39 protein-coding genes, 1 tRNA gene and 1 pseudogene are annotated in these 47630 nt (G+C 64.7%); 18 read left to right on the top strand and 23 right to left on the bottom strand.

Going from position 1 to position 47630, the window contains the following annotated elements:
• Positions 1-35: 35 nt before the first annotated feature.
• The 3 genes from NS365_RS05735 to NS365_RS05745 form a co-directional block, all read right to left on the bottom strand.
• The gene (locus NS365_RS05735) at positions 36-731 is read right to left on the bottom strand and encodes a FadR/GntR family transcriptional regulator (RefSeq protein ID WP_244498372.1); all 696 of its coding nucleotides are present in this window, start codon (positions 729-731) and stop codon (positions 36-38) included.
• 200 nt (positions 732-931) lie between these two features.
• Positions 932-1300: a hypothetical protein gene (locus NS365_RS05740; protein WP_058599327.1), complete on the bottom strand. Its 369-nt coding sequence runs from the start codon at positions 1298-1300 to the stop codon at positions 932-934.
• A 9-nt stretch (positions 1301-1309) separates the two neighbouring features.
• Entirely contained in the window at positions 1310-2821 is a 1512-nt protein-coding gene (locus tag NS365_RS05745) for an FAD-dependent oxidoreductase (protein WP_058599328.1), read from the bottom strand.
• 165 nt (positions 2822-2986) lie between these two features.
• Between NS365_RS05745 and NS365_RS05750 the strand changes: the two genes are divergently transcribed.
• The 8 genes from NS365_RS05750 to apnL all read left to right on the top strand — a co-directional run bounded on the left by NS365_RS05750 (position 2987) and on the right by apnL (position 12104).
• Positions 2987-3751, top strand: a complete 765-nt coding sequence (locus NS365_RS05750) for an SDR family NAD(P)-dependent oxidoreductase (protein WP_058599329.1) — start codon at positions 2987-2989, stop codon at positions 3749-3751.
• Positions 3752-3903: 152 nt separating this feature from the next.
• Positions 3904-4842 carry a D-ribose ABC transporter substrate-binding protein gene (locus NS365_RS05755; protein WP_153003674.1) on the top strand — a complete coding sequence of 313 codons (939 nt, stop codon included), beginning with the start codon at positions 3904-3906 and terminating at the stop codon, positions 4840-4842.
• 64 nt (positions 4843-4906) lie between these two features.
• Positions 4907-5554 carry a DUF2291 family protein gene (locus NS365_RS05760; protein ID WP_058599330.1) on the top strand — a complete coding sequence of 216 codons (648 nt, stop codon included), beginning with the start codon at positions 4907-4909 and terminating at the stop codon, positions 5552-5554.
• The gene (locus NS365_RS05765) at positions 5551-7131 is read left to right on the top strand and encodes a sugar ABC transporter ATP-binding protein (RefSeq protein WP_058599331.1); all 1581 of its coding nucleotides are present in this window, start codon (positions 5551-5553) and stop codon (positions 7129-7131) included. The genes NS365_RS05760 and NS365_RS05765 overlap by 4 nt, the downstream gene beginning before the upstream one ends.
• On the top strand, positions 7131-8198 hold the full coding sequence (locus NS365_RS05770; protein ID WP_058599332.1) for an ABC transporter permease: 1068 nt from the start codon (positions 7131-7133) through the stop codon (positions 8196-8198). Before NS365_RS05765 ends, NS365_RS05770 begins: the two co-directional genes overlap by 1 nt.
• Before the next feature lie 36 nt (positions 8199-8234).
• Entirely contained in the window at positions 8235-9062 is an 828-nt protein-coding gene (locus tag NS365_RS05775; protein WP_058599363.1) for a phosphogluconate dehydrogenase C-terminal domain-containing protein, read from the top strand.
• Between the two features lie 78 nt (positions 9063-9140).
• Entirely contained in the window at positions 9141-10169 is a 1029-nt protein-coding gene (locus NS365_RS05780; protein WP_058599333.1) for a Gfo/Idh/MocA family protein, read from the top strand.
• A 3-nt stretch (positions 10170-10172) separates the two neighbouring features.
• Positions 10173-12104 (top strand): D-apionate lactonase, encoded by a 1932-nt coding sequence (apnL, locus tag NS365_RS05785; protein WP_058599334.1) that lies wholly within the window; start codon positions 10173-10175, stop codon positions 12102-12104.
• Here apnL and NS365_RS05790 read toward each other — a convergent pair.
• Positions 12092-12805 carry a transcriptional regulator NanR gene (locus NS365_RS05790; RefSeq protein WP_058599335.1) on the bottom strand — a complete coding sequence of 238 codons (714 nt, stop codon included), beginning with the start codon at positions 12803-12805 and terminating at the stop codon, positions 12092-12094. The two genes, apnL and NS365_RS05790, sit on opposite strands and share 13 nt — an antisense overlap.
• A gap of 154 nt (positions 12806-12959) precedes the next feature.
• Here NS365_RS05790 and oiaX point away from each other — a divergent pair, with 154 nt between their 5' ends.
• The 3 genes from oiaX (at position 12960) to NS365_RS05805 (ending at position 17014) form a co-directional block, all read left to right on the top strand.
• The gene (oiaX, locus tag NS365_RS05795) at positions 12960-14231 is read left to right on the top strand and encodes a 3-oxo-isoapionate-4-phosphate decarboxylase OiaX (RefSeq protein ID WP_082684452.1); all 1272 of its coding nucleotides are present in this window, start codon (positions 12960-12962) and stop codon (positions 14229-14231) included.
• Between the two features lie 16 nt (positions 14232-14247).
• Positions 14248-15576, top strand: coding sequence for a four-carbon acid sugar kinase family protein (locus NS365_RS05800; protein WP_058599337.1), 1329 nt, complete (start codon positions 14248-14250; stop codon positions 15574-15576).
• Positions 15577-15673: 97 nt separating this feature from the next.
• The gene (locus NS365_RS05805; RefSeq protein ID WP_058599338.1) at positions 15674-17014 is read left to right on the top strand and encodes an MFS transporter; all 1341 of its coding nucleotides are present in this window, start codon (positions 15674-15676) and stop codon (positions 17012-17014) included.
• Positions 17015-17056: 42 nt separating this feature from the next.
• Here the strand turns inward: NS365_RS05805 and NS365_RS05810 are convergent, their stop codons facing one another.
• The 6 genes from NS365_RS05810 to cyoA form a co-directional block, all read right to left on the bottom strand.
• Positions 17057-18316 (bottom strand): alpha/beta hydrolase, encoded by a 1260-nt coding sequence (locus NS365_RS05810; RefSeq protein ID WP_058599339.1) that lies wholly within the window; start codon positions 18314-18316, stop codon positions 17057-17059.
• A gap of 83 nt (positions 18317-18399) precedes the next feature.
• Complete coding sequence (locus NS365_RS05815) at positions 18400-19113, bottom strand: SURF1 family protein (protein ID WP_058599340.1); 714 nt, start codon at positions 19111-19113, stop codon at positions 18400-18402.
• A 114-nt stretch (positions 19114-19227) separates the two neighbouring features.
• Positions 19228-19653 (bottom strand): cytochrome o ubiquinol oxidase subunit IV, encoded by a 426-nt coding sequence (gene cyoD / locus NS365_RS05820; protein ID WP_058599341.1) that lies wholly within the window; start codon positions 19651-19653, stop codon positions 19228-19230.
• A complete protein-coding gene (cyoC, locus tag NS365_RS05825) occupies positions 19650-20282 on the bottom strand; it encodes a cytochrome o ubiquinol oxidase subunit III (protein WP_058599342.1) in 633 nt (210 codons plus the stop codon). The genes cyoD and cyoC overlap by 4 nt, the downstream gene beginning before the upstream one ends.
• Positions 20279-22291, bottom strand: a complete 2013-nt coding sequence (gene cyoB / locus NS365_RS05830; protein ID WP_058599343.1) for a cytochrome o ubiquinol oxidase subunit I — start codon at positions 22289-22291, stop codon at positions 20279-20281. Before cyoB ends, cyoC begins: the two co-directional genes overlap by 4 nt.
• 64 nt (positions 22292-22355) lie before the next feature.
• On the bottom strand, positions 22356-23480 hold the full coding sequence (gene cyoA, locus NS365_RS05835) for a ubiquinol oxidase subunit II (protein ID WP_244498378.1): 1125 nt from the start codon (positions 23478-23480) through the stop codon (positions 22356-22358).
• A gap of 218 nt (positions 23481-23698) precedes the next feature.
• On the opposite strand from cyoA, the gene NS365_RS05840 reads away from it, so the two are divergent.
• Complete coding sequence (locus NS365_RS05840) at positions 23699-25027, top strand: MFS transporter (protein WP_058599345.1); 1329 nt, start codon at positions 23699-23701, stop codon at positions 25025-25027.
• A 91-nt stretch (positions 25028-25118) separates the two neighbouring features.
• On the opposite strand, the gene NS365_RS05845 is transcribed toward NS365_RS05840, so the two are convergent.
• Positions 25119-25745, bottom strand: a complete 627-nt coding sequence (locus tag NS365_RS05845; RefSeq protein WP_082684453.1) for a TetR family transcriptional regulator — start codon at positions 25743-25745, stop codon at positions 25119-25121.
• Between the two features lie 113 nt (positions 25746-25858).
• On the opposite strand from NS365_RS05845, the gene NS365_RS05850 reads away from it, so the two are divergent.
• From NS365_RS05850 to NS365_RS05860, 3 genes are all read left to right on the top strand, one after another.
• The gene (locus tag NS365_RS05850) at positions 25859-27253 is read left to right on the top strand and encodes an efflux RND transporter periplasmic adaptor subunit (RefSeq protein ID WP_058599347.1); all 1395 of its coding nucleotides are present in this window, start codon (positions 25859-25861) and stop codon (positions 27251-27253) included.
• A 12-nt stretch (positions 27254-27265) separates the two neighbouring features.
• A complete protein-coding gene (locus NS365_RS05855) occupies positions 27266-30400 on the top strand; it encodes an efflux RND transporter permease subunit (RefSeq protein WP_058599348.1) in 3135 nt (1044 codons plus the stop codon).
• Between the two features lie 131 nt (positions 30401-30531).
• On the top strand, positions 30532-31275 hold the full coding sequence (locus NS365_RS05860; RefSeq protein WP_058599349.1) for a pyridoxine 5'-phosphate synthase: 744 nt from the start codon (positions 30532-30534) through the stop codon (positions 31273-31275).
• Between the two features lie 27 nt (positions 31276-31302).
• Here NS365_RS05860 and greA read toward each other — a convergent pair whose 3' ends face one another.
• Positions 31303-31776: a transcription elongation factor GreA gene (gene greA, locus NS365_RS05865; protein ID WP_058599350.1), complete on the bottom strand. Its 474-nt coding sequence runs from the start codon at positions 31774-31776 to the stop codon at positions 31303-31305.
• Between the two features lie 150 nt (positions 31777-31926).
• On the opposite strand from greA, the gene NS365_RS24430 reads away from it, so the two are divergent.
• Positions 31927-32097 carry a hypothetical protein gene (locus NS365_RS24430; RefSeq protein WP_193753401.1) on the top strand — a complete coding sequence of 57 codons (171 nt, stop codon included), beginning with the start codon at positions 31927-31929 and terminating at the stop codon, positions 32095-32097.
• 60 nt (positions 32098-32157) lie between these two features.
• Here NS365_RS24430 and NS365_RS05870 read toward each other — a convergent pair whose 3' ends face one another.
• Positions 32158-32361 (bottom strand): hypothetical protein, encoded by a 204-nt coding sequence (locus tag NS365_RS05870; RefSeq protein WP_058599351.1) that lies wholly within the window; start codon positions 32359-32361, stop codon positions 32158-32160.
• Between the two features lie 133 nt (positions 32362-32494).
• On the opposite strand from NS365_RS05870, the gene NS365_RS05875 reads away from it, so the two are divergent.
• A tRNA-Ile gene (locus NS365_RS05875) sits at positions 32495-32570 on the top strand.
• A gap of 167 nt (positions 32571-32737) precedes the next feature.
• Here the strand turns inward: NS365_RS05875 and NS365_RS05880 are convergent.
• The 7 genes from NS365_RS05880 to NS365_RS05910 all read right to left on the bottom strand — a co-directional run bounded on the left by NS365_RS05880 (position 32738) and on the right by NS365_RS05910 (position 43096).
• A complete protein-coding gene (locus NS365_RS05880; protein WP_430515413.1) occupies positions 32738-35164 on the bottom strand; it encodes a PAS domain S-box protein in 2427 nt (808 codons plus the stop codon).
• A 197-nt stretch (positions 35165-35361) separates the two neighbouring features.
• Positions 35362-36765 (bottom strand): protoporphyrinogen/coproporphyrinogen oxidase, encoded by a 1404-nt coding sequence (locus NS365_RS05885; protein ID WP_058599353.1) that lies wholly within the window; start codon positions 36763-36765, stop codon positions 35362-35364.
• Positions 36766-37455: 690 nt separating this feature from the next.
• Entirely contained in the window at positions 37456-39528 is a 2073-nt protein-coding gene (locus tag NS365_RS05890) for a HAMP domain-containing methyl-accepting chemotaxis protein (protein ID WP_058599354.1), read from the bottom strand.
• Positions 39529-39557: 29 nt separating this feature from the next.
• Complete coding sequence (locus NS365_RS05895; protein WP_058599355.1) at positions 39558-40481, bottom strand: substrate-binding domain-containing protein; 924 nt, start codon at positions 40479-40481, stop codon at positions 39558-39560.
• Positions 40482-40795: 314 nt separating this feature from the next.
• The gene (locus NS365_RS05900; RefSeq protein WP_058599356.1) at positions 40796-41551 is read right to left on the bottom strand and encodes an amino acid ABC transporter ATP-binding protein; all 756 of its coding nucleotides are present in this window, start codon (positions 41549-41551) and stop codon (positions 40796-40798) included.
• Positions 41548-42228, bottom strand: a complete 681-nt coding sequence (locus tag NS365_RS05905; protein WP_058599357.1) for an ABC transporter permease subunit — start codon at positions 42226-42228, stop codon at positions 41548-41550. The genes NS365_RS05900 and NS365_RS05905 overlap by 4 nt, the downstream gene beginning before the upstream one ends.
• A gap of 106 nt (positions 42229-42334) precedes the next feature.
• The gene (locus tag NS365_RS05910) at positions 42335-43096 is read right to left on the bottom strand and encodes an amino acid ABC transporter substrate-binding protein (protein ID WP_058599358.1); all 762 of its coding nucleotides are present in this window, start codon (positions 43094-43096) and stop codon (positions 42335-42337) included.
• Positions 43097-43336: 240 nt separating this feature from the next.
• Between NS365_RS05910 and NS365_RS05915 the strand changes: the two genes are divergently transcribed.
• Positions 43337-44083 carry an SIMPL domain-containing protein gene (locus tag NS365_RS05915; RefSeq protein WP_244498374.1) on the top strand — a complete coding sequence of 249 codons (747 nt, stop codon included), beginning with the start codon at positions 43337-43339 and terminating at the stop codon, positions 44081-44083.
• A gap of 60 nt (positions 44084-44143) precedes the next feature.
• On the opposite strand, the gene NS365_RS05920 is transcribed toward NS365_RS05915, so the two are convergent.
• The 3 genes and pseudogenes from NS365_RS05920 to NS365_RS05930 all read right to left on the bottom strand — a co-directional run.
• Complete coding sequence (locus tag NS365_RS05920) at positions 44144-44587, bottom strand: hypothetical protein (protein WP_058599359.1); 444 nt, start codon at positions 44585-44587, stop codon at positions 44144-44146.
• Between the two features lie 172 nt (positions 44588-44759).
• Positions 44760-46739, bottom strand: a complete 1980-nt coding sequence (gene rpoD / locus NS365_RS05925; protein WP_058599365.1) for an RNA polymerase sigma factor RpoD — start codon at positions 46737-46739, stop codon at positions 44760-44762.
• Positions 46740-47032: 293 nt separating this feature from the next.
• Positions 47033-47630 (bottom strand): annotated as a pseudogene (locus tag NS365_RS05930) (DNA primase); the annotation flags it as partial.

Below are 47630 nucleotides of genomic sequence, written 5' to 3' on the forward strand. Positions count from 1 at the left end.
CCGGGTCGCGGCCAAGCGCTCAAGTCGCCCCTCTTTCAGGTCTGGCTGTTCTCAATCGCGCCAATATCGTGAAGCGCTAGGCCGACAAGCTCGCCCATGGCGCGGCGCGCCTTTGCGGCATCGCCCTGCTCGATCGCCTCGAACACGCTCACATGCTCGGGCAGAGGATCGCGGGGCATACGGCCGTCACGGGCCTTGAACAAGGTGGTCCAGCGCACGGCCGAAGCGATACCCGGTGCCAGCGTGCCGAGGGCTCCGTTTCCGGTCGCGCGCAGGATCACCTCGTGAAACAGGCGATCGGCCTCGCGCCCGTCTTCCACCGCGAGACCATGACGCTCCATGCCGTCCAGCGCCGCTCGAAGCTCGTCGAGATCCTCGGCCGTGCGTCGCTCGGCGGCGAGTGCGGCCGCCGCCGGCTCCACGATCTGTCGCAGCTCGAACAGTTCCTGGAGGAAGGCCGGGTCCGGCGCACCGTTCTCGAAAATCCAGCGCAGGACGTCGGGGTCCAGAACGTGCCAGCTCCGGCGCGGGCTGATGCGGGTGCCGGCCTTCGGGCGGCTCGTTACGAGCCCCTTGGCAGCAAGAATACGCACCGCCTCGCGATAGGCCGTGCGCGAGACCTGAAGCTTTTCGGAAAAGGTGACTTCGTTCGGGAGAAGGTCGTTCGGCTTGTACCGCCCGGTCACAATGGCCGTGCCGATCTCTTGCGCGATGGAGCCGTGCAATCTCAAGGAGCGTCGCTTGGACGAACGGCTGACAGGTGCGATCTCGACTACCAGCGTGGCGACTCCTTCCCCGCCGCGCGATCCCCCCGCGCGGCCCCCTACCGGACGCGAATCCGGAAGGCAACTGTAGCATAGCCGAATGGCAGGGCCAGCGTGATACCCAACCATTGGCCCCAATGCGCAGACAAATTCGCATCGAATCGGCGTCAAACCCCCGGCGTATCGCCCGGTTCGGTTCTATCCCGCGCACCGTCCTGCTCGCTTTCGAGGCCGGCATACCAATCGGCGTAAGGCGTATTGCGCACGAGCCGCCGATTCAGATCCGGCGCGCCATCGGACCACCAGACCGGCCCGCGCTCGCCCAAGGCCCTTTTGGCCCTATCCACTGCCTCCCGCGCGTCGGCAAGACCCTCGCCGTCCCCCTTACGCCGGCTCAGCGCCACCGCGCGGCGAGCCGCCATGAGGTTCTTGACGAGAGCGTCCCGTTTGTCGCCTGACAGAGCGGGGTTGGACAGGCGCCAAAGGCGACCCCGCACCACGAAATAGCGGCCATCAGGTGTCTCGGGGTATCGCACCTGAAGACCCTAACGCTCCCAGTCCGCTTCCGCCTCCAGGGCCGCCTTATCTCGCTTGCAGGTGACGATGGCTTGGCCGCCTCGATTGTCCGTCAGCCGCAAGGCGAAATTCTTGTCGGACGTCGAGCCGTCCATTTCGGCCTCCGCGATCTCCTCGGCATGGCCGACATAGCGAAGGCTGGTGCCGAAATGCGCGCTCCAGAAGAAGGGGACGTCCTCGAAAGGCTCGCTGTGTCCGAGCAGGACGCGGGCGACGTGCTGGCCTTGGCGCTGGGCATGAACCCAGTGTTCGATCCGCTGGCGTCCCTGCCCCGCACGCGCCGGAAGGTTGGCGACGTCGCCGGCCGCGAAGATGCCGGGTGCGGATGTGCGAAGATTGGAGTCCACCCGAATACCGCCTCCTTCCTCGTCCGAAGCCAGTTCTAGGCCGGCGGCCGATGCCAGATCGACGCGCGGCGCGACGCCCAGGCCGAGCACCACGAAATCCACGTCAAGGCGAATGCCGTCTTCCAGAACGGCGGTGCGGCCATCATAGGAGTGGACGTTCCCCTGATGGAAACGGACGCCGTTCTCCTCGTGAAGGGCGCGAACCATCCGCCCGACATCCGCGCCCAACACCTTGCGCAGCGGGATGTCGCCAGGCGCGACCACATGGACTTCGACCTTGCGGGCGCGCAGCGAAGCGGCCGCCTCCAGCCCGATGAAGCTGGAGCCGACGACCAGGGCCGTTCGACCCTCCCGCGCTTGTGCAATGATTGCATCGGCGTCCGCGAGGCTGCGAAGCACATAAACGTTTTCGCGCTCGAAACCCGACGTGTCTGCTCGCTTCGGCGCGGCGCCGGTGGCGATCACCAGCGCGTCGTAAGGCAAGGTTCCGCTCTTCAGCGAGAGGGTTTTGGCCTCCGCGTCGATGGACAGGACCTGCTCGCCACTGCGCAGCGTCACGCCGCTTTCGCGCAGGAACTCGGCCTCGGCCATGGCCACGCCGGGGCGGTCCTTCTTCCCGGCGAGATATTGCTTGGAACAGAATGTCCTGTCGTAGGGCGCGTCCCTCTCCTGGTCGATGAGAGTGACATGCGCGCCCGCGCCACGCTTGGCCAGTTCATGGGCGCAGGCAAAGCCCGCTGCGCCCGCCCCCAGGATCACGATTCGCTCGGGCAGTCGCCGCTCCAGTTGTGGGGGTTGGGCAGAGATTTTCTCGCCCACGACGATTTGCCCGTCGCGCTCTTCGACACGGTAGCAGGACAAGGGCGCGAAAGCCGGTGCGGCAACGGCCTCGCCCGTATCGGCGGAAAAACGCGCATGATGCCAGGGGCAGCGGATTTCGCCATGCGCCAGCAGGCCCGTATCCAGCATGGCGCCGAGATGCGTGCATTTGGCCGAGAAGGCGCGCAGGCCCGCTTCGCTCCGCACGAGGATCACCGGCGCTTCGCCCACGGTGCCGCGCATCATCGCGCCGATCGCAAGCTCCGCCGAGGCGATGCCTTTCGCGAAGTCCGGTCCCTTGTCCTTCTCGGCCATGCGTCGCATCCTTGTCTGGAATTCTTCCAGCAAAGAGCGGAGCCGGCCAACAGGTTCCGTCATCAGCCAAAGAGCCCCCCCAACCACTTTCGAAACCTTTGGCCTTCCGCCAAGTGCTAGCGCGTCGTAGAGCGCGCGGCATCTCACGCGTGCAAAGGAGCATTCATGACGAAGCTGGTTGTAATCACAGGCGGAAATACCGGCATCGGGCGTGGTCTCGCATTGGCCTTCGCCGCACAGGCCTATGCTGTCGCCGTCAGTTACAAGGCGGATGCGCAGGCCGCCGCTTCGCTCGTCGCCGAGATCAAGGCCATGGGCGGCCGGGCGCTGGGCCTCGAATGCGACGCGGGACGCTCGGCAGAGGTCTCGGCCTTCTATGACGAGATCGAGCGCTGGCATGGCGGCGCGCCGGATGTCGTGGTCAACAACGCGGGGCTGCAGACCTGGAGTTCGCTGCTCGACCTTGCGGAGGAAGATTGGGACCGGGTCATCCAGACCAATCTGAAAGGCACGTTTCTCAATACCCAAGCGGCCGCGCGCCGACTGATCGCGGCTGGAACGGGCGGCTCGATCGTCAATATCGGCTCGGGCTGCAACAAGCTCGCCTTCCCCCGGCTCGTGGACTACACGGCGTCCAAAGGCGGCATCGAGCAGCTGACCAAGGTGTCGGCCACTGAGCTCGGCCCTTACGGCATTCGCGTCAATTGCGTGGCCCCCGGCGCCATTTTGAACGAGCGCACCCTGCAGGAAGCGCCGGACTACGCAGCCAGCTGGGGCCGCATCACGCCGCTGCGCCGCGCCGGCACGGTGGACGACATCACCGGACCCGTCCTCTTCTTCGCCAGCGAGGCCGCCGCTTTCGTCACGGGCCAGACGCTCTGGGTGGATGGCGGCGTCTTCACGCAGGCCAATTGGCCCCAGGACGCCTGAGACCGACAAACTGGCGAACTCATTATACCAGTTGACGAGCAGACCATGGATTGTCATGGTCCCGGCATCGCTGCGGGGAGGCAGCGCCCAGGTGGGGATCGTCGTGCCAAAACGCCGATCACCCGCCGAAGGGAGTTTCGGGAGGACGATCCATGTTCAAGCAGCTTCTTCTATCGACGGCCGCCGCCGCCATGCTCGCGGTCACCTTGCCGGCCGGGGCGTTTGCCGCCGAACTGATGGCGATCATCACGCCGAGCCACGACAACCCCTTCTTCAAGGCCGAGGCGGAAGGCGCGGCGGCCAAGGCCAAGGAACTCGGCTTCGAGCCGCTGATCCTGGTGCACGACGACGATGCCAACAAGCAGAACCAGCTGGTGGACACGGCGATCGCGCGCGGCGCCAAGGCGATCGTTCTCGACAATGCCGGCGCGGCGGCCACCACGGCGGCGGTGCAGAAGGCCAAGAATGCCGGCATCCCCTCCTTCCTGATCGACCGCGAGATCAACGAGACCGGCATCGCCGTGTCGCAGATCGTGTCGAACAATTATCAGGGCGCGCAGCTGGGCGCGGAAGAGTTCGTCAAGCTCATGGGCGAGAAAGGCCCCTATGCCGAGCTTCTGGGCCGCGAGGCGGACACCAATGCCGGTATCCGTTCGAGCGGCTATCATGACGTGATCGATCAGTATCCCGACATGAAGATGGTCGTGCAGCAATCGGCCAATTGGAGCCAGCCCGAAGCCTTCGAGAAGATGCAGACGATCCTGCAGGCGAACCCTGAGATCAAGGGCGTCATCTCCGGCAACGACACGATGGCCATGGGCGCCTGGGCGGCGCTGGAAGCGGCCGGCCGCACCGACGTGATCGTGGTCGGCTTCGACGGCTCGAACGACGTGCGCGACTCGATCAAGAAGGGTGGCATCAAGGCCACCGTTCTCCAGCCGGCCTATCGACAGGCGCAGCTCGCGGTGGAGCAAGCCAAGCAATATCTCGAAACCGGCAAGACGGGCACCGAGGAAAAGCAGCTGATGGACTGCGTCCTCATCAATGCCGACAATGCCGACAAGCTCGAAACCTTCGCCCTGAAGGACTGACCCGACAGGCGGGCGGCGCAACATGCCGCCCGCATCGTCGGCTCGCCCGATCCGGAGGCTTCGCATGTCTCTTTTCCGCAAACTGCCCTTCGTCGCTCTCGGTTTCGCGCTCGCGCTGACCGGCTGCAAGTTCATCGAAACGGCGGAGCTTGCCGCCCGCAAGGAAGCGGCCGCCAAGCCGAAGGCGGGCGTCGGCGCAACCGCCATGTGGGGAGCCCAGGTCGTCCCCTATTTCAGCGAAAAGGCCCATCCCTTCGCCGAGGTTCGCCCCGCCATCGCGGCCGATCTCGACGCCGCCGGCCGAAGCTTCGGCTATCGCGAGGTGCAGGAAGGTGCGCCCTGGAACTTCGCCGTGCGCGTGAAGGGCACGGTGATCGCGGCCAACACGCAGTCGCGCGCGGCCACCGCCGAACTCGACACGGACGGCGACGGCAAGGGTGACGTCACGCTCCAGCTTGGCCCCGTCATCAAGGGCACCTCGATCCGCGACGTGCTGCCCTTCGTCTCCTTCACGCAATACAGCAATCAGATCGAATATGCCGACGTCGCCAAGGCCTTCAACAATCAGGCCTACGAGACGGCGCTGAAGGACCTGCCGCGCGACAAGCTGGTGGGCGCAAGCGTCGAGGCGACGGGCGTCTTCACCATGAAGACCAAGGGCGACAAGATCGTCCTAACCCCGGTTCTGGTCTCCCTCGGGGGCGGCGCATGAGCGCGGCGTCGCAAGACCACGAGATCGTGCTGTCGGTCCGCAACGCGACCAAGGTCTATCCGGGCACGCAGGCGCTGAAGGGCGTCGATTTCGACGTGCGCAAGGGCGCGGTGAACGTTCTCGTGGGCGAGAACGGCGCGGGCAAATCGACCCTCATGAAGATCATCGCCGGCGTCGAGCAGCCGACGACGGGCGAGGTGATCGTCAACGGCGAGCCCGTCACCCTCTCGGGCACGGCCGACGCCGCGCGGTACGGGATCGGCATCGTGTTTCAGGAACTCAACCTCTTCCCGAACATGACGATTGCCGAGAACATCTTCATCGGTCGCGAGAAGACGCGGCTGGGCATCGACATCGACAAGCAAGCACAGGCCAAGGCCGCGAGCGCGCTGCTGCGCCGGTTGGAGCATTCCAACGCGCCGGACACGCCGGTCGCGGACCTGCGCATCGGCGAGCAGCAGATCGTGGAGATCGCCAAGGCCCTGTCGCAGGATGCGCGCATCCTGATCCTGGACGAGCCGACCTCCGCCCTTTCGGCGGCCGAGGTGGAAATCCTGTTCGGCGTCATAACCGAGTTGAAGGCCCAAGGGGTCGCCATCGTCTATATCTCGCATCGGCTGGAAGAGCTGGTGCGGATCGGCGACTACATCACCGTCCTGCGGGACGGGCGCATCACCGGCGCGCAGCCGATGACCGATGTGGACGTGCCCTGGATCGTGCGCGCCATGATCGGTTCGGCCTCGAAGGACTTCGCCAAGACCGTGGATCATGCCTATGGCGGCGAGGTCTTAAGCGTCGAAGACATGACCTTGCCGCGCAAGGGCGGCGGCTTCGCGGTGGATCACGTGTCCCTGTCTTTGCGAGCCGGCGAGATCGTCGGCATCTATGGGCTGATGGGCGCGGGGCGCACGGAGCTGTTCGACTGCATTATCGGGCGCGAGCCGCTCGCCACCGGCCGCATAGTGCTGGACGGGAAGGAGCTTCACGACAAGACGATCCACGGGCGCATCCAGCGCGGCATCACGCTGATCCCGGAGGATCGCAAGGCGGAGGGTCTCGTGCAGATCCTCTCCGTCACCGAAAACATGACCATGTCGAGCTTGGCCGCCTTCACCAAACTTTTTCATCTCGACGTGAAGGCCGAGCGCGGTGCCGTCCGCGAGTTCGTGCGCAAGCTCGCGGTCAAAGTCTCCTCGCTGGACAATCCGGTCTCTTCCCTTTCGGGCGGCAATCAGCAGAAGATCGTCATCGGCAAGGCGCTGATGACGGGGCCGAAAGTGCTCCTGATGGACGAGCCCAGCCGTGGCATCGACATCGGCGCGAAGGCCGAGATCTTCCGCGTCATGCGCGAGCTGGCCGCCCAGGGGCTCGGCATCCTCTTCGTCACCTCCGACCTCGAAGAGGTCATGGAGCTGTCGGACCGTATCATCGTCATGTCCAACGGCCGCGTCACGGGCGAGCGCTCGCGCGACGGGGCCACCGAGCCCGAGATCGTCGCGCTCTCGGCCGCCGGCCATGGCCTGTCCCCTGCCCCAACCAAGTCCGTTTCGTCCCGTCCCGCTGGGGAGCTTCACTGATGTCGGCCCAATCGCTTGCAGCCGCGCCCGGCGGAAACGACGCCTCGCTCACGCTTCTTCTCCTGAAGGCGCGCACCTTCATCGCGCTGATCGCGGTGATCGTTTTCTTCTCCTTCGCCGCGCCGAACTTCCTGTCGACGGCCAACCTCATCATCATGTCCGAGCACGTGGCGCTGAACGCGTTCCTGGCCATCGGCATGACCTTCGTGATCATCACCGGCGGCATCGACCTCTCGGTCGGCTCCATCGTCGGCCTGTGCGGGATGGTGGCGGGCTATCTCGTCTTGAACGGCGTGACGCTCGATTTCACGGGCTACACCGTCTTCTTCAACACGTTCGAGATCATCTTCTTGACCCTCGGCGTCGGCGTTGCAGTGGGCGTCGTCAACGGGCTTCTGATCACGCGCCTCAACGTCGCGCCCTTCATCGCGACGCTCGGCACGCTTTATGTCGCGCGCGGCATGGCGCTGCTCTCGTCCGATGGCGCGACCTTTCCGAACCTGCGCGGGTCCGAAGAATGGGGCACGGCGAGCTTTCCGTTCATCGGCGCGGGCTCCCTCTTCGGCGTGCCCGTGTCGATCTGGGTTCTCGTCGTGCTGGGGCTGGGCGCGGCCTATCTCGCCGCTCGCACGCCGCTCGGCCGGCAGATCTATGCCGTCGGCGGCAACGAGCGCGCGGCCGCCCTGTCGGGCATCAAGGTCGTCAGGGTGAAGATGTTCGTCTATATGTTCTCCGGCTTCTGCGCGGCGATCGTCGGCCTCATCATCGCCTCGCAGCTCGTCGCCTCGCATCCCGCCACCGGCGAAAGCTTCGAACTCAACGCCATCGCCGCGGCCGTTCTTGGCGGCACGTCCATGTCGGGCGGGCGCGGCAAGATCGGCGGCACGATCGTCGGCGCCTTCGTCATCGGCATCCTGTCGGACGGGCTCGTGATGATGGGCGTCTCCTCCTTCTGGCAGACCGTCATCAAGGGCCTCGTCATCATCGCGGCCGTGGTGGTCGATCAGTTCCAGCAACGCCTTCAGCAGCGCATCGCGCTCCAGCGTCAGGCGGCTTTCGGCCGCTGACGGGAAGGCACAATCCTTCGCATGAAAGGACATTCCATGACATCCATTGCTCTGTTCGGAGCAGGCGGGAAGATGGGCTACCGCCTCGCCAGCAATCTGAAGGGCTCGCGTTTCGACGTGCGCCATGTCGAGCTGAGCGAAGCGGGACGCGAGCGGCTGAAGTCGGGTCTGGGCTTCGACTGCGTGCCGCAGGATCAAGCGCTCGAGGGAGCCGACGTCGTGATCCTCGCCGTGCCCGACACCGCCATCGGCAAGGTCGCGGCCGGCATCAATGCGCAGCTGAAGCCGGGCACGATGGTGGTCGTTCTCGATGCCGCCGCTCCGTTTGCCGGCCATCTGCCGGAGCGCCCGGACCTCACCTATTTCGTGACGCATCCCTGCCATCCGCCGATCTTCAACGACGAGACGGACCCGGCCGCCAAGCGGGACTTCTTCGGCGGCATCGCGGCCAAGCAGCACATCACCTCCGCCCTGATGCAGGGGCCGGAAGACCATTTCGCGCTGGGCGAGGAAGTGGCGAAGGTAATCTGGGCGCCCGTCATGCGCTCGCACCGCGTCACGGTCGAGCAGATGGCGCTGCTCGAGCCCGGCCTGTCGGAAACCGTCTGCGCCAGCCTGCTCGTGGTCATGCGCGAGGCCATGGACGAGGTGGTCCGGCGCGGCGTTCCTAAGGAAGCCGCGCGCGACTTCCTGCTCGGGCACATGAACGTGCTCGGCGCGGTGATCTTCGAGGAAACGCCGGGCGTCTTCTCCGACGCCTGCAACAAGGCGATCGAATTCGGCAAGCCCATGCTGATGCGCGACGACTGGAAGCGCGTCTTCGAAGCGGACGAACTCGCCGCCTCGATCCGCCGCATCACCTGATCGGCGAACACAGATCGAACGTATCCCGCCCGGGCCGACAGGCTCGGGCGGGACAGACAGCATGAGGGAGAGAGTGACATGACCGAGCTGCGCGGCGCACTGATCGGCTGCGGCTTCTTCGCCGTCAACCAGATGAACGCCTGGGGTGAGATCGAAGGCGTGCGTATGGTCGCGATCTGCGACCGGGACGAAGCCCGCCTCGACGCCATGGGCGAGCGCTTCGGCATCGCGGCGCGCTACAGGGACGCCGCCGAGATGCTACGCGCCGAGGCGCCGGATTTCGTGGACATTGCGACCACCGCGCCAAGCCACCGCGCGCTGGTGGAACTCGCCGCCTCCCTTTCCATCCCCGTCATCTGCCAGAAGCCGTTCGCGCCCTCCATGGCGGATGCGCGCGCCATGGTCTCGGCCTGCGAGCGGGCCGGCGTTCCGCTGATGGTTCACGAGAATTTCCGCTGGCAATCGCCCATCCTGCGGGTGCGCGAGGCGCTGAATGCCGGCACGATCGGCACGCCCTTTTTCGGCCGCGTTTCCTTCCGCTCGGCTTATGACGTCTATTCCGGCCAGCCTTACTTGGCCGAGGGCGAACGCTTCATCATCGAGGATTTGGGCATCCACGCGCTCGACATCGCCCGCTTTCTTTTCGGCGACGTCTCGGCCATCACGACTCGCACGAAGCGCGTCAATCCGCGCATTCGCGGCGAGGATGTCGCCACCATGCTGCTCGACCACGAGAGCGGGATGCACTCGGTCGTGGACTGCTCCTACGCCACCAAGCTGGAGGAGGAACGCTTCCCCCAGACGCTGGTGGAAATCGACGGCTCCGAAGGGTCGATCCGCCTCGACGCCGGCTACCGGCTGACCGTGACCGATGCGCAGGGCACGCGGCACGAGGACGTTTCGCCCCCGCTACTTACCTGGGCCGAGCGTCCCTGGCACAACATTCAGGAAAGCGTGCTCCTGATTCAGAAGCACTGGGTGGAGAGCCTGCGCGCGGGCCGCGAGCCAGACACATCCGGCCGCGACAATCTGAAGACGCTGGCGCTGGTGGAAGCGGCCTATCAGGGCGCGGCCTCGCGCCAGACCGTCGATGCTGCGAGCCTTTGAGCCATGAGCGACCGCATCAAGCTCTTCGGCACCGATGAGCCACCCGCCGCCTCGCGTCTGATGACGGCGGGACCGTTGTCCGTCGAATTCGTCTCGGGCGGGCTGCGCGCAATCCGATTCAGGGGCCACGAGGTTCTGCGCGCCATCGCCTATGTCGTGCGGGATCGGGACTGGGGCACCTATGATCCGCCGATCGAAGACCTCACGATCGAGGAAGAACGCGATCGATTCAACCTGCGTTTCGAGGCCGCCTGCGAGGGTCCGGATGGCGCGCGGCTGCGCTATCGCGCGCGCATTGCCGGCGAGGCGTCCGGCCAGCTTTCCTTCGACGTCGAGGCCCTGCCCTCGGGCGCGTTCGAGACCAATCGCTGCGGTTTCTGCGTGCTGCACCCCATCGAACATCTGGCCGGAACAGCGGCCGAGGTCGAGCATGTCGATGGGTCGTTGGAGCGCAGCGCCTTCCCCGATCTGATCGAGCCCTGGCAGCCCTTCAAGGACATCCGCGCCCTCACGCACGAAATCGCCCCCGGCGTGCGAGCGACCTGCCGTATGGAGGGCGACATCTTTGAGATGGAGGATCAGCGCGCCTGGTCCGACGCCTCCTACAAGACCTATGTCCGGCCGCTCGCTCTGCCCTGGCCCTATCGCATGGCGAGCGGCGTCGTCGAGCGGCAGGCCGTGACGCTGACGATCACGGGGGACGCCGCCGCCCTGCAACCCGCCGCCATCCAGAATGGCGTCATCGACATCGCGCTGGGCGACGCCACAGGCGAGACCCTGCCGCGCTTCGGCCTCGCCGTCGCACCTGAGGAGGCCGAGGCCGCGCTGGCCGGGCTCGCGCGGCTGAAGGCGATCGCCCCGCAATATCTCCTGTTTCACTTCGATCCGCTGGCCGGCCATGGCGTGGACGATCTCAAGCGTTTCGCCAGCATCGCGGCCGAGTGCCCCGAAGCCGGAATCGCGCTGGAATTCGTCCTGCCCGCGCGCGGCGATCTCGACGCGGAATGCCAGGCCGGCGCACAAGCGATCCGCGAAGCCGGCCTTCGCCTGGATACGCTGGTGGTCGGCCCGGATGCCGATCGCGGCTCGACGCCGCCGGGCAGCGCATGGCCGGACTGCCCGCCGCTCGCCAACATCTACGCAGCCGCGCGCCGTGCGTTTCCCGGTGTCCGGCTTGGGGGCGGCATGTTCAGCTATTTCACGGAGTTGAACCGCAAGCGCGTTCCGCTGGAGCCTCTGGATTTCGTCACCCACGCGACGTGCCCCATCGTCCACGCGGCGGATGATCGGAGCGTCATGGAAACGCTGGAGGCGATCCCTTTCATCACCCGATCGACCCGCGCCTTCATCGGCGACAAACCCTATCGGCTGGGTCCGACGACGATCGGAATGCGGCAGAATCCCTATGGTTCGCGCATCATGCCGAACCCCGGAAACAAGCGCGTGCCCATGGCCGCCGATGATCCGCGTGGGCGCGGTCTGTTCGGTGCGGCCTGGGCGGTCGGCTATGCCGCGAGGCTGGAAGGCTCGGGGGTGGAAGCTTGGTGCGGGGCGTCGCTGGCGGGGCCGCGCGGCCTCATCCTGGGGAACGGCCGCGTCGCGCCCCTTTTCCACGTCGCCTCGGGCCTTGCCCGCGCAGCGGGCGATCCGCGCATCGGCGTCACGTCTTCTGATCGCAGGCGGGTCGATGGCTATGCGCATCGGGATGCGGACAGGCGCAGCATCGTCTGGCTCGCCAATCTCACGCCGGAACCGCAAACCATCCGCCTCCCCGGCCGCTGGCGGCATTGGGTGCTGGACGAGGCGAGCTTCGCCGAAGCCGCATCGGGCGAAGCGCCCGTCGCGCTGGAAGCAGGCGACACGATCCCGCTCGGGCCTCATGCCGTGGTCAGGCTCGTGTCGCTTGGCGCTTCCCGTTCGGGTCAGGACGCCTGATGGACATAGAGCGCGCGCGAGCGCTCCAGATGGCGGATCAGCGCCGCTTCGGCCTCGCCCGCATCGTTGCGCGTGATGGCGTCGAGGATTTCGTGATGCTCCACCAGCGTCACGTTTTCCTTGCCGGTCCAGATCAGCATTTCGGTATGGTAGGTCTTGAGCCAGCCGAGCATGGCGCCGGACACCGCCTCGAAGATCGGGTTTCCGCAGATCGCGGCGATGCGCGTGTGAAAGCGCATGTCGGCGGCGATGAAAATGTCCGGCGAGCCGAGCGCGGCCTCCTGCTCGTCCAGGAGCGCGCGCAGCGCGGCAACGTCCTGTGGGCTCGCCTTTTCGGCCGCCTGCCGGACGATCCCGCGCTCGAAAAAGATGCGCGCTTCCTTCAGATGGTCGAGCGCCGCCGGCGAGGTGGAAAGCATGATCTCGGCCGCGAGATCCACCTGCGAGATCACGGAATGGGGCGTGAGCGGCAGGACGCGCGCCCGCTCCCCATGCGAGATCGCGATCAGGCCGATATTGCCGAGGGTCTGCATGGCCTCGCGGATCGCCGGACGTCCGACACCGAACCGCTCCATCAGCTCGCGTTCGGACGGCATGGCGTCACCGGGCTTCAACGTGCCGTCCGTGACCATCGTCTTCAGCCGCTCGAAGACCTGCGCGGAGAGCTTGCGTCGGACGATGGGTTCGGACGGCGTCGCCATCGGGAGCCTTTCGGAGCGAGGTCTCGTCAAACCGAACGCCCCTCAAGCGCGCCGGCGATCTGGTATCGTCATTATACCGGCACCCCTTCTCCAGAACAGACCCAAACGATCTCGCGCGACGCGTCTTCGCGCAAACTTCCCCATGGAAACTGACATGTCCGACCGCATCGTCCTGACCTATCGCATCGAGACGCCGGGCAGCGTGGAAAAGATGGCGATAAAGATCGCCAGCGATCAGTCCACCGGCACCTTCGTTCCCCTTCCCGGCGAAACGCCGGAACTGAAAGCGCGCGTGGCGGCCAAGGTTCTGGCGGTTCGCACGCTCGAACCCGTCGCCGAGCCTGCCTTCGGCCGGTCGCATGACGATCTGCGGGACGCCGGTCCGTTCCAGTGCGGCGAGGCGGACATCGCCTTTCCGATCGAGGCCATCGGCCCCGATCTCGCGGCGCTGATGACGATCGCGATCGGCGGCACCTATTCGATCAAGGGCTTCAGCGGCATCCGCGTGATCGGCCTGACGTTGCCGCCCGCTTTCGCCAGCGCCTATCCCGGCCCCCAATTCGGCATCGAGGGCTCGCAGCGCCTCACCGGCGTTCGCGGGCGGCCGATCATCGGCTCCATCGTCAAACCCGCGCTCGGGCTTCGCCCCCATGAGAGCGCCGCCATGGTGAAGGAACTGGTGGAGGCCGGCGTCAATTTCATCAAGGACGACGAAAAGCTGATGAGCCCCGCCTATTCGCCGCTGGCCGAGCGCGTGAAGGCAATCATGCCCGTGATCCTCGACCATGAGCAGAAGACCGGGCAGAAGGTCATGTACGCCTTCGGCATCTCCGCCACCGACCCGGACGAGATGATGCGCAACCACGACCTCGTGGCGGAGGCCGGCGGCAATGCGGCCGTCGTCAATATCAACTCGATCGGCATGGGGGCCATGGCCTTCCTGCGCAAGCGCTCGAAGCTCGTGCTCCATGCCCATCGCAACGGTTGGGACATTCTCACGCGGCATCCCTCGCTCGGCATGGATTTCTCGGTCTATGGCACGATCTGGCGATTGCTGGGCGTCGATCAGTTCCAGATCAACGGGATCGGCGCCAAATATTGGGAGCCGGACGACTCCTTCATCCGCTCCTTCCGCTCGCTTCAGAAGCCGATCTTCTCGGACGCCGACCGCTCGCTCCCCGTGGTCTGCTCCGGCCAATGGGGTGGTCAGGCCCCGGCCACCTGGGACGCCGTGCGCACCACCGACATCATGTATCTCTGCGGCGGCGGCGTGGTGAGCCATCCCGGCGGGCCGGGCGCGGGCGTTCGCGCCGTGCGGCAGGCCTGGGAAGCGGCCGTCGCGGGCATTCCGCTGGAGACCTACGCCGCCGATCATCCCGAGCTTGCCGCCTCGCTGGACACTTTCTCGTCCGGCGCGGGCGCCTGATCCCATGGAGCGCGCTATGACCAGCCCCCTTCTCATCACCTTCTATGGCGACGACCTGACCGGCTCCACGGACGTGATGGAAGCCTTGGCACTGCGCGGCGTCGAGACCGTTCTGTTTCTCGACGTGCCGACGGAGGCGCAGCGGGCCCGCTTCCCGAACGTTCGCGCCATCGGCGTCGCCGGCACCAGCCGCAGCGAAACGCCGGGCTGGATGAACGACAACCTCGCGCCCGTCTTCCGCTGGATGGCGCACGAGCAGGCCGAGATCGCGCATTACAAGATCTGCTCGACCTTCGATTCCTCGCCCGAGATCGGCTCCATAGGCCGCGCGCTGGAGCTTGGGCACGCCGCCTTCGGGGGCAAGCCTGTGCCCATTCTCGTCGGCGCGCCGCAGCTGAAGCGCTACACGGCTTTCGGCGAACTTTTCGCGGCCTATCGTGGCGAGATCTTCCGCATCGATCGCCACCCGGTCATGAGCCGCCATCCGGTGACCCCGATGCGCGAGGCCGATCTGCGCCGGCATCTGGCCGGCCAAACCGACCTGCCCATCGCTCTGCTGGATCATCTCGCCCTGACGGAAGGCGACGCCGATGCCGCCCTGGACGCCGCTTTGGCGCAAACGCCCGGCGCACTCCTGATCGACGTGCTGAACGCAGCGACCCAGCGCGCGGCCGGGCGCCAGCTCCGCCGCCTGGCCTTTGCCGGCTCGCGCTTCGTCGTGGGCTCGTCCGGCGTCGAATATGCGCTGGCCGAGAGCTGGCGGGATGACGGGGTGATCGATCGGCCCGGCGTGTTCGCGCCGATGGAGCCTGTAGAGCGCTTGGCGGTGGTTTCCGGCAGCTGCTCGCCGACCACCGAGCGCCAGATCCGCTTTGCCGAAGCGCAGGGTTTCACGGCGCTCGCCTTCGACCCGCGCCACTTCGTGGCGGGCGACAGCGCGGCCATCGACGCCCTGCGGGACCACGCCCTGACCCAGCTCTCCCAGGGTCGCAGCCTCATCGTCTATACCGCGCTCGGCCCCGAAACCGATCTCGGCGCGGAGATCGCCGGCAGCGAAGGCGCGCGCCATGCGATCGGGCGTGGGCTCGGGCAGCTCCAGGCCGCGCTCGTACGCCAAGCCAGCCTGACGCGCGCGGTGATCGCGGGCGGCGATACGTCGAGCCACGCGCTGCGCCAGCTCGGCGTCCACGCGCTGACGCCTCGGATGCCGCTGGCCGAAACGCCCGGCTCCCCGGTCTCGACCGCCCATAGCGACGACCCGGCCTTCGATGGTCTGGAGATCGCGTTGAAGGGCGGTCAGGTCGGAAACGACGACTATTTCGTGCGGATTCGCCAGGGGGTCTGAACCCCGCCTCGAATCCGCAATCCACACACGACACGAAGCGGCCGACCGGACCCGTCCGGCGGAGCGCTTGAGCTTTGCCTGAAGGAGGAGGCGAGCCATGACCACCACCCCGACCAGCGTCGAGACATCGACGATCTCCAAGATCGTCTGGAGGCTCGTCCCCTTTCTCGGATTGATGTTCTTCATCAACTTCCTGGACCGCACAGCCATCGGCTTTGCCGGCCCCAACGGCATGACGCAGGATCTCGGCCTGTCGGCCGCCCAGTTCGGCTTTGCCGCCGGGATCTTCTTTTTCGGCTACATCATCCTCGAAATCCCCAGCAATCTGGCGCTCCACAAGTTCGGCGCGCGGCGCTGGCTGGCGCGGATCATGGTGAGCTGGGGGATCGTCTCGCTGCTCTTCACCTTCGTGCAGGACGCCACGCAGCTCTACTGGCTTCGCTTCCTGCTCGGCATCGCCGAAGCCGGCTTCTTTCCCGGCGCGATCCTCTTCCTCAGCCTCTGGGTGCCGGCCCGGCACCGCGCCAAGGTGCTGGCGGTCTTCTATGTCGCGCAGCCGCTGACCACCGTGATCGGCGCGCCGCTGGCTTCGCTGCTCATCGACATGCACGGGCTCTTCGGTCTGGAGGGCTGGCGCGTCATGTTCATGGGCGTGTCGATTCCGGCCATTCTCGTTGGCATCGTCACCTATTTCTATCTACCGGACACGCCGAACGACGCGACATGGCTGACACCGGCCGAGCGGGACTGGCTGAACGAGGAACTGGCGCGCGAGGATCGTTCCAAATCGACAGGCGGCCATATCTCGCGCAAGGCGCTGACGGACGGGCGCGTCTGGGCGCTGTCGCTCATCTATTTCGGCTTCATCTATGGGCTCTATGCGCTCGGCTTCTTCCTGCCGACCATCATTGGCGGCTTCGAAACGGCGTTCGGCACGAAGTTCACCGTCATGCAGCGCGGCCTCATCACCGCCATCCCCTATCTGCCGGCCGCCGTCGCGCTGGTTTTGTGGAGCCGCGACGCCACGCGCCGGGGCGTTCGCCCCTGGCATATCGGCATACCCGCCTTGCTCGGCGCCCTGTCCATTCCGCTGGCGCTCACCATGCAGAGCCCGGCGGCGACCATCGCGGTCATCACGGTGACGGCCTGCGCCATCTTCTCGGCTCTGCCGAACTTCTGGAGCTTTCCGGCGCGCTTCCTGACCGGCGCGGGCGCGGCGGCCGGCATTGCGCTGATCAACACGATGGGCAACGTGGCCGGTTTCGCCGCGCCCTACATCACCGGCGCGGTGAAGGACTGGACTGGCGGATATGTCGTTCCCATGGTGATCGTGGGCGGTTTCATGGCGCTGTCGGCGCTGCTCGCCTTCCTCATTCTGCCGCGCCTGGAAGGCCCGGTCGCAGCGCCCGACGTCAGGCCCCTGCGCAAAGCTGCCTGACCCAGAATGGGAGAGCCCGCCGCACGGTGGGCTCACCTCATCTCAATTGCCGGTGACGGTCTGCAGCGAGCCGCCGATATTGCGGCCGACATCCTGCAGACTTTCGCCGACCCTTTGCCGCGCGCCGGGATCGACCAAAGCGGCCGGCGCATTCACCGCCGCGTTGACGGCGGAGCCGACGCCCTGCGCCGTGCCGATGGCGGCGGCACCGATCGTCTCGCCAAGGCCGAGATTGCTTTCTGAGACCTTCTGCCCCGCGATCAGGCGGCGACCGATCGCCTGTACGACCTCGGCGCTTTGGGCGAATTTCGTGTGGTTCAGACTGTCGCCCGTGCGAACGCTGGTGAGGTCCACGACATTGATGCCGCGTTTCGCAAAGCCGGCCTGCACATCGGGCTTCGTCAGATCCACCGCGCCGAGACGCTGAACGCCGCCCGCCAGACGGCGCGAGACGAGAAGCGCGCGATCGTCCTGCGAGGTGAAGATCGTGATACGCGACTGGTCTGGGCCGATCTCGTCCAGCTGCTCGCGAAACACATCCACATCCAGATCGGGCGATGCCAGCACGACATTGCCGAGTTTCTTCGGCAATCCGCCATCACGGATCGCCATCTGCCTCAGGGCTTCCATGGTCAGCCAGCTTCCCATGGAATGGGCCATGATGGTGATTTCGGACACGTCCTTGCGCGCCGCCGCCTGCTGGATCACCCGCTCCAGGCTGGAACGCGAGTAATTGGCGCTTTCGCGGTCGTAGAGATAGCCGAAGATCGAGCCCTGTGAGGGCCACGTGAAGAGAATGGGCGCGGCATCCGCGCCGGAATCGTAGCTGATCTGCGCGAAGCGGAAGACCGCTTCCTCATAGCTCGAATTGAAGCCGTGAACGAAGATCAGGAGGCGACCGCTCGGCGCTTCGCGCTGCTCGAACCAGCGGTTCGCGCCTTGCTCTGTCAGGGGATCGATGCGCAAAGCCACGAACTCGCGGGACGGGTCGGGCGGATTGCGCTTGGGATAGATCACGTCGCCGGCTTTGCGAACCCCGTCGGGCGGGATCGAAACGACAATGTTTTCCAGCGAAAGCTCCGGCCCACGCTCCCCGGAGAAGATGACGCCCGGCACAGGCGATGGCGCTCGAGTGGTCGCGACCAGCATATCGACGCGGTGCGCGCCCGGCACCGTCCGTTCCACGGTCATCAGCGTCGCATAGGGTCGGCTCGCGCAACCCGACACGAAGATCGAAGCGGAAACCAGAGCACCGGCAATGCGCCGGGCCCGCTGAGGGCCCCGTCCCCTGGCCAATGTCATGCGTCCCCCGAAGCTCGATCCCCACCCCGTCTAGCACGAAACACGTCGCGATCGAGGCCGTGCCGCATGGCGGAAACGCGAGGTCAGGGCTTGTTGCGATCATGACGCAGGGCATAGATCGTCGCCCCTGCCAGCATGATCGCAAGGCTGAACCAAGTCAGCGCATAGACGAGATGGTTGTTATTGAAGCGCACCACCGTCAGTCCGCCCACGGGGTAGCCGCCCGGGTTGGGCGTCGCATCGGCATCCACGAAAAAGGGCGCGACATTGTCCAGCCCGCGCCGCGCCGCGATCGCCGCGACGTCGCGCGAATACCAACGGTCGGTTGCCGGATCATTGGCGCGCAGCAATCCGCCGCCCGGCTCGCTCATGCGCAGCAGGCCCTCGACGGTCTCTTCGCCGGTGATCTGTCCCTCCGGCCTCGTGGAGGCGTCGCGTTTCTCCTGAGGCACGAAGCCGCGGTTGACCAGCGTGATCGATCCATCGGCGGCTTGCAGAGGCGTGAGCACCCAGAAGCCGCCGCCGAGATCCGTAAGCGCCTGAACCAGCGTTTCCTTATCGTTCAGGAAGGTTCCGGTGAGACTGACATGGCGATATTCGTCGTTACTGGCATCGACCTCCGCCCATTGCGCCTTTGGCGGCTCGTCGCTCGCCGGCGCGTGAACCCGCGCCTCGACCTTGGCGATCAGATCGAGCTTCCAGGCACGCCGCTCGACCTGCCAGACGCCCAAGCCGACGAGGAGAGCGATCAGAGGGAGCGACAGAAGAAGGAGGAGGATCCTCGACCGATTGCTCATCTCAAACCTTTCCGCAAATACGCAAAATCCGCGCGGCGAGGCCGCGCGGATCGGATTTTGAAATCAGCGAGGCGCAGGCTGCGCCGGTCGCAGAAGACCGGGGGTCAGGACGCGTCAGCCCATGTCCTGCATCTGCATCATACCCGGCATCATGCTGGTGTTCATGTGGTACATGACCCAGAGCGAGCCTGCGAGCACGATGACGACGACAACCACGGTGAAGACCAGGGCCGTCATGGTCCAGCCGCCTTCCGACTTCCCGTTCATGTGTAGGAAGTAGATCATGTGGACGACGATCTGCACCGCCGCGAAACCCATGATCACGAGGCCGGTCAGGGCGTTGTCCTGAAGCGGGTTCGCCATGACCAGCCAGAACGGGATCGCCGTCAGGATGACCGAAAGAACGAAGCCGGTGACGTAGCCGCCCATGGTGCCGTGATCATGGCCGTGGCCGTCGAGATGGCCATGGTCGTGGCTTGGCCCCTGCCCCGCGCCATCCGCCAGGGCGGCGTGTTTCGTCGAGGGGGCGTTGGCGCTCATCGAAGCACTCCCATGAGATAGACGAAGGTGAAGACACCGATCCAGATGACGTCGAGGAAGTGCCAGAACAGGCTGAGGCACGACAGGCGAAGCTGGTTCGCCGGCACCAGCCCGCGCTGATGGATCTGCACCATTAGCGTCACCAGCCAGACGAGGCCGAAGGTCACGTGCAGACCGTGCGTGCCGACCAGCGTGAAGAAAGCCGACAGGAAGGCACTGCGCTGGGGCGTCGCGCCCTCATGGATCAAATGCCAGAACTCGTAGAGTTCGATGCCGAGGAAGGCGAGGCCGAACAGGCCGGTGATCGCCAGCCAGATCTGCACCGAGCGCACGTCGTTCTTCGCCATGGAGAGCATGGCGAAGCCGTAGGTGATCGACGACAGAAGCAGCATCGACGTGTTGAGCGCGACCAGCGGCAGGTCGAACAGGTCGCGCGGGCTCGGACCCGCCGCGTAGGCGGTTCCGAGAACGGCATAGGTGGCGAAGAGGCACGCGAAGATGAGGCAGTCGCTCATCAGGTAGATCCAGAAGCCCAGCATGGTGCTGGACCCTTCGGCGTGCTCGTGCTCGTCGGCGACGTAGAAGGTCATCTCGTCGCTGCTGACACTGTGAGAACTGCTGGTGCTCATGCGCTCTTCGCCTTCACCGCCAGGAGACGTGTCCGCTCGGCTTCCGTCGCGATGACTTCACTCACCGGGATGTAGAAGCTCTTGTCGTAGTTGAACGTGTGATAGATCGAGTAGCCGACGATCCCGATGAAGGAGAAGACGGCGAGCCACCAGATGTACCAGATCATCGCGAAGCCGAAGACGACGCTGAGAGCCGCGATCACCACACCCGCTTCCGTGTTGTTGGGCATGTGGATCGGCTTGAAGCCTTCCAGCGGACGCTCATAGCCGCGCTGCTTCATCTGCCACCAGGCGTCGCCGTCGTGGATCATCGGCGAGAAGGCGAAGTTGTAGCTCGGCGGCGGCGAGGACGTCGCCCATTCCAGCGTACGGCCACCCCAGGGATCGCCATCCACATCCACCAGCTTCTCGCGGTTCCTGATGCTGACGAAGATCTGCATGAGGAAGGAGGCGATGCCGATCGCGATCAGGCCAGCGCCGATGGCGGCGATGATGAACCAGATCTGCAGCGAGGGATCGTCGAACACCCGCAGGCGACGCGTGACGCCCATGAGGCCGAGCACATAGAGCGGCATGAAGGCGACGTAGAAGCCGACCACCCAGAACCAGAAGCTCATCTTGCCCCAGAACTGATCGAGCTTGAAGCCGAAAGCCTTGGGGAACCAGTAGTTGATGCCGGCGAAGAGGCCGAACAGGACGCCGCCGATGATGACGTTATGGAAGTGAGCGACGAGGAAGAGCGAGTTGTGGACGATGAAGTCTACCGGCGGAACCGCCAGGAGAACGCCCGTCATGCCGCCGATCACGAAGGTGATCATGAAGGCGATGGTCCACAGCATCGGCGTTTCGAACCGGATCCGCCCGCGATACATCGTGAACAACCAGTTGAAAATCTTCGCGCCCGTCGGGATCGAGATGATCATCGTCGTGATGCCGAAGAACGAGTTCACGCTCGCGCCCGAGCCCATCGTGAAGAAGTGGTGGAGCCAGACGAGATAGGCGAGGATCGTGATGACGACCGAGGCATAGACCATCGACGTGTAGCCGAAGATGCGCTTGCCCGAGAAGGTCGAGGTGACTTCCGAGAAGATGCCGAAGGCCGGCAGGATCAGAATGTAGACCTCGGGATGGCCCCAGATCCAGATGAGGTTCACGTACATCATCGGATTGCCGCCGAGATCGTTCGTGAAGAAGTTGGTCCCGACGTAGCGGTCGAGAGACAGAAGGGCCAGAACCGCCGTCAGCACCGGGAAGGACGCCACGATCAGCACGTTGGTGCAGAGCGAGGTCCAACAGAAGACCGGCATCTTCATGAGCGTCATGCCCGGCGCGCGCATCTTGATGATGGTCACCAGCAGGTTGACGCCCGAGAGCAGCGTGCCGACGCCGGCCACCTGGAGACCCCAGATATAGTAGTCGACGCCGACGCCCGGACTGTAGTTCGCGTCCGACAGCGGCGGGAAGGCCAGCCAGCCGGTCCGTGCGAACTCGCCGACGAAGAGCGAGGCCATGATCAGAACCGCGCCGCCCGCCGTCATCCAGAAGCTGAAATTGTTCAGGAAGGGGAAGGACACGTCGCGCGCGCCGATCTGCAGCGGAACGACGTAGTTCATCAGGCCCGTCACTAGCGGCATGGCGACGAAGAAGATCATGATGACACCGTGGGCGGTGAACACCTGATCGTAGTGGTGGGCATTCAGATAGCCTTCCGACCCTCCGAAGGCGATCGCCTGTTGCAGACGCATCATGATCGCGTCGGCGAAGCCGCGCAGCAGCATGACGATGCCGAGCACCATGTACATGATGCCGATCTTCTTGTGATCGACGCTCGTGAACCACTCTTTCCAGAGATAGCCCCAGAGCTTGAAATAGGTCAGCGCGCCGAGAAGCGCGATGGCGCCGAGCATCACCACGGCGAAGGTCACGACGACGATCGGCTCGTGATACGGGAAGGCTTCGAGCGTCAACCGCCCGAAGATCATTCGTATGAGGTCTGAGTTCTCTTGCATCTCTGGCACTCGTGCGATGGCATCGTCTGGCGTCGCACCCGGCGGGGTGCGACACGGTGCTCCGTTAGTTCGTCTGGTTCAGCTGCGCCGGCGCGACGCCCGTGCCGCTATTGGGCATCTGGTGGTCGCTGTGGCCGGCCGGCGGCGTGCTGGTCCCACTCTCGTTCACCTGAGGATTCAGCTCGTCGGGCTTCATGCCCTGCGGCTGGTCCTCGCTATGCGGCAGACGGCCGCTGGCCGGGAAAGTCGCGCCCGAGGGCTCGTCGCCCTGTTCGGCGCGGCGGTTATCATAGAGTAGGCGCTCGCGGTTTTCGCGGCTCTCGACGCCGGCACCGCCCATCGCGTCGATATGCATCATCTCGTCGGCGCACATCTTGCCCGGCGCGACGCATTTGTTGAGAATCGCGTGGTAGAGGCCATCGGCGAAGCTCGAATAATAGTGGATCGGCTCCTTCTCGGAGGGCTTCTCCAACTCGAGGAAAAGCTCGCGGCTCAGCGGCTGCCCCTCCGCGCGCACTTTGGCGACCCAGTCGTCGAAGCCCTGCTGGTTCAGCGCGTGGAACTTGAAGTTCATGTAGGAGAAGCCGGCGCCGCTATAATGCGACGACATGCCCTCGTAGATGCCTTCCTTGTTCATGACGCCGTGCAGCTGCGTCTCCATGCCCGCCATCGTGTAGACCATGCCGGCCATGGACGGCACGAAGAACGCGTTCATCACGCTGGTGGACGTGAGCTTGAAATTGATCGGCGTGTTGACCGGAGCGGCCAGTTCGTTGACGGTGGCGATCCCCAGTTCGGGATAGATGAACATCCACTTCCAATCCATCGAGACGACGCGCACCTCGAGGGGCTTCATCTCCGGCGTGACCGGCTGCCCTTCGGCGATTCGCGTCAGCGGACGGTAGGGATCGAGAAGATGCGTCGCCGTCCAGGTCAGTGCTCCCAGACAGATGATGATCAGAAGCGGGGCCGACCAGATCGCCAGCTCCAGATGCGTCGAATGGTTCCACTCGGGATCGTAGGTCGCATCCTTGTTGCTTCGGCGGTAGCGCCAAGCGAAAACAAGGGTGGCGACGATCACCGGGACGATGATCAGGAGCATCAATCCGGTGGAGATGTAGAGGAGATCCCGCTTCTGAAGGGCGACATCGCCCGCCGGGTTGAGCAGGACAGCGTTACACCCCCCCATGAGGACGAGGAGCGGTGCGAGGGCTAGGAAGCGAAATCGGCTCAAGATAGCGGTCCAATCCAGCGAAATGGGGTCGCTTGCATGCTTTATCTTAGCTGCATCGCAGCAAATAGTTTATGGGGCGTTCGTTAAGCCCGCCGGAGCCTATATTCAAGGTGGAAGCCGTGAGGGAAACGCGAATGTTCCACCTTCGCGAAATGTGAGGAGCGAGATCAGAGATGAGTGCGAACAGTGCGGCGGCGGCTCCGTCCGCCTTTGAAAGGGATGCGCGCGCCGCCAACGCGCATCACGGCGAAATTCGCCCCAGCGAAATCGCGATCGGAGTGCTGATTGGCCGCACCGCCGAATTCTTCGATTTCTTCGTCTATGCGATCGCGTCCGTGCTCGTGTTTCCGGCGGTGGTCTTCTCCTTCGCCGATCCCGTCACCGGCACCTATTATGCCTTTGCGCTCTTGGCCCTAGCCTTCGTGGTGCGCCCGATCGGCACCGCCTTCTTCACGTGGATGCACCGGCGCTATGGCGACGCGGCCAAGCTCACCACCGCGCTCTTCCTCCTCGGCTGCTCCACGATCGTCATCGGCTTCCTGCCGGCCTATGCCAGCGTCGGCACCGCCTCGGTCGTCACGCTGATCGTGCTGCGCGTGGGCCAAGGCTTGGCGCTTGGCGGCACGTGGGACGGTCTCGCGCCGCTTCTCGCCGTCTCCGTCCCCGAGAACAAGCGGGGCTGGTATGCGATGCTGCCGCAGCTCGGCGCGCCGCTCGGCCTGCTCGTCGCCAGCGCGCTCTATTATTTCCTGATCACCAACCTGACTCAGGACGACTTCCTCGGCTGGGGCTGGCGCTATCCGTTCTTCGTGGCCTTCGCGGTCAACGTCGTGGCGCTCTTCGCCCGCCTGCGCATCGTCGTCACCGAGAACTATCGAGAGATGTTCGAGCGCGGCGAGTTGCATCCCTCGCCCGTGCGCCAGACCATCGCGCGAAACGGACGCAATATCGTGATCGGCGCCTTCGTGCCGCTGGCGAGCTTCGCGCTGTTCCACATGGTCACGGTGTTTCCGCTGTCCTGGATTCATCTCAATAACGAACCCGTCTCGCGCTTCCTCCTGATCGAGATCATCGCGACGGTCTTCGGTGTCGTGGCTCACATCGCCTCCGGCCCGCTGGCCGATCATTACGGCCGCCGCCGTGTTCTGGGCGTCTGTGCCGGCGCGATCGCCTTTTATAGCTGCTTGGCACCGCTGCTCCTGAACGGCGGCACGATCGGCGAGACGATCTACATGATCATCGGCTCGGTGATTCTGGGTATCTCCTTCGGCCAGTGCTCCGGCGCTCTGGCGGCGAACTTCCCGCGTTCGCAGCGCTACACAGGCTCGGCTCTGACGTCCGACCTCGCCTGGCTCTTCGGGGCGGGCTTCGCGCCTCTGGCCGCTCTGGCGATCGCCCAAAATCTCGGCCTCGTCTTCTCCGGCGCCTATCTCCTGTCGGGCGCCGTGGTCACGCTGCTGGCGCTGCTCGTCAACCGCCGTCTCGCCGCCAGCGCGCTCTGAGACGACGACCAACGCAAAGTCCATGAAAAAGCCGGGGGCACTCGCCTCCGGCTTTTTTCGTTCCCGTTCCTGATGGTCGAAGCCCCCTCCCCTACGCCGGTACGGGCGACGCGCGGAAGGAATCGAACAGGCTGTCCACCATGCGCCGACCAACGGCAACGAGATCGAAGCCGAAGCCCGATCTCAGCCATTGGTTGATGAGACCCGCCATGCCGCAATGGAGCGTGGTCGTCGCCGAATCGGGCGTCCAGTCCTCGGCCATGAGCCCACGGCGCGAAGCCTCCTGGAAGGCGAAGCGAATCGTGCCGAGCATCTCCTCGTCCGCGTCGCGCATTCGAACCAGCATCTCCTCCATTTCCGCCACATATTCGCAGCGAAGGAGCATGATCGTCAGGATCTTCTGGGTTCGCGTGTTGAGGCTGATGAACTCCAACGCCTCGATCGCATTGGCGCGAATGCGATCCAACGGGTCGGCAGCCGCCATGAGTTCGTCCAATCCCACGAAACATTCCTGCGGCAGCCGGCCGCGTTCCAGCATCGCTTCGAACAGCGCGTTTTTATTGGCGAAGTGGAAATAGATCGCCCCACGCGTGACGCTCGCGGCCTGCGCAATCATGGCAAGCGTGGTGCGGGAGACGCCGTTCTCGAAGAAGGTCAGTTCCGCAGCGTCGAGGATCGCGGACCGCGTTTCCATCGCCTCGTTCTTCGTCCGCCTCATATTACGCCTGCCTTGCCGTTCTCTTGTTTAGTGTCATACATGCATGTATGTTGCACAGCAATATTCGGGGGTGCCGCATTCGCGTGGGGCGAGGCGGCGAACAGAGCGGTTCCATGAGATTTCCAGCACGTTCCTTTTACGCAGCGACAGCCCTTGGCCTTCTCGTCCTCGCGGGCTGCCAAGGCGAATCGAAGACGGCCGCGTCGCAAGGGGCTGGCGGCGGCGCGCCGCCGCCGACGCCGGTCGGCATCGTCGAGGTCCAGCCCGAAGCCATTCCGGTGACCTCCGAACTGCCTGGCCGAATCGCCTCGACCCGCATTGCCGAGGTTCGCCCGCGCGTCGGCGGCATCGTGATCCAGCGCGTGTTCGAGCAGGGATCGGACGTACAGGAAGGCGATCCGCTGTTCCAGATCGACCCGGCCATGTTCCAGGTCGCAGTCGAATCGGCGCAGGCCGGCGTCGCGCGCGCCGAGGCGGTGCTGACGCAGGCGCGGCAGGACGCCCAGCGCACGCAGGAACTCGTCTCGCGCAACACGGTCGGCTCCGCCAATCTGGAAACCGCGATCGCGACCCAGAAGCAGGCGGAAGCCGATCTCGCCTCCGCTCGGGCGCAGTTGCGCTCCGCCCAGATCAATCTCGATTACGCCACGGTTCGCGCGCCGATTTCGGGCCGTATCGGCCGCGCTATCGTCACCGAGGGCGCGCTGGTCGGTACCACCGACACGACCGCCATGGCGACGATCCAGCAGCTCGACCCCGTTTATGCCGATATCCAGCAGCCCGTGTCGCAGCTTCTGCGCCTGCGCGAAGCGCTGCGCACGGGGAAGTTGACCAAGCTGGAGGAGAATGTCGCGCAGGTTCGCCTGCGGCTCGACGATGGCAGCGACTATCCCTACCCCGGACGTCTTCTCTTCTCTGAAGCCACCGTCGAGGAAACCAGCGGTCAGGTCACGCTGCGTGCCGAGTTCCCGAACCCGGACGATACGCTCCTGCCCGGCCTTTATGTCCGCGTGACGGTCGATCAGGGCATCGACGCCAAGGCGCTCGCAGTTCCCAACCAAGCCATTCAGCGCGACACGGCGGGCCAGGCCTTTCTCTATCTCGTGAACGGCAATTCCACGGTCGAGCAGCGCAACGTGACCGTGGTTCGCGTCGTCGGCAACCGCTCCGTCATCTCTCAGGGGCTGGCGCCCGGCGACAAGGTGATCGCGGACGGGTTCCAGAAGATCGGCCCCGGCGCGCCCGTCGCGCCTGCGCCCTGGACGCCGGTCGGCGCGGCGGCCGATGCGCTCACGAAGGATGGCGGCCAAGCGGGTGCGGTCGGCGCCGGCACGCAGAAGCCCATGGCCGAGCCGACCGGCGGGGCCGCCGAACCGCAGGCCCAGCGGGCGACGCCTGCGCCGGGTTCGGACGCCGCCGCGTCCGGCACGACCAATCCCGCCCCGCAGGATGCGGGCATCCAGAAGGCCACCGCGCCCGCTGGCGATGCGCCCAAGTCCGCGCGTTAAGGATCGACTGACATGCCTCAATTCTTCATCGATCGACCCATTTTCGCGTGGGTGATCGCGATCTTCATCGTGCTGGCAGGCGTCATCTCCCTGCCGTCGCTTCCGATCGCGCAATACCCCAATGTCGCGCCGCCTCAGCTCACCATCTCGACCGCCTTCCCCGGCGCATCGCCCGAGGACCTCTATCAACAGGTCACGCGGCCGATCGAGGAGGAGCTGAACGGCATTCAGGGGCTGCTCTATTTCGAGAGCACGAGCGACGCGACCGGCGCGGTGCAGATCACCGTGACCTTCTCGGCCGGCACCGAAATCGCCCAGGCCGTCGTGGACACGCAGAACCGCTTGCGGCGCGTGGAATCCTCCCTGCCCCAGCAGGTGACGCAGCAAGGCGTTCTGGTCGAGGAAGCCGGTTCCAGCTTCCTGATGGTCGTGTCGCTCGTCGGCGACGACAAGTCGACGCTCGATGCCGTGGGCCTCGGCGACTACATCACGCGCAACGTCATCAACGAAGTTCGCCGCGTGCCCGGCATCGGGCGCGCGCAGCTGTTTGCCTCCGAGCGCGCCATGCGCGTCTGGATCGACCCCGATCGTCTCGTTGGCCTCAATCTCGCCGTCTCCGATGTCACCGGCGCCATCGCGCAGCAGAACGCGCAGGTCGCGGCCGGCTCCATCGGCGCCAATCCCAACCCGGTCAGCCAGCAGATTCAGGCGACGATTCTGGTCAAGGGCCAGTTGCAGACGCCCGAAGAGTTCGGTGCGATCGTGCTGCGCGCCAATCCCGATGGCTCGCTGGTGCGCCTGTCCGATGTCGCGCGGGTCGAGATCGACGCCGAGAGCTACAATTTCAACACGTTCCTGAACGGGCGTCCGAGCGCGGCCATCGGCATCCAGCTTTCGCCCACGGGCAATGCGCTCGACGCGGCCAAGGGCGTGCGCCAAGTCATGGAGCGTCTGGCTCCGCTCTTCCCGCAAGGGGTGAGCTACCAGATCCCCTATGACACGACGCCCTTCGTCTCGGCCTCGATCGAGAAGGTCATTCACACGCTGCTGGAAGCGGTGGCGCTGGTCTTCGTGGTGATGTTCGTGTTCCTGCAGAACATCCGATACACCGTCATCCCGACGCTGGTCGTGCCGATCGCGCTGGCCGGCACGCTCGCCGTGATGCTGGCAGCCGGCTTCTCGATCAACGTACTCACCATGTTCGCCATGGTTCTGGCGATCGGCATTCTGGTCGATGACGCGATCGTCGTGGTCGAGAATGTCGAGCGCATCATGGCGAGCGAAGGCCTATCGCCCAAGGAGGCCGCCAAGAAGGCGATGGGTCAGATCACCGGCGCGATCATCGGCATCACGCTGGCGCTTTGCGCGGTGTTCATTCCGCTGGCCTTCTTTCCCGGCTCGGTCGGCGTCATCTATCGCCAGTTCTCGCTGACGATGGTGACCTCCATCCTCTTCTCGGCCTTCCTCGCCCTGTCGCTGACGCCCGCGCTTTGCGGCAGCTTCCTGAAGCCCGTGAAGGCAGGGCATCATCACGAGAAGCGTGGCGTCTTCGGCTGGTTCAACCGCGGCTTCGACCGGACCTCGCGCTCGTATTCGCGTGGCATCGGCTTCCTGATCGGGCGCACCAAGCGCTTCATGGTGATCTACCTCGCGCTTCTGGCGGGCCTCGGCTGGTTCTACATTCAGATCCCCTCGGCCTTCCTGCCACAGGAAGACCAGGGCTTCCTGATCGCGAACTTCCAGGGACCGGCGGGCGCGACCAGCAACCGTCTGCGCGAGGTCACGTCGCAAGCCGAGGCGTTCATCCTCGAACAGAAGCCGGTCGAGAGCATGATCACGATCCAGGGCTTCTCCTTCTCCGGCCAGGGCGCGAATGCGGGCCTTGCCTTCATCACGCTGAAGGACTGGAGCGAGCGCGGCCCCGGCGAGGATGCGGGAACGCTGTCCAAGATCATTTCGGGTCGTCTCATCCAGTTCCGGGATGCGATCGCCTTCGCCCTTTCGCCCCCGCCCATTCAGGGTCTCGGCAACACGGGCGGCTTCGCCTTCCGTCTGCAAGACCGCGCCAACCAGGGCACGCCGGCGCTGCTGGCGGCGCGTGACCAGCTGGTCGCGGAAGCCGGCAAGAGCCCGATTCTGGGCCGGATCAACTTCGAAGGCCTGCCGCCCGGCCCGCAGATCGAACTCGATATCGACCGCGAGAAGGCCAATGCCTTCGGTGTCACCTTCACCGACATCAACCAGACGATCTCGGCGGCGCTCGGTTCGTCCTATATCAACGACTTCCCGAATGGCGGGCGGATGCAGCGCGTCATCATCCAGGCCGAGGAGCGCTCGCGGATGCGGGCCGAGGAGGTTCTGCGCCTCAATGTCCGCAACAATCAGGGCGGCATGGTGCCTCTCTCGGCCTTCGCGGATGCGCGCTGGACGCTCGGCTCCTCGCAGCTCGTCGGCTATAACGGCTATCCCTCGATCCGCCTTTCGGGCGATGCCCAGCCCGGCTACTCCTCGGGCGATGCGATCGCGGAAATGGAGCGACTGGCCCGCCAGCTTCCCTCCGGCTTCTCGTTCGAATGGACGGGGCAGTCCCTGCAGGAGATCGAGTCCGGCAATCAGGCGCCCTTCCTCATCGGTCTGGCCGTGCTCTTCGTCTTCCTGTGCTTGGCTGCGCTCTACGAGAGCTGGTCGATCCCCTTCTCGGTCATGCTGGTCGTGCCGCTCGGCGTCATCGGCTGTGTCGCCGCCGTGATGCTGCGCGGCCTGTCGAACGACGTGTACTTCACCGTCGGCATCATCACGATCGTCGGCCTGTCGGCCAAGAACGCGATCCTGATCGTGGAAGTCGCCAAGGATCTGATGGCGGAGGGCATGAGTCTCAGGGACGCGACGATCGAAGCCGCGCATCTTCGCTTCCGGCCGATCCTCATGACCTCGCTCGCCTTCACCATGGGTGTCCTCCCCATGGCGATCGCGACCGGCGCCAGCGCCGCCAGCCAAAACGCCATCGGCACGACGGTGATCGGCGGCATGATCTCGGCGACCATCCTCGCCGTTTTCTTCGTGCCGATCTTCTTCGTCTTCGTGTTGAAGCTGACAGGCCAGGGCAAGGCCAAGCCGGCGGACGAGGCATCGAAGCCGGCGCACTGAGCCTTCGGCCCAACCTGAACAACGCCTCGGTGGCCTGTGCCGCCGGGGCGTTGTCCTATGCAGGGCGTTGACATGGCGAGCGGCCGGGTTCATCCCGCAGGCGAGCTTGGCTGGCAGGAGGCCGTCCGCCGATGACCGCGACCCTTTCCGTAAATCTCAATGCGATCGCCATGCTGCGCAATCGCCGCGACCTGCCTTGGCCCGACGTCATTCATTTCGGGCGCATCGCCCTTCAGAACGGGGCGTCCGGGCTAACGGTCCATCCCAGGCCCGACCAGCGGCATGTCCGCTTTTCCGACGTGCCGGCTCTGCGCGATCTGATCGACCGCGAGTTTCCGTCCGCCGAATTCAACATCGAAGGCTATCCGAGCGACCATTTCCTCCAGCTCTGCGAGGACGCACGCGCCGATCAGGTCACGCTCGTGCCCGACGATCCGACGCAGGCGACCTCGGACCATGGCTGGGATTTCGCCGCCGAGGCGGAACGTCTGGTGGGGATCGTCGCCCGGCTGAAAGCGCGCGGCATTCGCGTATCGCTGTTTGCCGACCCCTCGCCGGTCGGGCTGGATATCGCCCGGCGCGTCGGCGCCGATCGCGTCGAGTTCTATACAGGCCCCTATGGCGCCACGCATTCGGACGCGGCGGCGGCAGAGCGCGAATTGGCCTGTTTGAAAGACGCGGGCAATACTGCGGCGCGCGAGGGGCTGGAGGTGAATGCCGGCCACGATCTGACGATCGACAATCTGCCGGCGCTCTGCCGAGCCATTCCCGCGCTCAAGGAAGTCTCGATCGGCCACGCCTTCACGGCCGATGCGCTGGAGCATGGGTTCGCGGAAACGACGCGCCGCTTCATCCGAGCGCTTCAACCGGCCTGACACCGGTTTCCGCGGTTTCGACCCGCCTCAATCGGCGGGTCGGATTTCCGTGATCTCCGCCTCGGCGGGCCCGACCTTCACGACATCGCCGACTTCCTTGCCGGCAATCGCCTTGGCGAGCGGCGAGACATAGGACAAAAGCCCTTCGTTCGGATCGGCCTCATCGATTCCGACGATGCGAAAGGTCTGCTGCCGTCCGTCATCACGTTCGATCGTCACTTCCGATCCGAAATGCACGCTGTCGCTTGCCTCCGGCGGGGCGATCAGCTCGGCGCTCATGCGCCGCGCGCGCCAATAGCGCAGGTCGCGATGGATGGCGGCATAGGCGATCTTGTCATCGACGTCCCGAGCTTCCAGAAGCTTGGCTTCGAGCTCGGCGACCTGCGTTTCGATCTGCTGGAGGCCGCGCGCCGTCACGAAGTTCGGATCGGTTCCGAGTTCGCGGTCGGGCAGCGTCTCGACCTGATTCTCGTTGGGTTCCTTGACGAAGGCGACACTCACGGCACAACTCCTCTTTCCATCCTTATATAGGAATGCCGCCCGCGAAGAGAACGCCGCGCCTACAGGGCGAATGCTGATGCGTCTATCCACAGGGCCGAAGGGCACCAAACGCCGCGCCTCATCGTTGTGTCGAAAACAGGAGGCGCGAGCATGAGCAACACACCGATCGAAGAGAGCGCGGCACCCGATCTGGCAGCCGAAGAGCTGGCTAGCAAGCACGGCATCTCCATCGAAGAGGCCAAGCGCCTGATCGCCCGCGAAGGCACGGATCGCGCAACGCTCGACGGGGCCGCCGAAACCGAAAAATCCAAAGCGGATTGAACCGCAAAGGCGGGGTGCGCGGCAGCCCCGCCTTTCTCGTTCCTCACTCGAGCCTTCGGATCAACGCGCCCCGGCGCGCTCGATTGAACCGCCTCCGCCGCCTTCCTCCGGGTCCTTCTCGATCGGCGCATTCCCCTCCCCCGGCTCCCTGATATCGTCGGGCGACGTCTGGTCGTCCTGAGGAAAAGGCGGATCGATATTCGGCACCGAATCCGGCGGCGGCGATTTCGTCGGGTCGATGATATTGGGTTCGATCTGAGACATGTTCACTCCCTTGCCTGTCGAGAAGAGAACGAAAGCCTCGCCAGAAGTTTCCCGATTTCTCGTCCGCATCGCCCGCCCCTCTACAAGTCCGCTTGAGATGACGAAGCGTTTGCGCTAGGGCTCGCATAGGGTGGGGCCTGTAGCTCAATGGTTAGAGCCGGCGGCTCATAACCGCTTGGTTGCAGGTTCGAGTCCTGCCGGGCCCACCAATCCGCTTACCTACAGGCTCTTGTGCAACTGTTAGCCATAACGTCAGCCAATGCGTTAGCCATGGCCTAAACCGCCGCTTTCCCGCCCCTATGCAGCTGGGCGGCTGCGGGCCGTTACGGCCTGTCGATGCGAGGCACGCGCGCTGCGCCTTGACCCAACATCCCCATCACGCTCCCGATACGAGCATCGAGATTTTCCGGGTCAGATCGGCCAGGGCGAAGGGCTTGGTGACGACACGGGTGTCATCGCCGAGATGATCCGCGTTCAGGACCGCTGTCTCGGCATAGCCTGTCACGAACAGAACCTTGAGCGCCTTTCGCAACTCGCGCGCGGCCTCGGCCAGCTGTCGGCCGTTCATGCCATTGGGCAGGCCCACATCGGTCACGAGAAGGTCGATGCGCGCGTCCGTGGCCAGGATAGCGAGAGCCGATGGCCCGTCCTCGGCTTCCAGCGCACGATAGCCGAGGTCTTCGAGAACGTCCACGATGAGCATCCGCACGAAAGCCTCATCGTCGACCACCAGCACGCATTGCCCCTCCTGCGCGGGCGCGGCGGGCTCGTCGGCTCGTGGCTCGGCGAGCTGAACCTCCTCGCCCTCGTCGCGCGGAAGATAAAGCGTCGCGCAGGTTCCCGCCCCCGGCCCGGAGCGCATTTGGACCTGTCCGCCGGATTGGCGCACGAAGCCGTAGATCATCGAAAGGCCGAGACCCGTGCCGACCCCGATGGGCTTGGTGGTGAAGAACGGCTCCATGGCGCGAGCCAGAACATCCGGCGCCATGCCTGTCCCCGTGTCCGAGACGATCAGGCTCAAGTAGTCGCCGGCCGGCAGATCGCGCTCGCGCGCCATCGCCTCGTCGAAGCTTTCATGCGCCGTCGCGATGGTCAGGCAACCGCCATCCGGCATGGCATCGCGCGCATTGATGCACAGATTCAGAAGTGCGTTTTCCAGCTGGTTGGGATCGACACGCACCAGCCAACCGCCCTCCGCCAGCTGAATGCGCAAGGTGATCTCCGGGCCGATGGTGCGGCGCACGAGGTCTTCCATCCCCAGGACGAGCGCGTTGACGTTGGTCGCCTTGGGATCGAGCGTCTGGCGGCGGGAAAAGGCGAGCAGGCGATGCGTCAGTGCGCTAGCGCGTTTGGTCGCGGCCTGGGCAGTGGAGAGATAGCGGTCGACCTCGCCTGTCCGGCCTTGATGGATGCGCGTCTGGATCAGCTCCAGACTGCCGGATATGCCCGCCAGAAGATTGTTGAAGTCATGCGCCAGCCCGCCCGTGAGCTGCCCGACGGCCTCCATCTTCTGGCTTTGATGCAGCGCTTCCTCCGCCTTGGCCAGAGCCTCGGCGCGCTCCTTTTCCAGCGTGATATCCCGGCCGATGGCGTTGATCGCCCCATGGCCGGGCCGCGTGGACCAGCTGATCCAGCGATAGGCGCCGCTCTTGCAGAGATAGCGATTGTCGAACCGCGCATGGCCTCGGCCATCGGCGAGCTCGCCCATCCCCTCCAGCGTGCGCTCATGATCGTCGGGATGAACGAGATCGAGAAGGCTGGCTCCCAGAAGTTCCGCTTCGTCCCAACCGAGCACCGCGAGCCAGGCCGGGTTCGTCGCGATCACCACGCCCTCGAACGAACAGCGCAGCATCAGATCGGGCGTCAGCTGCCAGAGCGCATTGCGATCGGCCGTGCGCTCACGCACCTGCTCTTCCAGCCGCACGGTGAACTGTTCGAGGGCGGCCGCGTGCCGCCGGCGCTCGTCGATATCCGTGCTGGTGCCGACCCATCGCAGGATCGTGCCGTCTTCGGCGCGCACCGGCTCGGCCCGAACGAGAAACCAGCGGAAGCTGCCGTCGAAGCGGCGAATGCGAAACTCCGCATCGTAGGTCCCGCCCGAGCGCAAGGCTTCGGCCCAGCGTTCGGATGCGGGCGCGAAATCATCGGGATGGACGATTCGGCCCCATTGCATGAAACCAGTCAGACGCTCTGCCGGCAAACCCGCATAGGTGAGAAGCTGCCGGTTGAACCAGTCGAGATGGCCATTGGGACGGGCCGCCCAGACATGGTTGGGCGTCGCTTCGGAAAAGGCGCGGAACTGCGCCTCGCTTTCACGCAGGGCCGCATCACTCAAAACGCGATCGGTGGTCTCGTTCGTGAAAATGAAGAGGCCCGCGATCCCTCCCTCCGCGCCCAGAATGCGGGAATAGGAGAAGGTCCACCACGTATCGCGCGCGCCGCGATCCGTGTCCAGCTCCCAGGGCAGATCGACAAAACGCTGTCTCTTGCCCTCGAAGGCCGCCTCCACGATAGGCTTGGCCTGCGCCCAGGCATCCGCCCAGACGATATCCAGCCGCTCGCCCATGGCCCAGCTGAGACGCGGACCCAGAAGCGGGAAATAGGTTTCGTTGAAGAAGAAGGTAAGCTCCGGTCCCCAGCACAGGATCATGGATTCCGGCGAGTTGAGCACGAGGCTGAGCGCCGAGCGAAGCTCTCCCGGCCACGTCTCGGGCGGACCCAGCACATGGTTCGTCCAGTCCCGCTCCCGGATCATGCGGGAGGCTTCCCCGCCCCCGTCCAGGAAACCCAGTGGACGGGTCACGCTTGCGAGACCGACACTGCGACAGCCGCCTGTGGCATGAGGTGATATTCTCCGTCACTGTCAGGCAGGGACGCGGGGCCGATCATCGATCCATGTCCATACGTCCCGTTGGCGCTCGGCATAATGCGCCCCTGCCCCCGGTGAAAGAGGTGGCGTCGCATTATCGGCCCCGCCGGGTCCTCAAAAAGCAGTGTGCGTCAGCCTGTCACAGCTCTATTGAGGACTGATCGCAGACCCAGAGCGGTGTCGGCTTCGGTGGCAGGCTCCACTTTCTCCCCGCGAGGCCCGCCCGACCTCACATAGTTCGCGACATCGCGCATCCGCCGCAGCGTCCGCCAGTAGATGTCCTCCATGAGGATATGGGCGAATTCGCCGTGGCGTCCGATGCTGTAGAGACCCTCGACGCCGGTGCTTTCAGCAAAACGCTTGCGGTCCGCCTCGTAGCTCGACATGAAAACGGGATAAGCGATCGGCGTGCGCAGCGTCCCGCCAGGGCCAAGATAGTCCTTGCGCAGGGCTTCGCCGAAGATGCGGCAACTGCCTTCGAGGCAGAGGTCGGCCAGATCCTCCTCCGACATCCGCCAGATGTCGTCGCCGACCTCGCAGCCGAGGTCATAGGTCAGAAGCGTCTTACCCTGCGGGGCGAGCCAGGGCATCGAAACCGGCGCTTCCGTCACCCGAAAGAAGCGCTGCGTGCGATCGGGCACCCAGAGCATCGTATCGGGCAGGATATGGCGTCCGGCAAAGCGCAGATTGACGAAGACCATCGGACGGTAGCGGAAGGCCGTCAGATGATTCAACGCGTCCGTACCTTCGATGATCTTGGGCAGCACGTTGACCGGCGCCGTACTGATAGCCGCCGATACAGAAATCTCCTCACCTTTCACACGTACCGCATCAATATGACCATTACGAACGATCACGCGCTCGACAGGTGATTTCATACGGATGCAGGATTGTACCGCCTTCACAGTCGGCTCCAGAAGCTTGCCGAGGCCCGCTTCGGGATAGACGTGATAGACTCGGGCGCTCTCGGGCATCTCGTGCGAGTAGCCGTTGCAGACGGCGCGGCCGGTGACGCGGGAGGCCACATTGAGATAGATCGACTTGACGATACCGGCGCCGAACTTCTGCCCGACGGACGGCGCCAGTTGGTTCGCGGCCGCTCCCGACCAAGCTTCAGCCAAGGGAATGGCGACCTTTTCGGCCAGCGCCGAGCCGTAGCTCGCGCGGAAGAACTCCGCCGCCGTTTCGCTCGTGCCGGCGGGGTTCAACTTGGCCTTCACCGCACTGGCGACAAGCTGGGTGTCGAACAGGAGGCCGAGCGGATAGTTGCGATATCGGCCATCCAGAAGCACCGCCTCGCCGTAATGCTTCACCGTGCGGCAAGTCTCGGCCGCGCCCAAGGCGCCGGCCAGACGGTTGCTGATGAAATGCGCGCCGAAGTCGTAGGAGAAGCCGTCCTTGTCCTTGAACGAGGCCGCCAGACCACCGATAGCCTTTCCGGCTTCGAACACAATCACCGGCAAACCTTGGCGCTTCAGTTCCGCCGCGGCGGTAAGACCGGCAAGGCCAGCCCCGATAACAGCAATCGGCTTCATGACACAGGTCTCCACCCAGCCTTCGACATAGCCGGGATCGCAGGGTTGACGGTTCCCCACGCCGAACTTGCCCCGTCCGATATCGGACGAACGCGCTCTCGACGCGCATTCTCGCCAGCCGCCCGAGCACACGCGGCTGACCTGCCTTCGCACGGAACGTCAGCCCGATGGCGGGCTTCCGATGGCCTAAGCGCGACGCTTGCAGACGGCCTTCTCGATGTGTGGCCGCGACCCATTTTGCATCACGAGTTCTTGATAAATAGAAACCGAACGGCGTGCCGCGCACGTCCGCTGACAGGCTCTGCGGATAGGAGAAGGGAGCATTACGTTGTAACGGGCGGTCGATGCTGCCAACCGTCTCGCCCGTGAGAGCACTTGAATCCGTCGACCGAAGGCGATCCTGGCTGAATCTTGCGGGCTTTTCGGCCATAAAGTCCGCGTCTTCGATGGCATCGGCTTCGGAGCGAAACGGCTCGATGGCCTGGGTGAAGCCTTGGCTGCGCGCGCTGCGATCTGGCGCGATGCGTCACCCGCGTTTCCAGGGTCTCCGATCCCCCGGAGAGCGGGTTCGCAGAGAAGCCGCGATACCTTCGCTTCTTGAAACACGAAAGGGGAGCAGCGCGACGCCCCTCCCCTTTTACGTCTCGCATCGGTTTCTCGTCAGGCGGCGCGCCACACCGTTCGATGTCGTCAGGCGCTCAGGCGCTCGAAATCGCCGTCGAGGTCGATGTCCAGCCCGGACTTGGCCGCTCGACTGGGACGCGTAGGTTCGGCCGGCATGGGAACCACCTTGGGGCTCGGTGCGCTCGCTTTGGGAGCCGGCTGGCTCCGGGGCGATTCGGCGGCGCTGGACGCAGCTCGGGTACCCCGTTCCGTGTCGGCTGCGCCGCCGGAGCCCAGCTTGAAGAAGCCCGCCCGTTCTTCGAGATGTCGCGCTTCGGCCGAGAGATGCTCGGCCGTTGCCGCCAGCTGCGTCGCCGCCCCGGAATTGCTTTGGGTCACCTGATCGAGCTGAATGATCGCCTGATTGATCTGCTCGATGCCAACAGACTGTTCGCGGCAGGCAGCGGAAATTTCGCTGACCAGTTCCGAGGTGCGCCGGATATCGGGTACCAGGCGCTCCAGCATCTGCCCCGCTTCTTCCGACACATGAAGCGTATCGACGGACAGCGTACTGATCTCGGAGGCGGCGGTCTGCGAACGCTCCGCGAGCTTGCGGACTTCCGAAGCAACCACGGCGAACCCTTTTCCATGCTGCCCGGCGCGAGCGGCCTCGATGGCAGCGTTCAGGGCCAGAAGGTCGGTCTGGCGAGCGATTTCCTGCACCACCGCGATACGATCCGCGATGATCCGCATGGCTTCGACCGAGCGCGACACGGCCTCGCCGGTCCGGGCGGCTTCGCCGGTCGCCTTGGATGCGATCGCCTCGGTCGTTCCGGCGTTCTCCGCATTCTGGCGGATATTGGCCGCCATTTCCTCGATAGCCGCCGATGCCTCCTCGGACGCTGCGGCCTGCTGCACCGCGCCAGACGATAATTGCTCGGCCGCGGACGAGGATTGGGCGGAGCCCGCCGTCACTTTCGAGGCCGAACGGGCGACATCGCCGATGATCTCGCGCAGACGCTGCGTCATCGTACCCAGGGCCGTCTGCAACTGGCCGAACTCATCACGTTGCTGTATATCGGCTTGCGCCGTCAGATCTCCCGAGCCGATCGTTTCCGCCATGACCAGCGCGCGTCGCAGGCCACGCGAGATGGAGCGAACCATCCAGGCTGCGGCCAGAATGCCGACCGATACCGCGACGGCCCCAAATCCCAGCAGCAGAAGCCGGGTTTCTTCGAAAGCTCTCGCGTCGCTCGCGACCACATCCTGCGCAGCCTGATATTCGACCGCCTTGAAGCGATTCAGATCGGCTTGGATCTGCGAGAAGAGCGGTGTGATCTCCGTCCGCAGGATCTGACCTGCCTTGTATGTCGAATTGGACACGCCGTAGGAAACGAGTTTGACTCCCGGTTCCTGCAATTTCGTCCACAAGTCCAGCGCGCGCGGAAAAGCCGGGGGCTGAAGCTTTGCGATATCCAACGCCTTCCGGATACGAGCGAACTTCTGATCGATCCGCTCTGTGATCGCCTTGGCCTTCGCCGCGAGGCGATCGAGTTCCTTGGCGTCGGTTTCCGACAGGGCGCGAATGTAGATGCGGCGCAAGGTGGGAACTTCGGCACGAAGCTGCCCAGCCACGGTGATCGCGGCTTCGGGACCATCCAGAAGCACGAGTTCGTCGCGCAGCGATCCGATCGAGAGTTCGAGACGTCCGCCCAGCGGCCGAACTGTATCGCGATCCAGCTCGCCGGCTCGGATGGAGTCGTTGCGCACGGCTAGGTCGATAGCCTGACGCGCCTGCTCGTCAAAGCGCGTCATCTTGTTCTTCAGCTCATCGATCTCCGCCGCCGGGATCGTGGAACCTGCGCGAGAAAACTCGTCGATCTTGGTTCCGATAAGGCGAAACGTTTCGTCATAGCGCGCGCGGCCATTGCTCAGTTCAGTGTCGACGTTCGAGACGATCGTATTGCTGGCGATCTGCTGGGCCTCGGCGATCGTGTTTCGCAGCGTCGCAAGCTTGGCGCTCCGCACGAAGGGCCCATTCACGAAGGCTCCCATCCGATCGCTTCCCTGCGAAAGCGAGCGAATGCCGAGCGTGCCGGTGGCGGCTGTCAGAAGAAGAACGGCGCCGAAGGAGCCGATGAGGCGGGTGCTGATACGCATGGGGGGGGGCGGTTCCGAAAATGGGAGGATCAGTGGCCAGCGCGCTGAGCGATCAGGGCGGGAGCGTCCGCTGGCAGCACAAGCTTGAAGGGGATCCAGTTCAACGGAGGGACGGTCTCACCCGCCATCATGCGCCGCGCCAAATCCACTGCGAGAGCCCCCTGCGCCGGTCCGTCCTGAAGCACGGTGGCGTCGAGTTCCTTCTTCACGAGCGCGTCCAGCGCCGGGTCGATGGCATCGACGCCGATGACGAAAGCCTTCTGTCTGGCCTTCTTGAGAGCGTTGACCGCGCCCAGGGCCATGGCATCATTGTTGGCAATCACCGCATCCGGCTTGAGCCCTCCCTCCAGAAAGAGCTGCATCAGGGCTTCGCCCTCGCCCGTATCCCAATTCGCGCTTTGCTCCTCCTGGATTTCGATGCCACTGCATTCGGGCGTCGAGAGGACTTCGCGAACATAGCGAGTTCGAGCTTTCGCTGCGGGATGGGTCAGTTCACCGATCATGATGACCGCCGTCCCCTTGCCACCCAGCACCCGGCAGACCTCCTGCCCTTGCAGCGTTCCGGCGACCCTTTCTTCCGAGCCGACATAAACGGTGCGCCCGTCCAGTAGATCATGATGCGGCTCGTGATTGACGAAGACGAGCGGGATCCGCGCTTCAGCAGCGGCGGCACGGATCTCCATCTCGGCGTCGCCGTCGAGACCCAGCACGATCAGCGCCGAGACACCGTCCTTGATCTGCCGTTTCGCATTCTCGATTTGAAGCCTGGAGTCGTTCTGCGCATCGCTGACGTCGAGTTGCAGACCGGCGTCGGCGGTCGCCTTTCGGACGCCCTGAGCGATCGTCGCGCGGAAAGCATCGTCCGTCCGCGGCATCGCCAGGCCGAGGGTCTGCGCGCCAGCTCCCGAAAGAAGCGCGGCTTGAAGAAGAAATGCGATCACAGTTCGGCGCATGGGACAAGGTCTCGAGTCGACTGACGCAGGAAAAGACCTACATCATGGTTCTAAGGGCAACCAAACCAGTTGGTTTCGTGTCCTGAACCATCATCCTCAAGCTCTTTCACACGAATGAAAAGCCGATTGGGTAAATTGAGTGAATGCCGCTATGCTTACGGTATTGGAAATATTTGCCCTACACTGCACACGTTAAGCTTGATAGAATCCTGATGCCGATCCTTTCGTCAACCATGGTAGTGTAAGCTGGACACCTCACGCCCGTCCGTCGTCCCACCGGTCTTTCCGGGCTGCATTTCGGCCCTAGACGACGATCAGACCGTGGAATGACCGCCCAAGGTCCGCACGAACCGGATCGTTCGCCCGTCTTTCGGCGCGCCGAACACATCGGCTGGCGTGCCCTCTTCCACGACGACGCCGTCCTGCAGGAAGGCGACATGCTGGGCCATGCGGTTGGCAAGGCGCAGATCATGCGTGGCGATCAGCATGGTCGTGCCCTCGCGCGCCAGCGCGGCCAAGACGTCCACCACTTCGGCGGCGAGTTCGGGATCAAGCGCGGAGGTCGGCTCGTCGCAGAGCAGCAGCTTGGGTGAGGCCGCGAGCGCGCGCGCGATGGCGACGCGCTGTTGCTGCCCGCCCGATAGGGTCAGTGGCCAAGCCTCCGCCTTGTCCGCCAGCCCCACCTTCTCGAGCAGAGCCAGCGCCCGGGCTCGGGCCTTGTCAGTCGGCCATTTCTGCACGACGATCAGCCCTTCCATCACATTGGCGACGGCCGTGCGATGCGGAAACAGCTGGAAGTTCTGGAACACCATGCCGGTCATTCGTCTGACCGCGAGCACCTTCGCCTTATCGAGCGCTTGGCCTTTGACAAAACGCAGCGTCACATCGTCGAACTCGAGCTGGCCGGCATCGGATGTCTCGAGAAGATTGAGGCAGCGCAGAAGCGTGCTCTTGCCGCTGCCCGATGGACCGATCAGGGCCGTAACCGCGCCGGGCCGCACATCGAGGCTGATCTTGCGCAGCACGGGATTGCCCGAAAAGCTCTTTTCGATGTCGCGAAGGCGGATCACGGACGGCTCTCCCAATGGCCGCCATGGCCCGAGAAGCGCCGCTCCAGGCGCGCCTGCAAGGCTGAAAGGACGGACGACAGAACGAGATAGAAGAGCGCGGCCTCGATATAGAGGATCAGCGGCTCATAAGTCACAGCGACGATGCGCTGCGCCTGCTGGAACATCTCCGGCACGGTGATGGCTGCGGCGAGCGAGGTGTCCTTCACCAGCGAGATGAAGCTGTTGGAGAGCGGCGGCAGCGCAACCCGTACGGCCTGAGGCACGATCGTGCGGCGCAGCGCCTGGCCCTGTGTCATGCCGATCGAATAGGCTGCTTCCCATTGCCCCTTGGGAATGGAGGACAGCGCGGCGCGGATGATTTCCGACGTATAGGCCCCGACGCTAAGCGAGAAGCCGATCAAGGCCGCCGGAAAGGCGTCGATCAGGATGCCCGCGCTCGGCAGGCCGTAGAAGATAACGAAAAGCTGCACGAGAAGCGGCGTGCCGCGAATGAACCAGACATAGAAGCGCGCGATGGCCGCCACCGGCGCGGGCGCGAACAGGCGCACCACGGCCGTCAGAAAGCCGAGCGCGAGACCGAGGGCGAAGGAGAGGATCGCCAGCGGGATGGTGAACCGCATCGCGCCCCAGAACAGGGCGGGCGCGGACTCGATCATGAGTTGCAGGAAGGGCGGCAAGGCGGTCGGTCCCGTCGATGCGGGGACGGCTCGGCCGCCTCCCCTGATGGTCGATCATCTTATGGAACGAAAGAGCGGAAAACCGAGGCGTCCGCCCTTTCGCAGCTCAGCGCGAAACGTCGGCGCCAAAATACTTTTGCGAGATGGCCTCGTAGGTGCCGTCGGCCTTCATCTCGGCCAGCGCCTTGTTGATCGCCGCGACGAGGTCCGGATTGTCCTTCTGCACGATGATGCCGGAGGCCGCGGCGTCGTCCTGCGTCGCCGAGATCTTCACCGGCGCGTCGGGCTTCTGCTTCTTGAAGTCGAGGAAGGAGAGATTGTCGTTGATCGTCGCATCGGCGCGCCCGGTCAGAACCAGCTGGATCGACTGGTCGAAGCCTTCCGTGCCGACCAGCGTCGCGCCTGCGGCTTCCGCAAGCTTGCCGTAGTTCGAGGTCAGCGATTGCGCCGCGCGTTTGCCCTTGAGATCGGCGAAGGAGCGGATGGCGTCGTCGTCCTGCTTCACGATCAGCACGGCCTTCGACACGATATAAGGATCGGAAAAATCGAAGCGGGCTTGGCGCTCCGGCGTGATGCCGACCTGATTGATGACAGCATCGTAGCGGTTGGCGGCGAGCCCCGCGATCAGCCCGTCCCACTTGCCTTCCACGAAGACGGGCTCGACGCCAAGGCGCTTGGCCACCGCGCGCCCGATCTCGACATCGAAGCCGACCAGCGCGCCGGACGCGTCATGATAGGTGAAGGGCGCGTAGGTGCCTTCCGTGCCGATGCGGAACTGCTTGGCCGCTTCGATATCCTTGAGACTGCCGGCCGAGGCCGAGGTCGCCAGCATCGCGACCGTGGCCACCAGCATGATCAAGCGCTTCATGTGAGCATCCCTGAAATGAGTCGGGCCGAAACGAACAGATCGGCCCTTCGTGCCTCAGATAGGAGAAAGACCGGGTAAGGTCAGTGGCAAAGCGCCCGCGATCCCCGCATTTCCACGCCCGGCTTGCTATTCGAAGGTTGGAGCCCGAAGAGATCGACCATTCGACTGGCAGGCGAGCGAGGCACGCTCTGGCCGCATTCACGCGTCAGGCTTACGTTCCGATTCGCATGGAGATCGATCTTGGTTCGTCCTCGTCTGTCGCTCACCCCTCTGGCTCTCACGGCGCTTCTTGCCACCGCCGCGCCCCTTCTGGCGCAGGAGCCGCCCCCCGCCCCTCCGTCCCGGATCGAAGTCGATGGCGAGGGCACGGTCTATCGCGCGCCCGATCTCGCCGTTACCCAGCTCACGGTCATGAGGAACGCGCCAACGGCCGCCGAAGCGCTCGCAGACGTCAACAAGGCGATCGGGGACGTCTCGTCGGCCATGTCGGAATTCGGCGTCGAGAAGCGCGACCTGCGTACGGCCGGGTTCCAGATTTCGCCGCAATATCAGTATGACAACCGACAGGACGGCCCCCAGGCCCCACCCAAGCTCGTCGGCTACGAGGTGCGCAACACACTCTCGGTCAAGGTTCGCGACCTCACGAAGCTTGGGGCGCTTCTCGACAAGGCCGTGACGCTCGGCGTCAACGAAGGCGGCTCCATCCAGTTCGAGATCGACAATCCCACCGAAGCCACGCAGGAGGCCCGGCGTCTCGCCGTCGCAGACGCAAAAGCGCGTGCGGAAACTCTCGCCGAGGCGTCCGGCCTGAAGCTCGGGCGCGTGCTTCTCATTCAGGACGGGGCGATCCGGCGCGAGCCCTCCCCGCCCATGCCCTTTGCCGAGATGAAACTCGCGGCAGCGCCTCCCAGCCCGCGCGTGCCGGTGGAGATCGGGGAGAACGCCGTGCGCGCCGACATTCGCATCGTCTACGAAATGCGGAACTGACCACGCAAAAAGGGGCGCCGACTTTGCGGCGCCCCCTTCATTTGATCTCATGTCGTGAGATCAGCGCATCCCGATCACGGGGCAACCGCCCACCTGAGCGAAGCGGATCGCGACGGGATGGCCCCGCTTGAAGCCGGCGACCGTCACGCTTCGCGGGGTCATGCGAACGATATCCGCGCCACGAACGCCCATGCGGGCGGCTTTGTTGAGGGCAAGCCCCGGCCGGCACATGCCATCGCGACGACCATGACGCTCCTCACGCCAGCCCCGGCCCTCGCGCCAGTCGCGGTCGGGCCGGTGATGGCGCCCATGCCATTCGCGCGGGCCGCCGCCTTCGTAATATTGAACGGTCTGCACAGACCCCATCGTATCGATAGGCGCGGCCTGAGCGGGTGCCCAGAGACCGCCTGCGAGAGCAAGGCCGATCAGCGCGGAACGAACGGGACGAAACACCATGGCAACCTCCGAAGCCGGTAGCCGCCAGATGGCGGCTTTGGATTTCATTCTAGTGCCTTGCAGATGAACTCCAGAGGAAGACGGCGTTCATCTTCCATTCATTCTGCATTGACGATCATCTCGTGACGCGTGCGGCACAGGGCGCAGCGCCCTGAAACGACGAAAGGCGCCCGAAGGCGCCTTTCCAAATGCGTGGGGTCTGGAGGGGCGAAGCCCATTCTCAGCTGTCGAGGAAGCTGCGCAGCTTGCGCGAGCGGCTCGGGTGCTTGAGCTTGCGCAGAGCCTTGGCCTCGATCTGGCGAATGCGCTCGCGCGTCACCGAGAACTGCTGGCCGACTTCTTCCAGCGTGTGGTCCGTGTTCATGCCGATGCCGAAGCGCATCCGCAGAACGCGCTCCTCGCGCGGCGTCAGCGAGGCCAGAACGCGGGTCGTCGTCTCGCGCAGATTGGCCTGAATGGCCGCGTCGATCGGCAGGATCGCGTTCTTGTCCTCGATGAAGTCGCCGAGATGCGAATCCTCCTCGTCGCCCACCGGGGTTTCGAGCGAGATCGGCTCCTTGGCGATCTTGAGGACCTTGCGGACCTTTTCGAGCGGCATGGCCAGCTTCTCGGCCAGCTCTTCCGGCGTCGGCTCGCGGCCGATCTCGTGAAGCATCTGGCGCGAGGTGCGCACGATCTTGTTGATAGTCTCGATCATGTGCACGGGGATGCGGATCGTGCGCGCCTGATCGGCGATCGAGCGCGTGATGGCCTGACGAATCCACCAGGTCGCGTAGGTCGAGAACTTGTAGCCGCGCCGATACTCGAACTTATCGACCGCCTTCATCAGGCCGATATTGCCTTCCTGAATGAGGTCGAGGAACTGAAGGCCGCGGTTCGTATATTTCTTGGCGATGGAGATGACGAGGCGCAGATTGGCCTCGACCATTTCCTTCTTCGCCTGACGCGCCTCGCGCTCGCCCTTCTGCACCATGTGCACGATGCGGCGGAACTCGGTGATCTCGAGGCCCGTCATGGTGGCGAGGCTCTGGATGTCCTGACGCAGGGTCTTGATGTTCTCGCGCTCGTTCTGGACGAATTTCAGCCAGCCCTTGCCCGAGAGATTGGCGATGGACTGGATCCAGTTCGGATCGAGCTCGGTGCCCTGATAGCTGCGAAGGAACTCTTCGCGCTTGACGCCATGCGACTCCGCCAGGCGCAGCAGGCGCCCTTCGTTGCCGACGAGCTGGCGGTTGATGTCGTAGAGCTGCGCCACCAGAGCGTCGATGCGGTTCTGGTTGAGCGACAGCGACTTCACTGCCGTGATCAGGTCTTCCTTCAGCTTGTTGTAGGACCGCTCCTGGCTCTGCGACAGGGTGCCCTGCGCGGCCAGGCGGTTCTCGACCTGCTGATCCTGCAACTTGCGCAGGCGCTTGTAGTTCTCGGCGATCGCGTCGAAGGTCTCCATGACCTGCGGACGGATTTCCGCTTCCATGGCCGCCAGCGACAGCGAGTTCTCGAGGTCGTCCTCGTCGTCCTCTTCCTCGCCCGGATTCATCTCGCCATCGGGGCGCGCGCCGGGGATGGCCGGCTCGGCGCCTTCCATCGGTGCGGCGGTCGGCATCTTGGCTTCGGGGCCGGCATAGGTCGCTTCGAGATCGACGATCTCGCGCAACATGATGTTGCCCTCGTTCAGCTCCTCGCGCCAGATGATGATGGCCTGGAACGTCAGTGGGCTCTCGCACAGGCCGGCGATCATCGTCTCGCGGCCGGCCTCGATGCGCTTGGCGATGGCGATTTCGCCCTCGCGCGACAGAAGCTCGACGGACCCCATCTCGCGCAGATACATGCGCACGGGATCGTCGGTGCGGTCGGAGGATTCCTTGCGGGTGGCCGTGGCGACGGCGTTGTTGCTGACCTCGGCGAGTTCGGTCGAGCCGCTTTCCTCGGTCTCCTTCTCCTCGGTCTCCTCGCCTTCCTCGTCTTCCACGACATTGATGCCCATGTCGCTGAGCATGGCCATCAGGTCTTCGATCTGCTCGGACGTGACGTCTTCCGCCGACAGCACGGAGTTCAATTTGTCCATGCTGACAAAGCCGCGCTTCTTGGCGGCCTTGATCATCTTCTTGACGGCATCGTCCGACAGGTCGAGCAGAGGACTGTCAGGCGTCTCCTGACGCTCTTCGACGGCCATCTCGCCTTCCTTGACCTTTGTCGCCATGCGCATTCATCTCCAATTCACGCGGTCGATGAGCGGATGGGAATCGCCACCGTTTCCCATGCTCATAAACGCCTGCCGTAAAGAATCGCTTAACCATAGAATGGCGCGGCGACCAACGACCTCATCGATTCCGCCATCCAAAGAGGGCGACCGTCTGTCCGACACTTCGTTTCGACACGTCCGGGCGGTGTTTGTGCCTTCGCCCCGACAAGTCAAGACCTGACAGGACCTCGACGAAAATTAATCGGCATTTCCCATAAGCGAAAAAACGCCCGATCGGATCAACCGGACGATCAGATTCCCTTCGCGGGTCGTCCCGACAAGACGCCAAACCCGTCGATCAAGGCCTCGGTTCCCGCTAGATTGTCGATCTCGCGTTTGATTTCAATGACCTGGGCATAAGCAAGCTCATCCCCTTCGACCGCCAGCGCCTGTTCCGCCGCTTTCAGTTCCCTATGTAGCGAGCGAAATTTGTGATGCAAGTGAAGGGCCTGCCGCACGGCTTCGCGCGCATCCTCCAGGGCAGCTTGGGCGAGAACCGGCCAGAGCCTGACGAGGCGCAATTGGCTTTCGAACCCTTCGAAGACGGGAAGCAGCCCCTGGCGCTCGATCGCCGCCAGCAGTTCTTCACGCGAATGGTGCAATTCGTCGGCGTAGACATCGATCACCGCCGAGCGCAGCCGCTCCAGATCGCCGCCCGAGAGTTCGAGGTCCGCCAGATAGTCGAAGGCTTCGCGCAGAAGCAGCGGATGATTGATAAAGCCGATCACGATGGAAATCTCGCGCAGCGACGTGGCGGGGCCGCCCATCGGACGCAGGAGCTGGCTGCGGCTCAGCCGATCCGAAACGGCCGAGCGCCGCGCCGCATGGCCGCCCCCGGTCCCGCCACGT

It is taken from the genome of Aureimonas ureilytica (assembly GCF_001475935.1).
Lineage (GTDB): Bacteria > Pseudomonadota > Alphaproteobacteria > Rhizobiales > Rhizobiaceae > Aureimonas > Aureimonas ureilytica_A.

Excerpts from the sequence above, each read along its gene's own strand:
- NS365_RS05745 (WP_058599328.1), bottom strand. The coding sequence starts at position 2,821 with ATGGCCGAGAAGGACAAGGGACCGGACTTCGCGAAAGGCATCGCCTCG.
- NS365_RS05750 (WP_058599329.1), top strand. The coding sequence starts at position 2,987 with ATGACGAAGCTGGTTGTAATCACAGGCGGAAATACCGGCATCGGGCGT.
- NS365_RS05755 (WP_153003674.1), top strand. The coding sequence starts at position 3,904 with ATGTTCAAGCAGCTTCTTCTATCGACGGCCGCCGCCGCCATGCTCGCG.
- NS365_RS05760 (WP_058599330.1), top strand. The coding sequence starts at position 4,907 with ATGTCTCTTTTCCGCAAACTGCCCTTCGTCGCTCTCGGTTTCGCGCTC.
- NS365_RS05765 (WP_058599331.1), top strand. The coding sequence starts at position 5,551 with ATGAGCGCGGCGTCGCAAGACCACGAGATCGTGCTGTCGGTCCGCAAC.
- NS365_RS05770 (WP_058599332.1), top strand. The coding sequence starts at position 7,131 with ATGTCGGCCCAATCGCTTGCAGCCGCGCCCGGCGGAAACGACGCCTCG.
- NS365_RS05775 (WP_058599363.1), top strand. The coding sequence starts at position 8,235 with ATGACATCCATTGCTCTGTTCGGAGCAGGCGGGAAGATGGGCTACCGC.
- NS365_RS05780 (WP_058599333.1), top strand. The coding sequence starts at position 9,141 with ATGACCGAGCTGCGCGGCGCACTGATCGGCTGCGGCTTCTTCGCCGTC.
- apnL (WP_058599334.1), top strand. The coding sequence starts at position 10,173 with ATGAGCGACCGCATCAAGCTCTTCGGCACCGATGAGCCACCCGCCGCC.
- NS365_RS05790 (WP_058599335.1), bottom strand. The coding sequence starts at position 12,805 with ATGGCGACGCCGTCCGAACCCATCGTCCGACGCAAGCTCTCCGCGCAG.
- oiaX (WP_082684452.1), top strand. The coding sequence starts at position 12,960 with ATGTCCGACCGCATCGTCCTGACCTATCGCATCGAGACGCCGGGCAGC.
- NS365_RS05800 (WP_058599337.1), top strand. The coding sequence starts at position 14,248 with ATGACCAGCCCCCTTCTCATCACCTTCTATGGCGACGACCTGACCGGC.
- NS365_RS05805 (WP_058599338.1), top strand. The coding sequence starts at position 15,674 with ATGACCACCACCCCGACCAGCGTCGAGACATCGACGATCTCCAAGATC.
- NS365_RS05810 (WP_058599339.1), bottom strand. The coding sequence starts at position 18,316 with ATGACATTGGCCAGGGGACGGGGCCCTCAGCGGGCCCGGCGCATTGCC.
- NS365_RS05815 (WP_058599340.1), bottom strand. The coding sequence starts at position 19,113 with ATGAGCAATCGGTCGAGGATCCTCCTCCTTCTTCTGTCGCTCCCTCTG.
- cyoD (WP_058599341.1), bottom strand. The coding sequence starts at position 19,653 with ATGAGCGCCAACGCCCCCTCGACGAAACACGCCGCCCTGGCGGATGGC.
- cyoC (WP_058599342.1), bottom strand. The coding sequence starts at position 20,282 with ATGAGCACCAGCAGTTCTCACAGTGTCAGCAGCGACGAGATGACCTTC.
- cyoB (WP_058599343.1), bottom strand. The coding sequence starts at position 22,291 with ATGCAAGAGAACTCAGACCTCATACGAATGATCTTCGGGCGGTTGACG.
- cyoA (WP_244498378.1), bottom strand. The coding sequence starts at position 23,480 with ATGGGGGGGTGTAACGCTGTCCTGCTCAACCCGGCGGGCGATGTCGCC.
- NS365_RS05840 (WP_058599345.1), top strand. The coding sequence starts at position 23,699 with ATGAGTGCGAACAGTGCGGCGGCGGCTCCGTCCGCCTTTGAAAGGGAT.
- NS365_RS05845 (WP_082684453.1), bottom strand. The coding sequence starts at position 25,745 with ATGAGGCGGACGAAGAACGAGGCGATGGAAACGCGGTCCGCGATCCTC.
- NS365_RS05850 (WP_058599347.1), top strand. The coding sequence starts at position 25,859 with ATGAGATTTCCAGCACGTTCCTTTTACGCAGCGACAGCCCTTGGCCTT.
- NS365_RS05855 (WP_058599348.1), top strand. The coding sequence starts at position 27,266 with ATGCCTCAATTCTTCATCGATCGACCCATTTTCGCGTGGGTGATCGCG.
- NS365_RS05860 (WP_058599349.1), top strand. The coding sequence starts at position 30,532 with ATGACCGCGACCCTTTCCGTAAATCTCAATGCGATCGCCATGCTGCGC.
- NS365_RS24430 (WP_193753401.1), top strand. The coding sequence starts at position 31,927 with ATGAGCAACACACCGATCGAAGAGAGCGCGGCACCCGATCTGGCAGCC.
- NS365_RS05870 (WP_058599351.1), bottom strand. The coding sequence starts at position 32,361 with ATGTCTCAGATCGAACCCAATATCATCGACCCGACGAAATCGCCGCCG.
- NS365_RS05885 (WP_058599353.1), bottom strand. The coding sequence starts at position 36,765 with ATGAAGCCGATTGCTGTTATCGGGGCTGGCCTTGCCGGTCTTACCGCC.
- NS365_RS05890 (WP_058599354.1), bottom strand. The coding sequence starts at position 39,528 with ATGCGTATCAGCACCCGCCTCATCGGCTCCTTCGGCGCCGTTCTTCTT.
- NS365_RS05895 (WP_058599355.1), bottom strand. The coding sequence starts at position 40,481 with ATGCGCCGAACTGTGATCGCATTTCTTCTTCAAGCCGCGCTTCTTTCG.
- NS365_RS05910 (WP_058599358.1), bottom strand. The coding sequence starts at position 43,096 with ATGAAGCGCTTGATCATGCTGGTGGCCACGGTCGCGATGCTGGCGACC.
- NS365_RS05920 (WP_058599359.1), bottom strand. The coding sequence starts at position 44,587 with ATGAAATCCAAAGCCGCCATCTGGCGGCTACCGGCTTCGGAGGTTGCC.
- rpoD (WP_058599365.1), bottom strand. The coding sequence starts at position 46,739 with ATGGCGACAAAGGTCAAGGAAGGCGAGATGGCCGTCGAAGAGCGTCAG.